We start from the raw sequence: 57,671 nt of genomic DNA, 5'->3' as shown, positions 1-57,671 counted from the left end.
CTCCCACTCTCACGTTGCAGGTGCAAAGGTTAACGCCGGCAGGTCGATGCGTCCTGAAGACCATTATAAATCAAATATTCAGAAGACTTCACATACCCATTCAGGCTCAGGTTACACTGTTCCCTCTGTTTACAAACAGGGATACGATTACGCAGCAATGGGCTATACAACTGTTTTTGAGGCTGCGATTCCCCCTCTTGAAGCACGTCACACTCATGAAGAGATGCGCGCGACTCCGCTCCTTGACATGGGAGGATATCTGATACTTGGAAACAACTTCTTTTTGATGCGCTACCTCAGAGATGGAGATATCGAAAAGGCTGCAGCTTATGTGGCCTGGATGATGAAAACTCACAAGTCCTATGGAATTAAGTGTGTCAACCCTGCAGGAGTCGAAAACTGGGGCTGGGGTAAAAACGTACACTCTCTTGATGAAGCAAACATCCACTTCGAAATTACCCCAAGAGAAACTATAAAAGGGCTTAGCGAGGTCAATGAACTCCTCGGCATGCCTGTACCTCTTCACCTGCACGCAAATAACCTTGGACATCCCGGCTGTTATACAATTACTAAAGATTCCCTCAAAATCCTCGACGGCATAAAACCCAGGCAGGATATGGATGTGGAATGGGCTGAAACCAAAATTGACCCTTCAAGGGACCGTTCCGTATACCTCGCCCACATGATGTTCAATAGTTTTGCAGGCACTACCTGGGGAGACTGTGAATCCGGGGTAAAAGATATTGCAGAATATATCAACAACAAAGACCATGTAGTAATCGATAGTGGATGCACGCCCTTCGGAGAAGCAACGGTTATGACAGGAGATGGGCCTGCCATCCAGGATATGTACAAGCTTACAGGAAACAAGTGGTCGAATACTGACGTTGAGATGGAGGGTGGGTCAGGTGTTATTCCCTTCACTTACTTAAAAGCTAATCCGGTACACAGTCTACAGTGGGCAATGGGACTTGAATGTCTCCTGCTTATCAATGACCCCTGGAAGACAATTATGACCACTGACAGCCCCAACGGTGGGCCGTTTACGAAATATCCGGAAGTTATGACCTGGATCATGTCCGAAGCTTTCAGGAAACAGACCTTTAGCGAATGCCATAAATGGGCAAACGATAGGAGTGAACTCGGAAGCATAAACCGGGAACTTTCCCTCTATGACCTTGCGATCCTGACCAGGGCAAACCCTGCTAAAACAATTGGTATGGCCCACAGGAAAGGTTCTCTTGGATTGGGCGCTGATGGAGATGTCACAGTCTATAATATAAATCCACAGCAGCTTGACACAAACAACTATGAGGCTCTACTTCAGGCTTTCAGGAAGGCCGAATACACTGTAAAGGGCGGCGAAATTGTATCTGTTAAAGGAGATATTGTTTCCGTACCTGAAAAGCGGACCTATTATTCCGATGTACATGTAGAAGACGAGCGGGAAAAGGAGATGCTGGTCGACGTGAAGGAATGGTTCAGGTACTACACCCTGGGCTTTGCTAACTATCCAACTCCAGAAAAGTATCTGAAAAATCCGACTCCCATACAGGTTAACGTGGTGAGGTGAGGTAATGACAGAGGGAGTTCTTATTAATAAAAATGAAATTGAAAGTAAACTTGAGGCAGTTATAAAGCCGGGCTCATTTGCTGGCGAAAGCGCTGAAAAAATAGCAGAAGTAATGCTTATTCCTAAAAAAGAGATTGACATTAAACTGGAAGCCGACGTTATAACTCCTGACGCCTTTGCAGGCAAAAGTGCCGAAGAAATTGGAAACCTGGCAATCTGGCAGGGGCCAAAGACCTATCCTCTCTCCGAGTTTTTTGAAGTAATAGGYAACGGAGGAAGTTCTGCAGCCGAGACCCTCATCCGCATAAAAGGTGACGCAATAAGAGTAAAAAGAATTGGWGAAGGCATGAGCGCAGGAAAAATCGAAATTGAAGGTTCTGCTGGCATGCACGTAGGCACCGGGATGAAAGGGGGAGAGATCGTCGTTTACGGAGACGCAGATTCMTGGGCAGGTATGGAAATGACAGGCGGACTCCTGAACATAAAAGGCAACGCTGGAGACCACGTGGGCTGYGCTTACAGAGGAAAATGGCACGGCATGAAAGGTGGACGGATCGTTATCGAAGGCTCTGCTCGCCATCAGCTYGGAGGCGGCATGGACGGCGGAGAAATTCTTGTAGAAGGCAATGTTGAAAGCTTCTGCGGAATCCGTCAGAACGGCGGGCTAATCTTCGTAAAAGGAAACGCTCTTCGTGGAGTCGGTGCTGAAATGGCAGGAGGCACCATCGTAGTTGGAGGCAAAATCGAGCGCTTCTCCCCAGGTTTCGAATTTGTATCCATGGAAAACAGCGTCACATCCGGAGAGGTTGAACTAATAGGCGAATTCAAGAAATTTACAGGAGACTTTGCGATCAGCAAGCGGGCAAAAGGAGCGCTTTACGTGGTTGCAGATACAAACCCTGAACTCTGAGGTGAGAACTATGGAAGTAATACTCATTAGCGGAAGTACGATTAATGAAGGCAGGCTTGCCAAAGGCGGGGACAAGTTTACAGACGAGTACACTATAGAGTGTGCATCGTGCTGGATTTCACCTGTAGATTTTGCATCACTTTGCTCTCCTTCTAAAGTAAAAGTAACAAGCCGGAACGGAAAACATTCGATTGTTGTTTACACAAAATGTACGGATGCAGTCCAGCCGGGACAGGTGTTTATGCCAAGAGCCATCTGGTCGAATGTTATCATTGATCCTGATACTCTTTCCACGGGTTCTCCCCTCTATAAGGGTGCCCCGGTAACAATTGAGCCCACTGAAGAAGAGGTCCTTAGTGCCGAAGATGTAGTATTGAAAATTTATATCGGAGGGCAGTGAGTATGATTTACAAAAACATAGTCTGTCCGGTCTGCGGGGCATCCTGTGACGATATCCAGGTTGAATTCGGAGACGGGAAGATTGAAGCTAAAAACGCATGTAAGATGGGAAATGCCAAATTTCAGGAAGTTGTAAGTTCCCACAGGCTCAGGCAGCCCCTTATAAAGAGCGAAGGAAAATTAACCCCTGCCGCCTGGGATGAAGCTCTTGAAAGAGCAGCCGATATCCTTGTTTCGGCAAAGCGCCCACTGCTTTTCATGGGCAGTGAAACCTCCTGTGAAGCACATGAAATAGGGCTCAAGATAGGGGAATACCTTGGTGCAATTGTTGATTCCAATGCCACTATCTGCCACGGGCCAACCGCTATGGGAATTCAGGAATCCGGAAAAGTCGGTGCAACTGAAGGTCAGAAGAAAAACAGGGCAGACCTCCTGGTTTACTGGGGAACCAATCCTCTTGAATCCATGCCGAGACAGATGTCAAGGTACGCAGTTTTCCCGAGAGGTTACTGGACAAAACGCGGACGTTTCGACAGGACAGTTATTACTGTAGACCCGAGAAAAACTCCAACTGCTGAAGCATCCGACCTTCACGTACAGCTAAAACCCGGCTCGGATTACGAACTGATTAGCGCACTTATGACTCTGCTTCACGGAAAAACTCCCCATCCGTCGGTAGAAGAGATCACAGGAGTTCCCATTCCCGTCATGGAAGAAATGCTCGATATGATGAAGAACTGCACCTTCGGAGCCATCTCAGTGGGTCTCGGGCTTTCCTCCTCCATCGGAAAACACAGGAATGCCGAAATTGCCATGAATTTTGTAAAGGAGCTGAATAATTTCTCCAAGTTTACCCTCGGAGCTCTCCGTGGCCACTGTAACGTTGCAGGTTTTAACCAGGTTGCTTCCTACATGTACGGGTACCCCTTCGGGCTTGACTTCATGCGTGGACATCCACGTTACAACCCTGGAGAATTCACAACCGTAGATTTGCTTCGAGAAAAGGACGTGGATGCAGCTCTTGTAATGTGTGCTGACCTTGTCTGCCACATACCTGCAGATTGCGCTTCTTTACTTGCTGAGATGCCCATGATCTGCCTTGATATCGCTCCCTGCCCGACCGTGGCTGCTTCGGATATTGTACTTCCGGGAGTCATTGACGCTATGGAATGCGATGGGACTTTCTACAGGCTGGACGACGTTGCCGTGCACTTCGAACCTTTCACAAGCTCGCCCTTCGAGTTTACGAAGAGCAACGAAGACACCCTGAAGCAGCTCTTTGAGAAAATCAAGGCACGAAAATAAGTTAAACCTGTTTTCACGGATCCTTTTAAAGGATAGTGCAAAACAAATAGATGATGTGAGAGTGATTAAAGCTCTCACTTTTTTTCATTTCATTTTCCTGCGGGCAGAATGCCAAAATTTGGCGATAAAGGTCAAATTAAAAATCATTTTATTTTGAAGAGTGTCAAAATTTTTTAATATTGCCTGCTGTTTGATGCCGTAAGGTCTCAACTTCTTATTTTTCAACCCTTTCCCTTTCCTCTTTCCATTACTTCGGTATATTTTTTTCTTCAATATCGGGAAGCTTTCATAACTGCGACCGTAGTTGAAGTTTAAGTAATTCTTTAATATGTGCGGATACATCTATGACTTGCTAGAATTGTCTGAATTGCCAGTGAACAAAGTATTGAAAAAGGAGTAGGTGAAAATGTCACAGGAAAATAAAAACGATAAGCTTTATTACGTTATCGTTGCGCTATCCGTTGTTCTGGTGCTAATGTCAGCAACGATATACGCCATTTCACAGAGTGGGGCCGAAGATAATACGGAAAATACTATTTCCATTAGTGGATATGCTGAACAGAAAGTTATCCCTGATACGGCAACAATGAACATCGGTGTTGTAATTCAATCTGAAACTGCAAAGGAAGCGACAGATAAAAACGCAGCCCTTATGAACGCTGTAATAGCAGAACTCAAAGCAATGGGATTGCAGGACAAGGAAATACAGACATCGTATGTTTCCGTATACCCAGTATACAACTATGATGCAAATGATACGCAAACAATCAAAGGTTACTCTGCATCCAATAGTGTGCAGGTCACAACCAAAAATCTCGACAACCTGAGTGAGATCATTGATAGGTCCACAGCCGCAGGCGCTAATAATATTGAAAGCGTTTCATTCTCAGTATCAGATGACAAGCAAAAACAGCTTCGTGAAGACCTGATGAATAAGGCAGTAGCAGATGCATCCTCTAAAGCCACTACGCTTGCTAAGAGCCTGGGTGTTGAGATAAACGGCGTGCAGACGTCATCTGTAAGTGAAACCGGCGGCTCCGGAGTAGAGTCCAAATACGATATGCAAACAGAAACAGCAGTAGGGGCAGTTTCCACTCCAATTCAGCCAGGCGAGTCTACCGTCTCAATGTCAGTACAGGTCACTTACTACATTGAATAAGGATTTAGACAAGTGGTTTGAGCACTGAAGTATATAAATGATCAGGAGTTGCAGATAAAGAAGGTTATTTGCAACTTCTCAGATCAATGCGTCTTCTTGTATAATCCATCGGTTGACGCCTATGGGCTTCTCTTTTTACTTTTTATATGTGATTTTATGGGAGCTGGAATGTATTTTATCCTGAAATTTATCCTGAAATAATTTCGCCTTAAAACTCTCTTTGATATGCACGGGTTTGTAGTAAAACCTGTATATTTTTCCTATTCATATACGAACTTTTAGTTCAAAAAGTTCGTATTTTGAAGTTACGAGAATACAAGTCTTGCAAGAAAATCTAAATATTATTAGATAGTGAGTTATACCTTTAAAAAGTAAAATTATTTTGGATAAAACATTCTCTTGCTATCAGCAAAAAAGAGATTAACGATCTCTCACGAACCCTTCTTTGCTGATAACAAAAAGGATTTTATTATTTAACCAAATTGTAAGCCCATTCGATCCATTCACAGAGGCATTGTAAATCCTCTTTCTCAATGGTAGCACCGCACCAGATGCGCAAACCCGAAGGGGCATCACGGTAAGAACCGATGTCATAAGCAACTTTTTCTTTCTCAAGCGTTTTAATCAGTTCTTTAAGCTTTTCATCGGATAAATCAACTTTAAAGCAGACACTGGTACTGGACCTTATCTCTTTTGTTTCTGCTAAGAAATGAATCCAGTTGTTTTTAGCAACAAATGCCTCAAAGACCGCCAGATTATCATTTGTCCGCTGGATAAGTGGCTTAAGCCCTCCGACAGACTCTGCCCATTTTAGTGTTGCCAGCCAATCTTCATTAGCCAGCATAGATGGGGTGTTAATAGTAGAGCCTTCAAAAATCTCCTTATTCAGTTTATCACCTTTGGTCAGTCGGAAAATCTTGGGTAATGGCCAGGCAGGAGTATAGCTTTCTAACCGCTGAACAGCCCGTGGGGATAAAATCAGCATCCCGTGTGCACCTTCCCCACCTAAAACCTTCTGCCATGAAAAGGTAATGACATCCAGTTTATGGTAGGGTATATCCATAGCAAATATAGCAGATGTGGCATCGCAAAGCGTGAGCCCTTCCCGGTCATCAGGAATCCAATCGCCGTTGGGTACTTTGACTCCGCTAGTAGTTCCATTCCAGACAAAGACGACATCATTCTTGAAATCGACCTTCTTTAAATCTGGTAATTTCCCGTATTCTGCCTCAAAAACTCGGACATCTTTTAATTTTAACTGTTTAGTGATGTCGGTTGCCCATCCTTTACTGAAAGATTCCCAAACAAGGACATCAACCCCGCGGCACCCTAGCATGGACCACAAGCACATTTCAAAAGCGCCAGTATCGGAAGCCGGTACGATACCTACCAGATAATCATCAGGAAGTCCAAGCATATCTCTTGTTCTTTTAATTGCTTCAGCTAATTTTTCCTTGCCAGGTTTGCTCCGGTGTGACCGGCCAAAAGGTGTATCCTTCAGCTCTTCAACAGAATAACCTGGATGTTTGGCACAAGGCCCAGACGAAAAACAAGGATTATTAGGAACTCGTGTTGGTTTCATTTTATCATTTCCTTTTTTGGTACTGTTAAGTCTTAGGGGGATAAGACATTTTCTAGCTATATGTGAACATGCAATTATAACCATCCCCTTAAGACTTAACAGTACCGCTTTTCGGATAAGAAATAAGAACGCATCGAATTAGAAAACCAACCATTCCTATTTACATTCTCCATGTTTTTAAAATGGGATTCCTTAACACCCCAGGCACATACGATACAGGAAAGATAATTCGGCAATGTGAAATTGAAGTTCTGGAGGGTGATACAATAGATACATTGTCAAAAAGGGTACTTGAAAAAGAAAACTCCTTCTATGTGGAGACTTTGAAATTAATAAGTGAAGGTGTAATTAAATTGTAATGGCAGAGATGGCAACGACAATATAGAATAGAGTATATAACGGAATTTAAAGCGGTGACATGGACATACTCTGTTGCTTGCAGCGGATTGCGCCAGAGCGAGCTGATCATTAAAATTCCTGAGCCTCTGAAGTTCGAAATATTATTGCATGATATTTGTATTCGTAATACATTGATTTTACAAAAGTAGTTTCAAAATTATATTTATCGGCTATTTTTCTAATTGCACCTGGATTATGAGAAAATCCGAGAATATCTCTTGGGTGACTATTCAAGCTTGCCGATAATATAACTTTAAATTCAAAAGCGATTTTGCGCAAAATACTTAAGAAGTTTGCGTCTTGTGAAAACAGTCCTATTTTCCATAATGGATATAATCGAGGGTCCAGTATGTCGAATAACACTATTTTACCCCCTTTATTAAGATAATTTGATGCATTAAAGATAAAGCTATCAATTTCTTGCAATGTCAAATACTGAACCACTCCAGCTGCAGTTATTCGATCAAAGGAGTATTCCAGTTTGTCCCAGACAGTATTATCATCGGCCTGAATTAACAATATATTTCCATATTTTTTTTCCCTGATTTTTTTGCTTGCTTCATCAAGCATGGATGCGGAAAAATCAACTCCTACAAGCTGTTCATATTCCGGCGCATAGTAAACCAGGAGCTCGCCTGCACCGCATCCAAAGTCAAGCAGGGTTTTGCCTCCACCAAGGTGGAATAGTTTTTCCCTGGCTTCCATGGAAATAAATTCTTCATCGGAAAATCTGTGGCCACCGTCTCTCCGATCTGCAAAAAATTCTACCCAAAAATCCTTTAGTTTGGATACGTTTTTTTCACTCTCCCCAAACATTCTTCCTCTACCCCAAATCCCACTTTTTTCTATATCTTCCCATAATATCAAAAATGAGTTATTATTTAAGAGCTTATATCGCGTGGCGGCTTAAATATATCCTTATTTATTTTCTACTAAAAAGACAATATTTCAATCAGTGATGTCTTATTTTAATTATTAATGACATTTAATTTTTATGTTTATCAGTTTATATTCCTTATTTTTTCTGTGTTCGACCTAAAATCGTAAAAATATAGCCCTATTTATTTCTTCATTCGGGAAAGGCTCGTAATTCCCTCTTTAATACCGTAGTAATTTACGTCTATCTCTACAATTATTGCCCTAAATCGAAATTTAGGTCTAAATTAAGATATAATTCTTTTAGAGAACTATTATTCACCTTAATTAATGGAAAAAAGAGAAATAATGTCTAATTTGATAGTAAGTCTAATACAACCCTGGTTACACTTAGATTCCAGGATTAGGTTATTTTTTCAAAGTCCCGACAACAGGATAACCCTTTAATATTTTACCCCCATGTGGCGTCTTGTCCATTTTTCCAGTGAGGTCTGTCCCAGCATTGCATCCGTTATGAGTGCCATTTTTCCAAATATCACTATCAGATACATTATAGACCTGGCCTTGATAGGCAACGTATACCGTTCCATTTTTACCGTTGTACTCTGCAAGTTCTTTAAGTGTATATTCTTTTAGTTCCGATACCCCTGTCACATTCTGCATTTCAGTTGCATTCTGTCTTTCAGTTGGAGAAACTGCTTCAGCAAGAGTTATTTCTGTAATAGGAGTTTCATTTACAGCTTCAGTTATAGCTCCAGCTGGAGCTACAGCCTGTTCAGAGTTTCCTGTTTCATTTGGAGTTACCGGTTTATTTCCTGCACATCCTATTGCGAGGAATATGCCGAACAACACTACCAATACAATCAGCGCTTTTCTCACTATTTCACCCATACAACGTAAGTGTTGTATCCTGAAATGATTTCGCAGATTCAAAACCAGTTGAAAGTTTACATAAAATACAATAGCAGGCAAAGAAAAAGTTAAACGTTGAATAAATTCCAGTTACCTCTTGACACTGCAGATTATTTTGTAAATTCCATGTAGAGACTACATATCACCGTTATGATTACAAATCACCGTTATGATTACAAATCACCGTTATGATTACAAATCACCGTTATGATTACAAATCACCGTTATGATTACAAATCACCGTTATGATTACAAATCACCGTCATGTGGTGTATGTCCAGAACGGCTGATCCCCGCATCTTTATTCCATCGATATCGAAAGCCAGATCGGAGGCTTACTTAGTTGCTAAGCCTCCAAAGAAATTTCTTTGACTTTTTGTTCCTTATCCTTAGATTTCGCCCCAAAGCTCACGTTCCGTTTCATGTTCATAAACTATCTCTATCCACTTTTCACGCAGCATACTGATCCAGTTGGGATGTTCAACGCCTTCATATTCGAATCCTAAAAACTTGTCTTTGCCAAAATGGCTAAACGAAAGTGAAGAGACCTGTTCGAGTGATAGGTCATCAAGAGGCATTAACCCAAAAACTCCATATGTTGGACATGTAGCTGGCACAACACCAATTACAGTTTCCTCATTTTCGATATGGGTATCAACACCGTAAATATCACTACCTGAGCCATCCTGATAAACTGGATTTGATTTAACAAACTTCTTCGTGATTTCGCTGTTGTCTAACCCCTTTTCTGTGACTGTATACTGGACAATTGCATATCCAACCAAAACGCTCTTCGTAACGTACTCAGAAATTCCATCTATGCCCTCAAAGCCAATCTTCATCGGAATAGCATTAACAGCTTCCCTGATTTCATTATACAATTGCTCATTCTCTACCATGCTAATCACTCCCCTGAATAAGCGTTAATATTGCCTTTAGTTATTATATGGTCTTTTTTATTCATAACCGTGAGTACATATTCTCCATTGGATTAGTCATGTGGAGAGCAACAGGACAGAAAATAACAAAAAGCAGGACAGAAAATGCAGTCGTTTTTCCCGTAAAAAGGTTGGCAAGAACTAAAATATTTTTCCGGCTGCTGAATCTACGAAAGTTCTAGCCCTCGTCAACTCGATAAAAGTAAATATGAGTGATGAGCTCATCCCAAAACCAATTTGATTTTTAAAAATTAACAAATTGTTGGAATTATTTTCCAAATTATTATCCATAATCGGCAGCTCGATTAACTGTTTAGAATATGGAATTCAGAGAAATAAATTTGAGTTTTGGTCAGCTCCATTAATATTTCATTTTATGAATCCAATCAAACAATTTCTACTTTTTGAATCGTCATAAGCTCGTTTCCAACAATCTCTCGCAGTTGAGGAATTAAGGATCTTAGTTTTTCTTCATCGTCAATGACTTCCATAACTACTGGAAGGTCATGGCTTAGCTGTAAGACCTTTATGGTATGGATCTTTTTATCCGCTCCATAACCTTCAATACCTCTGAGAAGAGTTGCGCCATTAATACCTGAATCAAGTAAAAATTCGATAACCTTCTCATAAATGGATTTGTCATGAAAAGTTGCGTTTTGCTTTAGATATATGCGAAGAAGTGCGGAAGGCATGAAATCACCTGGTATGCTTTAATTAAGTGTAATTTTATAGGTTATACAGCCAGCATGGAAAATCAAAGTTGCGCTAGCGTACCCCGCTGCAAGAACAGGGTATTTTCGTACCAACGCTCCGAATTTTCATTCCCGCAGCAAGCTAGCGGGGTATTTGGCTTAGCAGGGCATTCAACTGAAAAAAATATTTTTAAAATTCTCGTTTTACGCTGCGTCATATAAAATTTGAAAAGTATTTTATGCTCTGACACTATCTTAGTTAAAGAAATAGTGCAGTTGAGCCATGAGGCCAGTCGCATAAAAGCTCGGTCTACTGACTTAGATTTCACTTTGCACAAACTCGAAACTGCTCGATTTTAAGACAAATTTAAGACAATAATAGAAGTTACAATTATTAAGTAACTGACAAGGTCTGATTAAAATGCCCAAAAGAAGGAATATTTGCAAATGGCTAATGCTTATCACTTTTGTTTCTCTTTTTGTATATAGTTCTGCAAGTGCAGATGATAGCGGATTTAACGATTCCAAATCTAATGAGATCTCTGAGCCTTCTATAAAGGAATTTGAAAATGATTCCTCGTTTATAGCATACAGGGGAACCTTACCAGAAACAATTGATCAGAAGTGGGAAAACTCAATTGTAAATTGCTGGTCAAATCTTACACGAATAGGGCCGTCATATTCCGAATTTGACAACTCTATAAAAAGCGTCGCTTCCAATAACGAAATGCTAATCATTGAATTAGGCTCCGTCTATAAAGAAGAAGTAAATGACTCCAGAATTGACGAGATCTATCAGAAAATTGAGGATTACTGCGAACAGCAGGGAGGCGTAAGTGAGGTTCCTGTGGTTTTTATGTGGGCACAGGATGAGGAGAATCTTCCGTTACCGGATTATGGCCCTCAGATTTTCGACGAAGTTAAAAATGAGTCCGGATTCATAACTACTCGGGGGACAATGCCTGTTATTACAGACGCTAATAATAAAGTGGAATGGGAAGAAACAGCGGGAAATTGTATTCATAGTTTCAGAGCCGAACTTGACCATTATATGCTAGAAAATGGTGGACCAGTTGTTGGGTATGGTTATGACTATAGGGGATACATATTTGTGGAGTTTGATAAAAAATCTCCTGAAAACGTTAATGAGTCAATAATTAATGAAATTTATCGAATAATTGACGACAACTGTAAACAAGAAGGCGTAAGTGAAGCGCCAGTAGTTTTTGAATGGGGAGAAGTGCCAACATTAGATGAAGGGCTTTTACCAGCAGATGAGATACCATATGTAAATGAAAGTAATGGCGTCAACGTCTCAGGCAATGAAAAAAAGATTGCTGGTAATAACACAACCAATCAAATGTCTGGTTTTACTTCAATAATGGCTGTTTTAGGACTGTTATCATTACTGGTTTTCAAGCGCCCATATAAATAAGCAAGGTCATCATTCCCACCATACAAAGGTTTCCTCAAAATATAAGAACAGTAACCAAAGAACTTTGAGGATTGGATTAGTTCAGAAAAAAGTGTAGCCTTTTAAGGCTACAAGAATAATTTTTATTCAGGCATTACTGCGAAACTGTCACAGGAGTTAGCTGACCTCCATCAGTCAGGGTGTAAGTTTTGCCTTCAAGCCAGCTGTTTGTGCTGGAATTTGAGTCATAATATATGGTATTTCCATTGTCCTTTATATTAGACAACGTGGAATCTTCATCTGTGAAACTTGTCAGGTATGAAGTTCCTGTCACATTCCAGGTACTTGTTGAATCCAGGGTCAGGTTCATCGAGCTTGCCGTATTGTTTGCATTAATTGCTCCGGTCAGGGTAGTGTTATTCTGCAACATGGCTGTGACTGAGCTGACATTATCGCAGGTAATATTACCATTGAGAGTCTCATTTTCTGCCTTAAAGGTTACAACACCGCCGTTTGATCCTGTATTACCCCACCTGTCAGCGCTGGCTGTCAAAAGAGTACCCGATGCTGCACTCAAATTAGCATCTTTTAGCTCTATTATGGATTCTGTATTTGTAATATAGAAGAGAGGACCTACTGATGCATTGAGTGACCCGCCGTTCATCGTAAAGCTGCTGGTACCTACTTCGGCATCACCTGAGAAGCTCTGGTAGAGCATGGCTCCGCATTTTTTCTCGCCTGAAATTGTGACATTCGTCAAAGATATGGAATTCTTTCCTTCTATTACGGCAGCTTCCGATCCTGTAGCTGTAATTATGGAATCAGAAACCGTAATATTGCCTGTAGAATAAATTCCTGGAGAACCGTCTCCTGCTGTGTTCATGGTCCCGACTGTAACAGTAATATTTCCGTTTCCACGGTCTGTTGCAATAGCTGCACAGTGTTGCCCGACTGTGGTGATATTTACATCCGTACAGGTTATGTTACCGGTCTGGGTTGCATCCACACCACGGGAGCCGTCGGCAGAAGTATTGATCGTAACATTGGACAGAGTCACTGAAGAACCCGATCCCGTAGCAAAGACACCATTGGCGCCATTGGCGTTTGTAGTTACTGTACAATTGGTGAGCTCTATTGCACTTCCGGACTCTGCCAGTACACCAGCATTGAGGCCGTAAAAGTCGCTATTATCATTCGAAGAGGCGTCTCCTGTTTTTGTCACCGTCGAATTTGAAAGAGTGAAAGTACCACCATTAGTAACTTTGATTCCGTTTTCATCGGTATTAGACGCAGTAAAAGCCTGGTTTGAGCTGGTTTCAGTTCCTCCGCTCTGCGTGTACGCTTCACTTGCCGTAGAAGTATTATTAGTGGTATTAGTCGTATCGGTGATTGTACTATTAGTCGTATCGGTGGTTGTACTCGTCGTAGCTTCGCTGGAAGTTTCCGATCCGGACACGCACCCACAAACTGCCAGGGTAACCAGACTGGCTACAAGTACCAGTGTGGCTATGCCTCGAAATTTAAAGTGCATATTCATTTTATCTCCTTTATTCAAGCCTATAGCTGTGTGCCCGTTAAATTGCCAGAAAAAGAAATAAAGATACTTGCAGGATAAGAGGGAAAAAACGAATTTATTTTAAATTTAAAGATCAATTATACAATTTTCATAGAAACAAAGCTTAATTTTTATATATAAGCCTTAATAGTTTTGTTTTAAAGCTTTATTTTGCAGGAAATATTCGAGAACGTACCGAAAGTTCTGGAAACAATCTTACTCCCATTATATCCAGTTTTAATGGTAATGGAGATTGCTTATATTATGAACAAGTTGCAAATGAAGGCATGGAATGATACGTAAACAGCAGAATGAAGGCAAACGACTAAAGAAAGCGATTCTATGAGAAACACTTACTGATAATGTTGTATGCTTTACTGTTGTGGATAAGCTAGATAATTTGCTTGAGCTAAGAATTCAGACGACATGGAGCGTTAATAAGTATTGATATCTGGTATTGATATCTGGTATTCTTGAAATTGAATGGTTAAGCCGGTATTTTTATGATCACTGCAGAACAAAGCAATACTGATAATATATATATCCGGGAAGTCTCTTCTGAAAGTGATTTAGAAGAAAGCTTGCGGACTGTAAAGACTTCTTTCCTAACGGTAGCAAAGGATTTTAACCTTACAGAAAAGGATAATCCTTCAAACCCTGCCTTTACTAATATTACTAAGCTTAAAGAAATGAAAGTAAATGGCGTAAAGATGTACGGTTTATACGTTGGAATTAAACAGAAAGGTTTTGTGGCAATTGAGAAAGCAAACGATGAGATTTTTTATATGGAGAGATTAGCAGTTCATCCGACTTCGCGACACAAAGGCTACGGAAGAAATCTGATAGACTTTGTAGTTGAATATGCTAAACAAAATGGGGGAAAGAAAGTCTCAATTGGAATCATAAATGAGAATGAAAAGCTAAAGAACTGGTATAAGAAATATGGGTTTGAGGAAACGGGATTAAAAAAGTTTGAACATATGTCATTTACTGTTTGCTTTATGGAGAAAATTCTTCTATAAATACACGGAGTCACTGGCTATTACTACATCACTGACTATTACTACATCACTGACTATTACTACATCACTGACTATTACTACATCACTGACTATTACTACATCACTGACTATTACTACATCACTGACTATTACTACATCACTGACTATTACTACATCACTGACTATTACTACATCGGTGTTCTCTTCCCGCTTCGCTCAAAAGGACTCATTCTTGTTCGCTTCTTCTGAACGCTACCTTTTCCCCGCAATGCTTGTGAAGTTTTTTCGTACCTCCTGCTTCGCTGACAATGGTAAGCATAGTCATAGGGTCAAAGATTCGGGTTCCCATTACTGCAGTAATTCCCCTCTCAAAAAACGGAGCAGGGTAAAGAGGAGAGCTTGGGCCTAGCAGGACAACTTCCCTTGCTGCGCCCCCAAGGGACAGTAGTTCATCAAAAGTCCTGTTGGCGAGAGTACTTGCACTGAGAATGACTACATCCGATACAGGGAGAACTTCTCTGGCTTTTTCCGAGGGCAGAGTCAGGGTTTTCGGAGATTCGATTTCACGCTTTTCGAGGATCGTAAGTTTCTCGGTTATTTTCAGGATTTTGGGTACAAGGGGACCAAAATATCCTACCATTGCAACCCTGTCTTCGGGTTTTATGAGGTCAAGGATATCCACGTTTGATGTCGGGAATTTTTCAGGTTTCGTATCCAGCAACATGTGAGAAAGAGCATTTGCAGTTGCAATTCCGATCGCAGCTTCAAGAGGATTTTTGGATAGGGCAAGTTCAAGCACTTTATCCGCAGTTTTACCTTTCAGAGAGCCCGCAAACCCAAGAGCAGGACAGCCTGAAAACTCGTAAAGCGGGGTGCAGGCAACGCCCCCATAGTTTTTTTCAGAAAGCAGAACTCCTATATAGGCGAGCCCTATCCTTACATCCTTTACTTCTACGTCCTTAAGAGCAGGTCCCAGGTCATTTTTGAGAGCATTCACCAGGGTGGGCAGAATTTCAGTTTCTTCTTTTTTTCCTTCTCCTTTATTTACTTCTCCTGTTTTTCCTTTTCCTATTCCTTTCAATCCATTTTTTTCCTTTTTTTCTTCAGTTTCCGGGAATTTTCTTTTTTCGGGATATTCTGTTTCTGGCATGCTGCCACCTTTTTACCTTTTTATCTCTATTAATCTCTGTTCAAATTCTTTCGATTTTTGTTGAGAAGTCAAGTGGATTTGCGTAATAGGGAGCACTTATAACGATAATATCTACAAAAGGAGCATATTCAGGAATCATGGGCCCTTTGATTCCTCCCACTGCAAGTTCAAGCTTTGGATTTAGTTTCTTAAGTTCGGGCCCGAGTTCCCGTAGTTCTTCCGGAGAAATGTGGTCAAGGAGCATAATATCCGACATTCCGGCATATTTGAACGCTTCTTCTCTCGTTCTGGGCTCTATTTCTATCTTTTTAATAGCCTTGAGCTTTCCCAGTTCGCCTGCAACTTCCAGGTGGTTCTGGCTGAACTGAATGGAATCGCTGAGGGAGTTTCTATGAATGTCTCCTCCGCCTGCCCGCACGGCTTTAATCTCAAATATCCTCGATCCGGGGTGGGTCTTACGGCTTGTTGCAATAATAAGGTCAGGGTTTGCCTTTCGGCCTGCACTAACGAGAGATGCTGTCTTCGTGGCAATTGCACACATGATGGTGAGGAAAGTCTGGGAAACCCTCCAGTACCTGAACAGGAGTTTAAGGTCTCCTTCGGCTTCGAAAATTGCATCCCCGGGCTTGAAAGTCTCTCCATCTCGAAGGTAATTCAGGGTCTTCAGGTTTTTTCTTTCATAATACTCTGCCAGGTCGCCGGCACAGGCACATATCCCATTTTCTCTTGAAACAATCCTCATTTTTCCCCTGCCTTCAAGCCTGAGCAGTTCTGCGCTTTCATCCTGATAAGGACAGTCTTCATAAAAATACAGATCAAAAAGGTCTATCATGTTTTACCTCAGAGATTTTCGTTATAAATTCCTTGCTTTTATGTTTCAATGTTCTTCGCTGCCGGTTTTTAGATTAATTTCGTATCGACCTCGTATCGATCTCGTATCAATTTCTTTGCTACCGGCGTATTTTCATTTTACTTATGATTCTGTTAATCTTGCTCCCAATATGCGTTAGTTCATTCCGACTTCAAATTTTCCTTGTCCTGTGAACGCTCTTGTGAATTTTCCTGTAAATTTCCTTGAGAATTCTCCTGTGAATTTTCCTGTGAATTCTCCTGTGAATTTTCTGTGAATTCACCTTATTATCCTGGCATTTGAAGCTTTGAACACAGCATATATTTCCCTGCCTGGTTCGAGCCCGAGCATTTCACATGACGTCGGCGTAACCACGACTTTAATTTCTGCATGTCCCATCTCTATCTCGACCACGACAAGATGTTCCTTTTTGAAAACTCCTGAAACTTTTCCCTTCAAAGTGTTTCGGGCCGAACTTTCCATAACCCCTCTGGCAAGAATAACCTCTTCCGGGCGGATAGAAACAGCAACCTCTTCTCCGGGTTCGGCAGGGTCTGATGAATAGATTTTCAGTCCTTCGGCTTCAATCACTGTGAGTTTTCCTTCGAGAGCCTTTACCTTTCCCTCAAGCACGTTGGTGCCCAGAAACTCGGCCACGAAATCAGGAGAAGGTCGCCTGAAAACCGACTCAGGGTCTCCTGACTGCATAACTTTCCCTTTCCTTAATACGACCACGCGGTTCGCCAGAGCCCAGACGTCTTCAAAATCGTGGGTCACATGCAAAACAGTAGTACTGTACTCACTGATCGCTTTTTTCAGCATCTTCCTGAGCTTTTCTTTTGTTCTTGCATCAAGGGCACTGAAGGGTTCGTCCAGAAGGAGCAGTTTTGGTCTGACTATAAGGCTCCTTGCAATGGCTGCCCTTTGCTTTTCCCCTCCGCTCAGGGTAGCTGGTTTCCTGTATAGCAGCTCACCTATCCCGAGGACTCCGGCAATCTGCTTTACTTCGGCTTCGATCTGCTTTTTGTCTCTGAGCTTTTTTCGAATTGCATATGCTATATTTTCGAAAACGTTCATGTGAGGAAAAAGCATGTGGTCCTGATACACTATACTTATCTGCCTCATATCCGGAGGAAGATCGGTAATATCTTTTCCTTCGAGAATAATCCTGCCCTTTTCAGGACCGTAAAACCCTATTACCGTTTCAAGGAGAAGGGACTTCCCGCTTCCTGTAGGACCTATCAGGGTCAGGTAATCTCCTTTTTCGGCTTTGAGCTCTATCCTGTCGAGTTCAAAACCCCCTACATCAAGGCAGAGGTCCCTAACTTCAAGAAAACTCACAGCCTCCCTCCTTCAAACCTTTCAAAGCTAAGGATTGCAAGAAAAGCAATTCCCATGAGCAAAATTCCACTTGTGATTGCCATTTCCAGATTTCCATAGGAAATGTTCAGGTAGAGAGTCACAGGCAGAACTTCGGTATACATATATGATCCACCTGCCAGCACCAGCACTGCTCCAAAAGCCCCTATACAGCGGGCAAAAGTTATCACTCCTGAAGCAAAAAGCCCACTCTTTGCCATTGGAAGAGTCACGTGCCTGAAGGTTTCGAATTCTCCGTATCCAAAGCTCCTTGAGACCAGTTCGTATCTGGGGCTGATGTCTTCAAAGGTGGAGTAGATTATCCTTATAGCATAGGGAAAGGCTACAAAAAACTGGGCAATTATTATCCCGAGTTTGCTGAAGGTTACTTTTATCCCCACAGCTTCAAGCGCAGGACCGAGAAAGCTCTGCCCGAAAAGAAGCAGGAGGGCAAGGCCCATTACCAGTTCAGGAAATGCCATTGGGAGCCCGAGTACGGTCTTTATAATGCTTTTTCCTGAAAAGGAGAAACGTGAAAGGGCATAGGCTGTTGGAATTGAACAGCACATTACAGAAAATGTTGAGATTGAAGAGGTCAGCACGGAAAGCTTCATTGAATAAAGCATTTCTTCCGAAAGCAGGGCTGAAAAGATTTCTGATGGACTAAGGACGAAGAACAAGGTTCCTATGGATAAGAAAAGCAAAAAAGTGAAGAACAGGGCAATGCCCACTGTGAGTTTCCTGAACCAGGAGTATTTCATACCCGGATATTTTAAGAACTGCATGGCTCAAAGCCCCATTTTTCCCAGGTGGCCTTCGCTTCATCTCCTGCAATGTAAGTGTTAAATGCTTCTGCCAGTTCAGGGTCTTCTGTATATGTGGAAACTGCTGTGGGTATGGTCTGTATTTTATTCTGTTTTTCAGGGATAGAGATTACTTTGAGTTTTCCACTTGCTTCACTCCAGTTTGCCATATCTTCCCATATAATTGCTGCATCCGCATCTCCAGACGTGAGGTAAATAAGGAGCTGATTTACTGTTGCAGTCTTGACAATTGTGTTATTCTGTACTTCAGGAAGGATTCCTGCTTGTGTACAGATCTTTTCCGAGACCCTGCCTATTGCAGGCCCATTCGGGTCTCCAAGAGCCAGCTTTACTCCGGGTTTTGCCAGGTCCTCGAGTTTGCTTATGTTTGCAGGATTTCCCGCAGGTACTGCAATAACCGGGATATGTCGGGTCAGGTTTTCCACGCTGTCATTGAAAACATAATTCCTTTCCATAGCCTGTTCAGTGTAGTGATAGTCTCCGGGAATGAATACATCGCACTCCTTAGAGGTCAGAAATCCGAAGATTTCAGCACTTCCTCCATAACGAACCTCGATATCTGCTCCAGTTTCGTTTTCAAAATTCCCAATCAATTCATTCATGGGCTTTATAAGTCCTGCTCCGGCACAAACAGTGAGCTTCTGTCCCTCAAATTCATTTTCCGAATAATTAGAAGCAGGACCAGGAGACATTTTTTCAGTACATCCGGAGCCAGCCATAACCATAGCCAACAACATGATAATTATGAATGCGCAGACCTTTTTCATGCAAAACCCTCACATGGAATTTAGACGATATGTCTGAATATGCATAACGATTAATAGGACTTATTATAAAAACATTTTATATAAATATAATTGGAGAGTGGTAAAAAATCCTATTTTTCTTCGGACCAAGATATAAAAAAGTAAAGAAGTGTATTTTTTTCATTTAAAGGTCAAGTATTCGATGCTTGTAATCTTCTAATTCTTCAGCTCCCCTCTCCCTGGACATAAGGCTCACTTCGTAAATGATATGAGATGGAAGCACGTTCATCCCCATATATTCAAAAATGCAATGGGTTATTGATTCCATATGCTTATTCAGGTCTCCGTGAGCCCCTCCCTCAGAATACATTGCTTTCGGAGCTCCGGTAGTTGCAACAATCATTGCGGATTTTCCTTTAAAGAGCCCGGTATCGTAGTCATTATTCGTAACCGGGTTGAACCCAAACCCAGGAGCCAGAACGCGGTCGATCCATCCTTTCATTATAGCTGGCATGAAAGTGAAATAAACAGGGAACTGGAAAATCAGAAGGTCTGCCCACTTTACTTTTTCCATTTCCTCTTTAATATCAGGCGCAAAAGCCCCTGTTTTAGAGGCCTGAATCGCTTCAAAGAAAGGTTTGAAAACGTCCTGCTTTTTTCGTTCAGGAAAATCCGAAGCTTTCAGGACAGGATGAAACTTCATTGCATAAAGATCCGAAAGCTTTACTTCATGCCCTTTCTCCTGCAGGGCAGCAAGTGCTGTTTCCTTTAAGGAGCCGTTAAAAGACTTCGGTTCCGGGTGTGCGTAAACATAAAGAACTTTCATTTCATTCCCCCAAATTATATATTAAATTCATTTTCCGGGATAAAAAAGTAAGGTTACTTAACTTTTGAGGCGACAGGAAATGAAAAACTACGCATCTGAACCTCCGGAATCAGATAAGATTCAAACAAACTCCATCATCCTGGGGTAGGACTCGGACTAGACAGAGCCCGAGTAAATTAATCCACCCGAAAAAGCGAAAATCAGTATCTCTTGCCCATAATTCAGCCCTCTTGAATGCAACTCTTGACCCTCAATAGGTACGCCGGTTGATCGTGCCGACCACCTTGTTGCTTGAACGCCTTGTTTTTCGGTCAAGCCTTTTTTGAAAAGGGTTGAGGGAAAGCAGTTTTTTGAAAAGGGTTGAGGGAAAGCAGTTATTTCAAAAGGCTTGCCTCAAAGAGTACCTTTAGTGCTTTTTACCTCTTTACCCTCGATTTTTACAGCACGTTTCATTGCATAGGCAAAAGCCTTGAAAAGAGCCTCGATTTTGTGATGGTCATTATCGCCATAGACACTCGCATGGATGGTAATTTTTGCATTTGAGGCAAGCGTTTCAAAGAAGTGCTTGACAAGCTGGGTACTGAATTGTCCTACCTGGGGAGATGAAAACTCGGCTTTCAGGACAAGATAACTGCGTCCGCCTACATCCAGGGCGACCTCGGCAAGGGCTTCGTCCATTGGAATTCTGGCCTCCCCAAAACGGGCAATTCCTGCCATATCTCCAAGCGCCTCTGCAAGCACTTTTCCGAGAACTATTCCTGTGTCTTCCACAAGGTGATGCTCGTCCACGTACAGGTCACCGTCCGCACGTACTTTAAGGTCAAACTCTGCATGCCTTGCAAAAGAAGTAAGCATATGGTCAAAAAACCCGATCCCTGTGTTAATATCGGCAATCCCAGTGCCGTCAAGGTTCAGCTCAAGCTGGATATTGGTCTCTTTTGTTTTGCGGGACAATCTGCCTGTTCTCATACAGCATCACATTCTCTTTAAATTTATAAATACTTTCTATCTGGCTACCGTGAATTCCTTTCTATATTTTTCCTGAAGATTGAAAAAAATGGAATTATGCCTAAGGTCTCTGCCAGGAAGGAAAAATAAGGTTCAGATCACTCATGCCGGATTATTTCAATCGCTGCTTCAAGTGTGAACCTGCCTGTGTATAGAGCGCTGCCTACCACCACTCCTGCTGCTCCGGTTTTCTTCAGGACCTGAAGGTCTTGAAGGGAACTTACTCCTCCAGATGCGATTACAGGAATGCTGACAGATTCCACAAGTTCTTTTGTAGGGACAGGATTTACGCCCTGCATAAGGCCTTCGGTATCGATATTTGTAAAAAGCAGGCTGCCTGCGCCCAGTTCTTCAAACTTCCTGCCCATTTCTACAGGAGTTTGTGAGCATTCCTCAGTCCAACCTTTGATAGATATTTTTCCGTTTTTTGCATCCAGGGCAACGGTCACACGTTCGCTTCCAAAGGCATTTGAGAGCTGTTTTACAAGGTCCGGGTTCTGAAGCGCAGCTGTTCCGAGAATCGCCCTCGAGACTCCCAGTTCAAGCAGAGAAGCTGCGTCCTCAAAACTCCGAATGCCTCCTCCAACCTGAATCTGTACTCCTTTTTCCTGGCATGCACTCACTATTTTTTCGATTATAGGGGCGTTTTTACGCTCTCCTTCAATTGCTCCGTCCAGATCTACCAGATGCAGGGTCTTTGCCCCTTTTCGAACCCAATCAAGAGCAGCTTCAACAGGATCGTCAAGGGACACAATCTCGCTGCCAGGCACTCCCTGCACAAGCTGAACGCACTTTCCGCCCCTCATATCCACTGCAGGAATTACTTCAAAAACCAAAGTCACATCTCCGACACGTCTTTGAGAAATCTCATTCTATCTTTGAGAAATCTCATTCTGTTAAATCTCATTCTGTTAAATCTCATTCTGTTTGTCTTGCCTGAAAACCCATTTTTCCGGATTTTTTCCTTTCAGGGCATTATTCTTTCGATAGGTACGACAAGAACGTCACGCGCACCAACCTTCTTCAGCTTATTTACAATGGTAAAAATCAGGTCTGCATCCACAACAGCATGAACTGCAAGGATGGATTCTCCGGGCAATTTGCTGGATTCGACCTTCATAACCGTCGGGCCTGACATTCCTGGAAGGACTTCTTTTACTGCCTTGAGGGAAGACTCGGGAACATTCATCATAAGATAGCGACGATGCTTTGCATTTAGCACGCTTTCCAGTGCAGTTTTGATGTCCAGAATTTTTTCCTTTTTCTTGAGGCTTTCCTTATTTGCGATCAGATAGACTGTGGAAGAAAAAACGGTGTCAATAGGCTTTAAATGATTAATCAACAGAGTGGTTCCGGAACTTGAGATGTCCACGATTGCATCCGCTATTCCCACATGTGGAGTCATTTCACAGGCTCCGCTAACCTTTATAACCTCAACATTGATTCCAAGATTGTTGAAGTACTGGCGTGTGATTTCCGGGAACTCGGTTGCAATCTTTCGGCCTTCAAGATCCTCAGCTTTCTGGAAATCAGAGTCCTCAGGGACAGCCAGAACAAGGCTAGCCTTTCCGAATTTAAGGTCCAGAAGAGTTTCAACCTTTGCTCCTCTTTCCGTAATCAGATCTATGCCTGTAATACCTACGTCTGCAGCCCCATCCTGTACGTACTCAGGAATGTCAGCAGCCCTGGCAAAGAGGATATGGATATCCGGATCGGTAGTTTTTGCAAAAAGTTTTCGACTTTCGGCCCCTCCACTTATTGGGAGCCCTGCATCTTTGAAAATAGAGATTGTGGGTTCGTAAAGGCGCCCTTTATTGGGTATTGCAATGCGAATCATCTGTTATGTCCTCTATAAATAATCTGCCGGGAGGTGTTTTCCCGGGTAAGCTCATCAAAGTAAAAACATTTATCCAGAATACTCTAGTATAATATAGACTTCACGGTAAGATCTCATAGAAGTTTTCCTTTAAGAAAGGCAGGTCCATAGATAAAAAGCCTACTCATTACGAATTAATTTTGATGACAAATCAGTAAACTTCCAGAATTGAAGGTAAAAAATCGTTTTTAGAGTAATTATTACCTTTAGTAATTAAGGAGGGGGAAAAATTATATAGTCATAGTAATTTAATAGAGAAATGAGTTTTGAAGTATATATTAGAAATTATTAATGTCAGAGTAACAAAAGAATTAATCACAACAGAGTGCTAAGTATAGCAGACTGATGGTACAACTGACCGAAAAATAGTAAATCAATAACATTCCCATTTAATAATAAAAACTATTATCGATTTTGAAAAAAGAGGATCTAAATGGCCCGAAATATCAAAGTGGAGGAGCTCTTCCAAACTCCTATTGAGAAACAGAGGATAGAGCTTGTAGAACGCAAAGGGATAGGGCATCCTGATAGTATATCAGACGGACTGGCCGAAGCCGTAAGTCGCGCACTATGCAGGGAATACATAAGCAAATGTGGAGCCGTACTCCACCATAATACTGACGAAACCCAGATTGTAGCCGGGAGGTCCAGCCCAAAGTTCGGGGGCGGAGAAATACTGCAGCCTATATATATTCTACTGGTAGGCAGGGCAACAAAGGAGTTTGAGGGGGTAGATCTTGCTACTGAGTCTGTAGCTCTACAAGCTGCCAGACGCTATCTTAAGAATACCCTTGTAAACATGGATCTCGAAAGAGATGTCATAATGGACTGCAAACTCGGGACAGGGTCTTCAGACTTGAGAGATGTCTTCAAAAGAGACAGGATTCCGGTTGCAAATGATACCTCATTCGGAGTTGGGCATGCTCCGTTTTCCGAGCTTGAAAACCTTGTATATAACACCGAAAGGCAACTGCTCACAGACCTTAAGTCGCGCATGCCTGGAATCGGAGAAGATATGAAGGTCATGGGACTCAGGGATGGAGAGGACATAACTCTTACAATATGCAGCGGCATGATCGGGAGATATATTGACGACCTTGACAGCTACATAAATATGACCCAGGAAATGCAGACTTATGTTGAGGAGATGGCAACCAGGTATACTGAGCGCAATGTAAAGGTCTGCATCAACACAGGAGATGACCTGAAAACCAGCTCTGTTTTCCTCACAGTTACAGGCACTTCAGCTGAAATGGGGGATGACGGCTCGGTAGGGCGCGGAAACCGCTGCAATGGGCTGATCACACCAAACAGGCCTATGAGTATGGAGGCAACCAGCGGAAAGAACCCGATTAACCACATCGGTAAAATCTACAACCTCCTCTCGACCCAGATGGCCCGTGATATTGTAAAGCAGGTTCCGGAAGTCCAGGACGTTTACATAAGGCTGCTTTCCCAGATCGGAAAACCAATTGACCAGCCACTCGTAGCAAGTGCGCAGGTTATCCCCAGAGAAGGCACTTCTTTTGCAAAGGTCAAAGCCGAAGCCGAAGTTGTCATGGATGACTGGCTTTCCAATGTGACAAAGATTACCGAAATGGTAATTAAAGGAGAATTGAACACTTTCTAAACAAGGAAAACATTATCGAGAAGAACCTTTGGGTTCTTTTCATAATACTTTTATTATGACTATTTTTAATTTTAGCTTATAAATTAACAAGAAGTTACTCATTTTTAATGTGAAATCCGGTGATTTAAGATTGGAGCCGGTTATTTTTAGGTATAATAAGTTTATTTTCAGGTCAAACGTGGGCATTTACTGGGAAAACAGGTTTATTTTTAAGAACATGAGAGTAACATCGAGTTATGAACACACTCCAGAGAACTCGTAAGAGAACTCATGAGAGAACTCATAAGAGTTGGGAGTAAAGTAGGCTATAGAATGAGTTTACATGCTCAAAATATTCATAAAAATGCCCCTATAGCCCATATCTAGCGTAAAAGATATATACCATCGCCATATATGAGATGGTGCACTCAAGCAGTGCAACAGTGGAACAATAAACATTGTCCCGCCTTAACTCAGTGGTAGAGTGCGCGGCTGTAGTTCGGCTCGTGCGGGTAAAATTACCCGTACATTTCCGCGCAGGCACCGCGATGTCCCCGGTTCGAGTCTGGGAGGCGGGACCTAAACAATTTCCAGAATCGAAAAGCTTCAACGGGAACATTTATATATTAAAAAAGCGTTTATGTTTTGCTCGCAACGCGGGTGAAAAACAATAGCAAAAGACACCGAAGTGTCCGGATAGTGTAGAGGCCTATCATGGAGCCCTGTCGAGGCTCCGACTCGGGTTCGAATCCCGGTCCGGGCGTTTCCAAATTAAAGCTCGATTGTCACTAATCGAGCGAAAACTTTTTTATAACTCTTTTTTTAAAATTAATTTATTTTATACAACTTTTGTTCATAAAATTAATTTTCAGGCAGCGCCTTCAACACAAGTAAAAAAGCTTTTCAAAACTATTTCATATTAACATTATGAATATTTTATGTTCAGTTTTTGACGCTTCTCTTCGAACTCTTCATTACGATCAGCGAAACGACCAGGAGAAAAAAAGATTGAATGAAGTCAATGATTTGATTCGCACATTTTTGATTTTTATATTTTAGGAATACAAAATTAAGCCGTTTCCATTTTGTGGACTCACCTGAATCATCCACCAAACCCCTATTATTTAGCACTCTGGAAATATCATTACCATTTCCACATTCTCCAAGCAATTGCGCCAATGCTTGAATTTGACCTTCTTGAAAGGAAGGAAAAGTACTCATATCATATTTCTAAGAGGAATTAAAAATATATTGAACTGTATATTTGTAGTAACTCATACTGATACACTATTCATGTAAATTTGTGGAAAAGGGAAAAGTATCATATTTTTCTACAAATTCTTTTCTCATTTCTAATATCTCAGAATAAGTGGAGGTAATAGTATTACTTATAATATATTTTTTTAATTTTTTAGCTACATAATACACCGCTAGTTCTGTTGAAATCATGCATGGAGGTTTTCGAAATGTCTCGGTGACTTATTAAACTTGCTTTATATTTCTGCGATCAACACTTAGAAAAAGAAGTTATTTGAAAATTCGATAGCAGAATACCTAAAAAAAGGATTTAAGCAAAATTTGCTTAATCTTTACGGTGAGCCTTCACATACTGTTTTTGAATTTTATACTTTAAAAATAGAGCCTATCCCAAAAGCTCATTTACTCTAATTATTGCTGCTACCATTTAGAAAATGATTTGGTTACAGCTGATGGTACGAAGGTATTAACAGTTGCTGAATATGATAAGTTTGTAAATTTTATTCCTATAAAGTTCAGGCCTATTTTTGAAGTGAATACCATTACAGGTCTCAGGTATGTAGAGCTTCAAAGGCTACATGATCACGAGGAATGGTATTACACAGAAAGAAACCAGATTATACTTCCAAAGGAGGCACAAAGGAAGGTAAAGCAAAAACTAGTGAAACGTACCATTGACAAACTGCCTGCAACTTTCCCTTATATCTTCAAGGCCTTTGTTGAAGGTAGAAGACCGCCAGAGCGTACAACATGGTTTGAGAACTTAGAAAGATGGAGCAAGAAAGCAGGAATAAGCCCAAAGGTTAATCCAAAGACTCCTAGAAAAACAATTGAATAATGGATGTTGAAGGCAGGGATTCCAGAGATTGAGATTTACTCTCGTCAGGGACATGCCCACATTACAAGTCTTAGGCATTATCATAGCTTGTCTTTTACTGATTACGAAATGAGATATATAGAAAAGAGACTCATTGAATGGGGAATTCTTAAAAGGAGAATTTGAGTGAATGTTGCCCCATAACATTAGCCCTAAGTCGGGTACTGTAAAGTCTTGGGGAGCTATGAATATCTCTCAATTAGCATTGAACCTATGAAATATCATCTTCCTAAGACTTTACAGTGCCTGTTTTGTGAGGAACTTTAAAATACGAACATTCTATAGTAAAACCAGTGTAGTAATAAAACGAATTCACAGAAGATTATACACTACTTTAATATCTAACAGAACAAAACAAACACCAGGGACAACTAAAGCTTAATGGAAAGAAATCAATTTCTAAACCACTGTGTCCAAAGCATAGTGAATATCTGAAAAGAATCTATAAAAGAGAGAGAATAAACAGTAAGTGGCGATATTCCCCGTATGGATGGACTTGCCCTTCGTCATCCTGCGATTACATAACAAAAGATTTTGTGGTGCTAAAAGAAGAAACCGAATCCACGAACGAGCTAGAAAACTATTGAATTACGGAAAAGGAGGAATAAAAGCATGACTGAAATGACAATAATTGAAGCACTTGAAAAACTCGCAGAGCTCAACAACTACGAAGAAATTTTAGTAAAAATCAAAGATGATGAACCTACTTTAATTGATTTAGAAATTGATGATATCCGAAAGTTCGCGGATGATCCGGACCAAACTTTTAATTTGATAGTCACAGAGTACACGATACGAGAGCTAGATGAAAACGGAAATGAAAAGTTAGGAGAACCTCTGTATAGAGTGGTTAAATAATCTATTCTTTTTTCTTTCCTTTTTGTGTCATAATAGAATGCCTGCAGCTGTCAGGCATTGATGTGTTGGCAGTGCATTGAATTTTCTGTAAATTTGCTTCGTAGTTTATTCATATGTTTCATGGTAAAACCAATAGATATCCCCAAAATTTTCAGATCCCCAAAAAATTACAAAATATCTCTAGTATGCAAAACTAACATAACTTTGCTAAAAGTCGTAATACCAATAATGTTATTTCTGTCTTATCATCTGATTATTATAATGAAAATTGCCAATTTCAGGCTGATTTTCCACAACTGCCTATGTGTTTGTTTTCTCAATTGTTCTAGAGACCATATGAATATGCTTGTTTCCTTCGATAAAGGCCACTTCATTAAAATGCATAAAGCCCTAAAGAAACACATAGACATTATTCTCAGGTTCTGCAGATATTGATTTGAACAAGTGTTACTGACTCTGGTCCAAAATCTAGTGATTTTTGTATTTTTCGATTGAAATCATGAACTTGCAGGAAGAATTTGTTCTTCAATCAAACTCAATATTTGATATCGAAAGACTTCCATCGAGAGGACGTATTTAATGGATTATAACCAATTACAAAATCTAGTGATTTTCAATTTCACGTTTATCACTGGATTTTGGTACTGAGTCGTGTTACTAAATGAAAAATATAAGTCTTTCTGAAAAAAGAACTATGATAGTTATATATCAATTAAGTCGATTGGAAGTTTAGCAAAATCAGTTATTTAATTACTCTAGTATATATAATTCCTAAAGCACAACCGACGATACCTGAAACCAGGATAAAAATGTTTTCATATAAATCTGTTGCAGAGTCAACATACGTTGTTATATTTGTTCCATTTGAATATTCCACTGTATGAGAATAAGAAGTTGGCACAAATTGTGCAAAAAAAATGTAGTATATAAATATAGTTGAGACAATAAATACGACAATAAATAAAATCGATTTCTCGATTATTTTTTTCTGCTCAATGTTAATATATATAAACCGCCATTAGGTGTTATATATCTTTTGTATATTTTATTTCCAGTTGGAGCTTAGCCCATTTGAAGAGTAGAGATGCTGCATAGTCTACGGGGTTAACCTCTTATAATCACTCTTGTGAGAGTTGACATAAATATTCCCAATGTGATCCAACCAAGTAACCCTTCTAATGTAGCCCATTTCTTGAAATTTTCTTTTGGATACCAGTTACCGTATCCTACAGTTGTGAATGTAGTTATACTAAAATTTAGAGCATCCCAAAAAGAGACTCTCTGCTTATCTCTAGGAATTTCGGTTCGTATGGCTATTCCACCATTTTGAAAATTAAGTTTAAAAGGCATTATTTTATTGCTAGGTTTTTCCAAGGATATCGTTGGACCTTTTTGGTAAATTATAGAAAACAAAAATACAATAAAGCCTCCAAAATAAAGTGAATAGGAAGGCTTCATGCCATAGCCACAGGTTATCCAGCTGAGAATATCTATCCACTTTGAAAGTGAAATCAGACTTTTACTCTCTTGATGCATCTTTCGATAATTATAATATATAATATCTGCATCATCGTATCGCGCTTGATTTTCGTAACCTTTCCTGAATACTTCATAAGCTTCCCCATCAACAATTACATTCTCGGGTGTATATGGCCCAACAAACTCTGCAGTATCGTTAAAATTTGCTGTCAAAAAATTGGCAGAATTTCCAAAATTAACTCCATCAAAATTAACAGATCCTCCAAATTTTGCTAAACCAAAGTTCGAATCTTTACCAAAACTAGCTTCCTCAAATATAGTATGATCTCTAAAACTAGTCCACATAAAATCAGTAGAATTACCAAAATTTGCAAATGCGAATATAGCATAATCGCCAAATTTTGCATTTTCAAATGAGGAATTATCTCCAAAAGTCGTCTCTGAGAATACTGTATAATAATCAAAAGTAGTATTTACAAAGTTAGCAGAATCGCCAAAATCCGTTGTATAAAAATTAGTATTATTGCCGAAACTTGAGAAGCAAAATATAGCACGATCACTAAATTTTGTACCTATGAAGTTGGTATAATTACCAAAATTAATTAACCCAAGTGTTGCAAAACCGCCAAAATTCGCTTTTTCAAAAGTAGTATTGTCGCTAAAACTAACTCCACGGAAATCTACATCAGTAAAATTCGTTCCTTTGAAAGAAACCGGATTTTTAAATAACACATTTGAAAAATTGATTGTATTTTCAAAAGTTGAATTTACAATTATGATATTACTTTTGATAACTTCTGAACTTTCATTAACGCCACAATCTTTAATGTCTTCAATATCATTTCCTTCTTTTCTCAATCTATCAAACACTGGATTTGGAATTGTTTTAAGCTCAATTTTATTTAAGTTAAGTCCCCCAACAATGCGACAATTATCGAGATTTACGTTATCTCCATATTCTATATGTTTTAAAATTTCTTCTGCTCTAACTTCTGTATTAACTTCTTTATATTCAGTCGCTTGAACTGCAATACTGGACAATCTAAGAATTATCACAGCGATTAATAGAAACATTTGAAAATTTAAAAATCTTAAATTCATATTTACACCTTTTTAGGCGTATATTTACTACTCATTATTTATTATTCGGTATCTTTCCAAATTTAAACTGTTTACTAGCCATTGCAAAAAAATAATAATGTAAAAATAAAATCTGTACATTTCATAGAAATCTAGTTCTACAGGATACTCAAAAACACGAACGTTTATTGATAGAACGTTGGTATTTCTGATTATAGTGACAGAGCAAAAACGACAGCAACAAGTAAAAATCACGTATCTTTTTAATACTGATTTAGAAGACAAAGTATAGAAAACACCAACGTATTTATATAACGTTGGCATACTACTTTTTGAAGGGATTTTTATAGAAAACGGATTAATAACAGCAGACGGCACTAAAGTGTTAACTGTCGAAGAGTATGATCGATTTGTTAAGGCGATACCTGCAAAGTTTAAGCCTATCTTTGAACTTAACACAATTACGGGGCTTCGCTATATCGAATTACAAAGATTATATTATAATCCATCCTGGTACATTGAGAGCAGGAATCAAATAATACTCCCAAGGGAAGCCCAGAAGAAGGTCAAACAGAAAGCACCAAAGCGCACTATTGACAAACTTCCCACTACTTTTCCATATATAATTAAGGCATTTCAGGAAGGCAGGAGACCACCAGATCGTACAAGTTGGTGGGATAACCTTAGCAGGTGGTCTGAGAAAGCAGATATAAGCCCGAAAGTCGGCCCGAAAACTCCCAGGAAAACAATAGAGTCATGGATGCTTAAAGCCGGAATACCGGAAATTGAGATTTACAGTAGACAGGGACACGATCCAGTAACGTCATTGAGGCACTACCAGAGTTTAAGTTTTACAGATTATGAGATGAGAGATATTGAAAAGAGACTTACTGAGTGGGGAATTCTTAGAAGGGGAATTTAAGTGAATGTTTTCCGTAATTACAAATATTGGAGGCTACGCCAAAATATTACAATAGAAATATACCTTTTGAGCTTACTACTAGAAATTAAAGATTTCTACAGAGCTACTTATTCATTTAGTTAAGAAATTTTGCAGTTTCGATTAGTTCTTTTATGGTTTCAGGACTTGAATATCCCTTCCCTTTCCAGCGAATAACACCCTTCTAATCCAGCAAAAAAACATAGGCAAAGTTCGTATCTTTCATCTTAAGGGTTTCTTGATAGTCTGAGTAATCTCCATAAAAGGTAACGACATTACTGTGTTTCTCTACAGGAATTCCCCCTCTCATGCCTGAATCGATCATCCATGAGAACACTTTCCATGCTGCATTTATCATTGGAACCTCATAGATAGCAAACCTGCTGTCTTTCCCGAATTCTTGCTCAAAAGGTTCAGCCCAGGAGTCGATCATGCTCTGTTCGCTGCGCACAAAAGCAATACAGATTAGTGTAACCTTTCCTTCCGAAACCTCAGGGAGGGTTACAACATCGCCTGCTAGAGACTTTGATGTTATTTCAGGAAAAAACCTTCCAATGATATTGTTACCTATATTTTTAGAATTTAAATCCTGTTTGTAAGAGTATTGATCTTCTGCTATGAAACTTCCCCCCTTTTGAACTGACAGGAAAAAATACTAATAATATTTTCCTTTTGCTGAAAACACGCTTTAGCGATACCTATAAAATATCTTATTCTTTGAATTTATCAATATCTTTAGCATTTTTCCATGATTTGGGAATTAATCTATTTACCCTTCTCTGGTACTCACGGTATTCGTCACCAAACTGTGCTATCAGCCTGCTTTCCCAGTGCAGGGATCCAAGATACAGGTATATAGTAGTCAAAAGGTATATGACAAGCAGATTAACGGTCATAGTGGGAGTGAGCCAGATTATGACAAGGCCTGAGAGCAGGAAGGGATCTCTTACCCATCGGTAAATACCCCGGATATTCAGGGAACCTGCTTCAGGTGTCTGTGGAACAGAGAGCTGTGAGCGTATTTTGAATCGGTTGGGTGCATCCAGAAAAGCCTTTGGGGCAATAATCGAAGCAATTAACTGCCCGCCGACCATCAGCCAGCGCCAAGGAGAAGGTATTTTATAGAGAACCCGTCCAGGATTTTTGTAGAGCTGATAAACGAGCGGCAATATCGTTAGCATTGCAACTAGGCTATATACCGGTAGATACAACCAATCTGCCCTTGAACCCAGGCCCCTCACGAGGAGACGTTTGAAGGGCAGGCTCGCAGTCAGGCTGTGAATAACTGCAAATGCTGCCAGAGAAAAAACAGGAGTAATTTTGGAAGAAACCAGTTCCAGTAGTCCCCCTTATTTTTAGTTAAATAACTTCTATTTCTACACCAATATGAAAAGCTTACTTATAGTTCCTTAAAAATATTAGAAGTTCAGGCAATATAGAACAAACGGTTGTGTTGAAAAAATTTTCTTCTCGTACTTTGAGGCTATAATTGATACCTTATGTACTATTTTTCCGGGTCGTGAGAATGATTAACTTTCCTAATTGTGAAGGTTTTCACTTGTTTTGTAAAGTAACCAGATTTTTTACAACAGAACCTAATTATCTGTATCCAAGTAACCGGGCGGGCGGCCCGAAGCATACCCCATTTTTAGAGTGGGGTGACCGCCCGCAATTTGATCTTTTTTCTTTTTTATTCAATCCTTTGTTTCTGTTTTGTATTAGAAAATTTGTAAGAAAAGATAGTTATGCATGAATATCAATAGTTTATTAACTAATAACTATTTATTACGTTTTCATTAAAAATATGGACGTGGAGTCATGACAGAAGCCCTACATTGCAATAAAACAAAACCTTCTCCGACACTCAATACTATTCTCATGGTAGAAGATACTATCCAAAATTCCCCGAACAGTGTAATAACCATAGCGGAGCTAAAAAGAGCACTTCCAAAGCAGGTAAATCACAATACTTTAATGACTATTTTGGAATATCTTGAAAAAAGTAATAAAATTGCTGTGGGGTTAAGAGGTATAACCTGGATAAAAAACGATAATAAAAATTTAAGAAACGTGGCGACTCACGGGCTTGAACTGTGATACCTTTAGATGTTAAACTTACTTTGATCCAGGTTCAGTATGAAGCGAGTAGTTATAAGATTGACTCCGGAAGCGGAAGAGGTCTATCAATTTCTTAAAATTAAGGCTCCAGACTCAAAACAGGAAGAAACACTCCTTAACGCATTCCTTCAAAAAGTGAAATTGCTAAAAAGGAATTTTCAGTACGGGCAACAAATTGCAAAAAATCTCATTCCTCCTGATTATAGAACAAAGTATGGGATTACAAACCTTTTTCGTGTAGAACTTCCACTTTATTGGAGAATGCTTTAAACGGTCATGGATGGGAATTCAGGTGACGAAACTTTAGTAATTGTAGTCGATTTGGTCAATCATCGAAAATATAATAAGATATTCGGATACAAGAATTAAATGTTTTACCAAAATAATTCTGTTTTATAAACTTGTCAATTCACATTTTCATTGATGCGCAGGTTTTACAATAAAACCTGTGCATAATGTGTAAAATCAAAATTTACAGAAATTATTGTACACTAGCCTTTTAAACTCATTACTTTTGAGTAAAAAATAAAAACTTTTCTAAGTACTTTTGAACTCATCACTTCTGAATCCAAGTCATACTTTCTTCAAATAATCTGTAGCATTCATCGTCTGTGAGGGTTCCGACTTCCTTGCCTCATCCATTCCATACTTTCTTCATATAATCTGTGGTATTCGTTGCTTTTGGGACTTCCGCCTTTATTCAAGCATATTCGGATAACGCTAAACACAACCCGAAATGTTACCTCACATAAAAAAAGAAAGAAAATTAAGTTTCCAAAGTAAAGTATATCTTCTATCATTTTCTTAATACTTCCTCTTTTTTCACATACTCTGTACCCTTACCAGTAAACTGGATAAATAAAAAAGATATAGGCATTCCACATCTAATAGTAGAGTTTATTAGGGTCACCTTGATTCTTACGAGCTCTCTTTTGCCTTAACAGGTATATTAAACTTATCTGAGTTTATATAAATTCTCATATTATACGAGCAGTATTTAAAGTAAACGTAACATATAAAAAAATTGAACTAGTGATTACTGCGAAAAAATGTAGAGTTGGAAAGGTAGAGCTGGAAGAATGAAAGATGGAAATTGAAGCGGTCAAGTCTGACGATCCTCAGGAAGAGCTGGATAGCATACAGGAAAAGTTAGAAGATACCAGAGAAAAAATGGAGCTTGAAACCCTCGATTTTATTGAAGCTACCAAAAAATTCACCTCCGAATGGATTCAAAGAGAAATTGAAATAGCTGCGCACTCTCCAGAAAATGCAGCTTTTCCTGAGAACTTAAGACTTCATAACAAAAAACCCGGGGAATCAAACTTAGACCTGAAGGAGCTGTCCCTCAAAATTTCAGATATTGTAGAAACTCATCTTAACCACGGCGATTACTGGATCCATAGAAACGCACTGTTTCAGCCTGATATTTCCAGAGACTACATGGAATTTAAAAAGGAAAAAATTCGAAAGGAATTGACCTCAAGCGTTCGAAAAATTCTTGGCTGCGCTACCGAGCTTTTCTGGAAAATCGAAAAAGGAGAAACTGAGAATAAAGCCTGGGTAAACGAGCTGGGGAGAAGAAAATATGTGTGTTTTCTCAGGTTTTCGGATGAAATGACAGCTTCTCTTAACCGTTATTTTGGGATGCTTGAAGAGCTTTTTGTTCTGAAATATGAAATTAAAGAAGAAATCTTACGGAAGGAAGGAAAAAAGCCCTGACAATAAGACCTTTATGCACAAAGCTAGAATTACCCTTCATGACCGAACCAGAGTTCAGTATAAAGAAGGCCCTTGAAGAGGCAGGTACCGATGCCTATCTTATGACAGGGAATCTTCACAATTCAGATATTTATTACGTAACCCGCTTCCTGGCTTCCGACGATTTTGCATATCTGCAAACCGACGAAGAAAAAGAGATACTTTTTATTTCGGATATGGAAAAAGGTCGAGCTGAGATCGAGTCAAGGGTTTCGACAATAAAAACATTGCAGGATCTGGGTTACAGAGAGAAGATGAAGGAGAAAAAAGATCCATCTATTGCCTATGCAGCCTGCATATCCGAGCTGCTTGCGAGAGAAGGAATTAAGAAAGTCGCAGTGCCATACGATTTCCCGGTATTTGAATCAAATTACCTTAAAGAAGCGGGCTTTTCCGTAGTCCCAATAAAAAGCCCGTTCCGAAAAATCAGGAGTTTGAAGAGGCCGGAAGAACTTGAAGCCATAAAGTATGCCCAGATGGCTGGAGAAAAGGCTATGGAAGCCGCTATAGCCTTGATCTCAGAAGCAGAAGAAAGGGACGGCCTTCTCTACCACTCAGGGGAAGTACTGACAGGAGCTAAAGTGCTTTCGGTTATAGATCATACCCTTCTTGACTATGGATGCGAGGCAGAAGAAACTATTGTTTCATGTGGCAAGGATACAGCAAACCCCCATGGAACGACTGACGGCCCTATGAGGGCAAACGCCCCAATTATCCTGGATATTTTCCCGAGAAGCAAGAAAAAACGATATTTTGCGGACATGACGCGCACAGTCCTGCATGGAAAGGCTTCGGAAGAGCTCAAAAAGATGTATGAAACTGTACTTGCAGCCCAGAAAAAAGGCTTTGAAATGGTTAAGCCAGGAGTAAAGGCGTCTGATGTGCATAATGCTGTCTGCGATTTCTTCGAAGCGCAAGGTTATGACACATACCGAAGTGGTGCAAAGGTAGGTTTTATCCACTCAACAGGACATGGGGTAGGGCTCGACATACATGAACTCCCGGGAGTCGGAGAAAATGGGGTTTTACTTGAGGTAGGCAATGTGATCACTCTTGAGCCTGGTCTGTACTACCCTGAAATCGGGGGAATACGAATTGAGGATATGGCCCTGGTCACCGAAAATGGATGTCAGAACTTTACAGGGCTAGAAAAGAGATTTGTAGTATAAAAGAATTACAATTGAAAGGATTTGTTATATATTTATATTTAAATGACAATATTTAATTTGCTCAAATCGAAGATAGTCTGTTAAAAGAAAAGATTATCCACAACATACTCAGGAAAACTGTTAAAGTTCCGGTACTTTCCGATAAAATTGCAATAAGACTTTAATAATTCAAGTATGTTTCAGTAAAATTACAATTTATCAATAATTCTAATAAGATTTCAATAAGATTTCAACAAGATTTCAACAAGATTTCAACAAGATTTCAACAAGATTTCAACAAGATTTTAATAAATTACAATAAATTACAATAACAATATTCACAAGGGGTAATATGACCGATAATGTGCACAATAAGCAAGATATCCTTGAGAAATATAGGGAAGCAGGCAGGATTCTGAAAATTGTCAGGGCCGAAGCCGTGGAAATGGTCAAGGTAGGAAACACTCTGCTGCAAGTTGCAGATTTTGTGGAAAACCGGACTATAGAGCTAGGAGGTAAGCCTGCTTTCCCATGCAATATTTCAAGAAACCAGGAGGCTGCACATGCAACCCCTAAGATAGGCGATACTGACGTTTTTGGGAAGGATATGGTTAAACTGGACCTCGGGGTCCACGTAGACGGATATATTGCAGACTCGGCTGTAACTGTTGACTTATCAGGAAATTCCGACATTACGAAAGCCGCAGAGGAGGCTCTTGCCGCAGCCATTGACCTTGCAAAGCCAGGAATTTCTACCGGGGAATTAGGAGCTGCAATCGAGAACAGCATTCGCGGTTACGGACTGAACCCGATAATGAACCTGACAGGTCACGGGCTTTCCCAGTATGAAGCCCACGATGATCCTGCAGTCCCCAACCGACATGTGGAAGGGGGAGTGATTCTAAAAGAAGGAGATGTGCTCGCTATCGAGCCCTTTGCAACGGACGGAGGCGGTGCTGTCCATGACGGAAACTGGGCCGAGATATACAGCCTTATAAGGAAAAAGCCTGTCCGTTTGCCTGCAGTCCGGAATGTCCTGAAACAGGTTGAAGAATACAGGGAATTGCCTTTTGCAAAGCGTTGGCTTGAATCCGATAAACTGGATTTCGTATTACTCCAGCTCGAAAAGACAGGAATTATTCACTCTTATCCTGTACTTCTTGAAAGTTCAGGAGGGCTTGTAGCCCAGGCAGAACACACTATAATAATAACCCAGGACGGCTGCGAGGTTACAACAAAGTAAAACCCGAAAAATGAAGAGAAAATGAAATTGAAAATAGAGAGAAAACTAGATAGAGAATAAATTAAAATAAGTTGTAAATAAATTGAAAATGAACCGGGACTAAAAAGATGGAGAGAGTAGAGGTTAGCAAAAAGCCAGAAAACTAAAAAACTAAAAAAACATGAGTTGAGCGCCTTGAAAAGATACAATCTTTTTTTAACCGGTTTTCTGATAATAACCCTTTTTATGCCTGCCTTTCTGGCAGAGCCCTGTACCGCTGCCTTTGTACCCAGCAATAATATTACGCTGGAAAGGGGCGGAATGACCTGGGAATATCAAGAACAAATTACGGGCAATGAATCTATTGTCTTCAGGAGTTTCATAGACCTGGAAGCAGGAAACAGTGATAGATTTGTTAATGCATGGGAAATCCTGAAAGCAGGATCTATTCTCAGAGATAAAATGGAAGAATCTATAAAAACAAAACCTGATGTGAAACTCAATGGCACTTCAGAGCCAGTTAAAGTAACAGATGTTGACTTCGTACTCTCAACAGAAGCTCTGGGCAAGATTGAAAAAACCTCATCAATGACTAATTCTGCAACTGTAAGTTATATTTTTGAGAAACCGATTGGTCGGGAAGCAAATATCTGGCTGATGGGTACCCCGACCTCGAGTGTCACAATCAATCTGCCTGCAGGCTTTGATGTCGAAAAGACAGAAGGGCTGAATAGCAAAAGTCAGGAATATGAGAACAACACCACAGTTCTTAAAGGCACTTTCAGCTCGGAAAAAAATATAACTCTCTGGATTTCTGAAAATGAAACCTACAAAGCCGAGATGCAGGAAAGAGAAAGAATCATTGAGCAGAACGCAGAAAACAAAACCAATGCAACCGTAAATAAAACCGGAGCTGCCGGAAAAGCTGTAGAAGCCAGCAAATCCTCTGGATTTTTCAAAGACATCTTTATATGGTTTTATCAGGTAGTCCAAAAAGTTAATCTGGTTTAAAACTATTCTGAAAAATATGCTTATTGAACAGATTCAGCTTGAAAAAGGGTGTGCTCTTGGCCTCCGCTTTGAGATGCAAAAATACCCTCTTCTGGTTATAAGGGCAGAGAAAGGCTTCCTGATGTGCGGCTACCTGAATGTAAATGCTGCAGAGGCACTTGGGGACACGGCAGCGAAGGTAAAAGGTGTACAGAGTTTTGAAGATATGCTCAAAGCCCAGGTCGTTGAAGTAACCCAGTTTGCCAGGGAACTCGGGGTCGAACCCGGAATGACTGGCAGGGAAGCTCTGGAAAGGATGTTTTGAAGGAAAGGTGTTTTTAACTGAAAAAATTATATTTATCCAGTAAATTATATTTAACTGGAAGAATCCCTTTTTAAAAGAGTTATTTTTAGCTGAGAGGACGTTAACTAAAAGAATAATTTTAACTTATGAGCCTGTCTCAAAACTTAGAATTATGCTGTTAAATTTCCAATTTAGAGTAATTAATTAGTCTTCTGACCAGGAAAATAGTTCTTATTAATGTGGAATCATTGGTCATCGGTTAAGAAATTCTCATACCTGAAAGCTATCGATTTTGCATTAGAGGTCGGCTTTAAATTTTGGCCTGTTTACATGAAATCGGTTCTCTATTCCACCTCATAATTTAGAGAAATATTTGACAAATGTTGTGGAAACGGAGACAATTTATCACGATTCCGCACTTAGCCAAAAACACATGAGAAACAATCAGGTATTATGGCCTTCAACGCATCACTTTGTGCTTAAGAGCCTTTGTCTTTCTTCTGTTGTTTTATTACGTATCCTATAAGGAAAACGCCCAAAATCCAGGATGATGCCAATAATCGACCATCGTGTAGAGATATAAAATCTAATGTTCCGAAGATAAGACATAAAACTCCAAAAAGAAAAATTAAACCATATATTGACTTCAATAAAAATCACCTATATCATTTACTTAGATTACATGTTTTAACCTTTGTACATGAATCTCAAAACAGAGTAATCAGAATGCAGATCATCACCATATAAGCATGTGGCACTTAAAAAAATACTTAACTTTTAGTAACGTATAAAGCAGCATGAATAATGAAACTGCAATCTATGGCTCTAGTGCTGCAGAAAAAACGGTTTCTAGTCATGCTGTAACAGTATATGGGATACCTGTTATATACATTGTAATTGGCGCCTTAGTAATATTAGCTATTTTATATCTGTTCTGTAGGGTGAAAAGAAAGGATTGCCACCATTTGATGAAAAAATCGAACTACCTGAAATTGTTTATTGCTTTCTTTGTCCCGTTGTTCTTTTATAATATATATAATATGTATAACAGTTTTTGGTATTACAATGTTTATAACAAATCATGGTATAATCATTTCTGGTTTACTGATCCTATTTCTATTATTATAACTACAAGCACTCTATCGTTACTGGAAGCTATCATCCCATATTTATTCATAACTCTGAGTATACTTACAATAAAGTGTTATCGTAAATCGTCTTAAGACGATCTTAAAGATTCATTGCAAAAATCTCAGAATAAGCATGTAAGAGCCTATTCGAAAAGTCGGTAAAAAAATGTTGAAAACATCGGTTAAGGAATTTTCTTGCCTGAGAGCTATCGATTTTTCACTGGAAACCGGCCTTAAATTTTGGACGATTTACATGAAATCGATATCCTTTTCCAGCTTTTAATTTATAAAGATATATGAGATGTGAGAAGATTAACTCAAGTTGTCATGATTTCTCACTTAACCGAAGACGCATGAATGAAAATTCAAAACATAGAGAAAAGGCAAACATTGAATAGAATTCTGAGAAAAACCGACTTGAAATTATAAATTTAATTTTGAGAGTGGGATCTGTTGAAAAATAAAATGGAGAATTAATATCTCCTGAAGTACTGTTTATTGACAAGCTTCCTGTATAGAAGCTTCCTTTTTCTTTGCGGTACTGATCCCAAGAATGGAATAGAGAGTGCAGTGCCTCAGAATTGAACTGCAAAGCCCCGTAAAAGCCATCACCACAACAATCCATTTCCAGGGAAATCTTTTTACAAGACCTGTTGACAGTGCGAGAGTTGAAAGTACCCCATACATAGTTCGAAACAGGAGATCAAAGCCTCCTACATTCTCTTCCAGAAACAATTTTTTGATACTCATCGGACAAAACCCCCTTATAAGCCCTCTTACATACTTATAGATCCTTCAATATATAGAATTATTCTGTTTGTACTCTATTTGTATTATGTTCATAGATGCTTGCAGTTGTTCGCAGATGTCCGCAGCATTGTATTAAATTTGCAGTATGTTTGCGCCTTGTTTGCATTACGTTTATCTTCCCAAAGTCTTTAAGAGAAATTACATAAAATCCCCTGAAAAGACTCTATACCCGAAAAATCAAAAAATATATAACAAGAGACGGAAGGTTTCTAATTATGCCTGAAATAAAACTTGACAGATCGATCTCATATCTCGAAGGTACACAGCGAGTATATGACGAAGCCACAACCCTGGAAAACACTAAAGATGAGGTAAAAAAGATAGGGGTTACCCGAATTGCAGATATTACAAACCTTGATCGGCTCGGAATCCCTATTTTTTCGGCAATCCGCCCCAGTGCCGCAAAGGGAGCGATCAGTATATACTCAGGCAAGGGCTCAACCGAGCAGCGGGCCCGAATTTCAGCGATAATGGAGAGCTTTGAGCGCTGCCTTGCAGAAAGGCCTGGCCTGAACGCAAATATTAAAGGTGAGATTTCTGCCCCGGCTTTTGTGGAATCCTATATCAGAGCCACAGAAAGATGCACAGTGCTCGACCCGGAAACACTACTGCTACCCCAGCCTTATCTTCCCCAGTCTTTGCTTGAATGGGTTGGAGCATACGATTTGATGAACAATGAAGAAGTGCTCGTAAGCTCTAACTCGGTTTACCATCCGTACGACTCGCCCGGACAATGCCAGAAACTCTTCCTGAGCAATACCAATGGGCTGGCGTCCGGAAACGTGATTGAAGAAGCTATTCTCCACGGGATGCTCGAGGTTATAGAAAGGGATGCAATCAGCATAGCACAGTTTTCCCGCAATCTCGGAAAAGAAATCGTGCTGACTGAAGAAAACGGATATTTGTACGAACTTGCCAGCAAATTTAAAGATGCAGGAATAGAGCTCAAAATCTGGCTGGTTCCGAGCGATACCGGCATTCCGACAGTAATTGCGGTAACTGACGACGTAAAACTCAAAGATCCCGCGCTTCTTGTCATGGGGGCAGGCTCCCACCTGAAACCCGAAATTGCAGTTTCACGGGCCATAACCGAAGCTGCCCAGTCGCGAGTAGTTCAAATCCAGGGAGCAAGGGAAGATACGGATAGAGAAGGCTTTATTCGAAGTGTAGGATACGACCGCATGAAACGTTTGAACCGGTTCTGGTTCGAAGAAGGAGAAAAAATTTCTCTTTCTGAAGTGCAGGACCTGTCCAGAAAAAGCCCTGCAGAAAACATCGATGTGATCCTCGAAAAACTTAAGGGCCTTGCCGAAAAAGTGCTGGTGGTGGACCTCTCAAGAGAAGAGATTAAAGTGCCGGTTGTCCGAGTAATAATTCCCGGATTCGAACTTTTCACTATTGACAGAGATCGGAAAGGAAAAAGGATCGGTTCTCAAAGAAAGAAAGAATTCTCCAGAAACAAAAATGACAAGCCATGGAAGAGACGATGAAAACAAAAGCGGTAATCTTTACAGGCAACAGCATCAGCCATGAGGACGCAAGAAAAATCCTCAAGGCAAATTACCAGCCTCCTGTACGCAGATTCCAGCTTGAAAAATTCGTCCAGGAAGGGTATAAGGTTATAGGAATAATAGATGGCATCTTTTTTGACAGGGCGGCTGTAGGGCACAGGGAGATTCTATCTGCGCTTAATTCAGGAGTAAAAGTAGTAGGAGGCGCAAGCATGGGAGCCCTCAGAGCTTCGGAACTGGACACCCATGGGATGATAGGTGTAGGAAAGGTTTACGAATGGTATAGAGACGGTGTAATCGAATCCGATGATGAAGTTGCAGTAAGCACAAATCCTGACACATTCGAGCCCATCTCCGTGCCTCTTGTCAATATAAGAGAAACGCTGAAAGCCGCACTCGCATCAGGACTTGTGAGTCAGGAAGAACATGAGGGTCTTCTGAAACTTGCAATTGACACTTATTACCCTGACCGGAGCTATTTCGGGCTTGTAAAAGAAGGAGTGAAAAGGGGACTGATCCCGGAAGAAAAGAAAAAATCCGTTCTGGATTTTTGTACAGGCAATGAGGTTGACGTAAAAAGAGGAGATGCCGTTTTAGTGCTTGAAACCGTAAAAAAGCTGATTGAAGAGGCCTGAGATTTCAAACCTTCAAACCTCTCCTTTCAGCCCTCTCTCAATTAGCAGTTTTTAATTTTCAAACTTTTCCAGTATTTTCTTTTTCCAGTATTTTCATTTTCCAGTATTTTAGATATTCAATATTTTATTTATTCAGTATTTTCGTTATTCAGTATTTTATTTATCCAGTATTTTATTTATCCAGTATTTTCTTTTTCCAGTATTTTCTTTTTCAGCGCTTTACAATGTACAGCCTGATGATGTACAGACTTGCAATCAAGACAAGGAAGTTGTAAACCGCCCTGAAAATTGGAATATATTGATACTCAAACCAGATTTCAATTATCCTCTCTATGGAGAAATAGAGCTGGAAAGTGGCTACAAGAAGAAGCAGCATTGAAATAAGGAAGGCCCCTTTTTTGAAATTCTCCCTCATATCTGACACTTTTTCCGCTTTTGGCTCTGGTTTCATGTCTAAGTTTTCACTCATGTAAACCGCCTCCTCAGAATTACTGCCGAACAGAACAGGACCGCGGATAAAAATAAGCTGAATCCTGGTGCAGCTTCTTTTTCACTTGTATATCCCTCTTCAGGAATTTCTTCGGCTTCCACCAAATTTTCAAATTCACTTGTCTGAATTTCCCGAGCTTTAGTGGTACTTTTATCTTTAACCTCGACTATGGGGTTGAGCTGAATATAGTCTTCTCCACGCTCGACAATAGTATCATTGCTCCAGATAAGGACTTCTACAACGTAATTGTATTTGTCAGGCATTGTCAGATTGACAGTCTGGATAACTGTGGCTTCAGGTTTGATTTCTCCTGTGTGCGCCCAGACTTTATCCGCAAGGAGTCCGGCATCCATTTCACGTACCTTAACAAGCATACGAAAATCTTTGCTGGTTTCCCTACCTTCATTTGTCAGATAGATATCATTTTCAACAAGGACTTTTCCGTCTTCCACTTTTTTCACCCGGAAATCCATTTCGGGAATCCCAAGACCTGTTTCCTGTACATCTGCAGGCAGAGCATCCAGGTTGTAAACTTTGATTTTGCCATTGCCTTTCTGCACATCGTCCTCAAAAAGGACACTCTGAAGATCGTATCCTTCAGCTTTCGGAAGTGTCAGGACCTGACTCACTGATTTGGTAGTTCCTTTCTTTAACGCTCCGAGTTCTATCTTCTTCTGAGTTTCAAGCAGTCCGCTTTCCCGGCTATAGGCTTTAAGGAGAAGCGAGGTGTTCTTCGCACTGTCCCCCTGAACTTTTTCAACATACGTTGTGACGTTCAAGTCTATGAAAGCCGCCCCTATACGGTCTGCTGAGATGTCCATATCCCGAACATTGTAGTAGCTTTCTTCTTCAAAACTTTTAATACAGCCGCTCCCGAAGGTGAAAATAGTAACAAAGAATATTAAAAAGAAACTTCTCAAAAATAATGTTTGAGTAGACCTGGTTCCCAATTTTCTCAAGATCTGCCCTCCTCTTTAGTAATTATATTCCAATGTATATACTTTTTGCCTTCATAGACAACTCTTTCTTTTCTTTGGGAAACAATTGAATGAAAATTATTAATATGAACACATCAATATTCAGATAGAGGGTAAAATGTGGTGGTCAGAACATCGAATGCAAGTTTGAAGGATTCTGATTGCGGCCTGTGTATTTGAACATACTGAAAAGTCTCAAACCTGTAAAAAGGATGAGAATCCGGAATGTGAGAATACAAATTCAGAAACACAAATAGAGAACATGAGGGGTAATTATGGAAGGAGATATTGAAATTAAATCTAAACCGAGAAGGCAGATAATAATCGCTACCGATGGCTCAGAAACTGCAAACGAAGCCGCAGATTTTGGAATCGAAATGGTTGGGTGCAGTGGAGCAAAAATATATGCTGTTTATGTCATCGACACGACACCTTATCGCTCAGTTCCACTGGATAAAATCTGGTCAGACAAAGTACTTGAAGAATTTGAAAAAGAAGGCCGTGAAGCAACCTCTTATATAGAAAAGATTGGAAAAGCTGCAGGAGTGGAAGTGGAAGTCAGGGTGCTTAGAGGTAATCCGGCTGAGAAAATTGTCACTTTTGCAGAGGATAATAATATCGATATGATCATAATGGGTTCGCTTGGGAAAAGTGGATATGAGCGCGTACTACTTGGAAGCGTATCTGAAAAAGTTATAAGGCATGCAAAAATTCCGGTTCTGGTTGTCCGAGAACGGCATAAAAGTGAGAAAAAATTGATACAGGAATAATCAGTTCTGAGTAGGTGACAGCCTCCAGAACAAAACTTGACAATCTAGTATATACTCGAAAATGCAAAAACAGCATCATTGAAGGTATTGTAAGAGAGTTGACGGCTGTATCCCACAAATAAAGTCGCGGGAATGAGCCTTAGACACTCCTAAATTAAACGATCTAGCCAACTTGGTAATCTAGCCAACTTAGACAATCTAATCTTTTTAGTGAGTCAATCTCAAATTCAAATTTTTTTATTTTGAAGCTTATCCTGGAACTGATCTTTTGAATAATCAAGTTTCCGATCATGAAAGCAATTTAAAAATATAAATTAGTAAACAATAAGATGGATTCCGGTATTGTCTCAATAATACCAGATATAATATATCTAATTAATAGATCCGTACTCTAAGAGGAGTAAGTATAGAGGAAAGTAAGTACGGATGAGGGGAGTAGAAAAGTAAGTACGGATGAGGGGAGTAGAAAAGTAAGTACGGATGAGGGGAGTAGAAAAGTAAGTACGGATGAGGGGAGTAGAAAAGTAAGTACGGATGAGGGGAGTAAGTATAGGGGAGAATAAGTACGGGGGGAGTAGGTATAGAGGAAAGCAGTGAACTTGAATCCAAACCGCAAAAACGAATTCTGATCGCTACTGACGGCTCAAAAGCTTCTGAAAACGTAGCGGATTTCGGGATAGAAATTGCGAAGAACAGTGGGGCAAAGGTCTATGCTGTATATGTTATCGATGTAACTTTTCTTGACTCAATTCTGATGGATGAAACGTCGGTAAAAAATGTCTACGCAGAGTTTGAGATAATTGGTAGTGAAGCAATAAGTCTCATAGAAGAAAATGCAAAAGCTGCAGGAATAGAAGCTGCGCTCATACTGCTTAAAGGAAATCCGGCTGAAAAAATCCTGGATTTTGCTGAGAATCATAAAGTTGACATGATTGTCATAGGGTCTACTGGAAAAAGCGGGACTGAACGTTTTATGCTTGGAAGCGTATCAGAAAAAGTTGTAAGGCATGCAAAGGTTCCGGTACTTGTCGTACGTGCGGGATTTAAACCTGAAAGAGTCTTCAGTTGCGGTAAAAGGGATAAAAAAGTCTCAGAAAATATCGTATATGAAGAGACGCAATGAAAAGCCGGAGGAAAACTTTTCAAAAAAGGAATGGGGGAAATCAATGCTGAGTGAAAAGATGGAAGAAGCACTGAATGAACAGATCAATAAAGAACTGTACTCGTCTTATCTGTACCTTGCGATGTCAGCTTATAGTTCATCAGTTGGGCTTCCGGGCTTTGCCCACTGGTTTAGAGTCCAGGTTGAAGAAGAAAGCATTCATGCAATGAAGCTCTTTGATTACGTAAACAACCAGAGTGGGAGGGTTAGACTTAAGGAGATCAAAGAGCCACCTATGGAATTCGGAACAGCTATGAATATGTTCCAGCAGACACTGAAGCATGAACAGTTCATCACTCGCTCAATTCATGAACTGGTAGAGCTTGCCCATGCTGAAAAGGATGAAGCTACAGCTTCTTTCCTGCAATGGTACGTTGAAGAGCAGGTAGAAGAAGAGGAAAACGACAACGAAATTATTGCCAAACTGAGAGGTGTCGATAAAAACGAATATGTCATTCCCTCAGTTGACCAAGAGCTGGCAAAAAGACTTCCACCCAGATAATTATTTTAAATCTTGATTCGATTCAAAAAATATTATCCGGGAAGCTATTTCTTTCAATTCTCTTATTTTTGTCCGCTTCAAAAGTCACTTCCTGACCATTGGAGTGCCACACTTTTCACACTTGACCTCAATACAGGGAACACCCGGTTTATGAGGCGACTCATATCCGCATTCATGGCAGATGCACATTCCTTCGGGACCTCCAGAACTTCTTCCACGGTTACTGCACCTTCCATTGCCTCCTCCACCTATGCCCATTCCAGGTCCCCTACCTTCGGGACCACTACCGTCTCCTCCTGGCATCCTATAGTCTCCTCCTTCGATTCGTACTGATTTTCCATAAACAAGTGCTTCGGTTATCTTTACAAGTGCTCTTTTAAGTGTCCTCTGGAAAGTAGATTGGTGAATATCCATGCAAGTTGCACCCTCTGTTTGGGATAAATTTTCCAGGAAACTTAATCTCATGGTTTCAAGTTCATCAACTGTCAGGACTACTTCTTTCAGATAATCCTTTTCTAAATTATCCTCTTCTAAATCCCCGGGTTTGAAGTGCCTCATTTGATGCTCGAAATTCACCAATTTTCGTTTCCTTGGGCGCACCATTATGCATAATAATGCGTAATTTTAGATATAATTTGTGATTCTGTGCAATACCTAAGAAAGAAAGTTTAGAAATTGAGTAAAGGATTATGCAGTCAGGTATTAATATATGAAGCCTGAAAAGCACAATAAAATGTCAAGCAACCTGGAACTCGATATTGTGAAAAACAGTTTTGAATGGCTCTCTGCCCAGCAAATTCAGTCCGTAAAGGAACTTTCAAGTACCTTATCCGCGCATGCCCTATGGGCACTCCCAAACCCTTACATAACCCGCCTGATTCTTGAACAGGATAATAACGGTTCCTGGAACTCTTCAATCAGGGACACCGCAAGGGCCTGCTCAGCCCTTTCAACAGAAGGAATCGTATTCATGGCTTCAGCAAGATGGCTGCTTGCCAGAAAAAAAGAAAATTCCTGGAATGGGGACGTTTACGATACAGCCTATGCCATTGCAGCTCTTGCAGACATGGGAACTCGGGATAAAGACGGATGCAACTGGCTATCCGAAAACTATTGCCCTGCCTGGGAACAGGTCGGCACCACATCCCTCATAATTACAGCTCTCAAAAAGCAGGATAATCTGGCAAAAACCAGAAACTTTGAGACTTTTATCCAGGAAAAAGCCAGATGGATCCTTTCAAAAAAAGAGCCGGACGGTGGCTGGAAACATATTTCCACAAGCAATCTTGCAATCCAGGCCCTGCTTCTTGCAGGTTTTAAAGATGAAGTTGAAGATTCAGTCCACTGGCTCCTTGAAAATGTCCACGAAAACGGAGCCTGGGGAAATAAAGACGATGATATCAATGCCACTGCACTGACTCTAAGTACCCTGGGACTTTATAGAAAAATTTGATAATGTACTGGGATTTGTCTTCAGGATTTGTCTTCAGGATTTGTCTTCAGGATTTGTCTTCGGGATTTTGTTTTTCCTTCTTTTATTTTCAACAGACCCTTTCAATTGTTTTTAATCTGACACTGCTTTTTTGCAGACATCATTTTTGGCACTTAGATAGGACTTACTTGCTATTTCCATACTGCCTTCCATTTCGGCAATACTCATATTAAAAGTCCGGGCATAATTTAAGACATTTTTATCGAATTCACTTCCCATAGAAATCTCATTACTGATTTTGACGACCCTTTTATAATGCTTTTTCAAAAAACTGTCATTAAAGTCAGAAGTGTTATTTGACTCCATTCTCATTTCTTTCCAGCTGGAAGCCCACATAGGAGTCAAGTATATCATACCTACACCTTTCCCACTCTGCATAACTTCAGCATAATTATCGTTGCCCCCAAGAGACACGCTGATACAGTCATCCACAATCTCTCCTTTTTCATCTTTGAGAAAATAAAGAGAGCAAGGAAGATCTTTAAAATCCGCTACCGTGTTCCTTAAAGAATGCCCACAATTTCCATAGAAAATAAGAATACCATCTGAAAAAGCTGCCATTTTCCTGATATTCTGGTAGATTTCAGACCTTAAGAGTTCGCAATCTGCGTGCAGGCCAAGCTTCAGAGTATTTACAACGACAATAGGTTTTTCCCTGTTCTTTTCTTTACTCTTTCCTCCGGTATTATGAGGTATTTTCTTAAAAAACGGAAATTTCAAAAAAAGTTTCAAAATATTCACAGACACAGAGTTATATACAGAGTTATTTGCCTCTTTTAAAAAAATAGGTACTTTGTCCAGAGGAAAAAGTTTTGGCTGGCAATTTACGGATTTAAGCTTTCGAACAAACCTGAGACTTTGCCTGTTTTCAACTACAATCAATTGATTTAAGTCATGGTCTTCTGAGAGGACATACGCCAGTTCGTCTTCAAGCATTTCACAGGCAATTATACTAAGTACAGGCATCCACTCACCATTCAGTTACAAATATAAAATATTTTCAACATTTTGATTTTTCCTAGATCTCCATTTTGAGTTCGTTATAGCAATCTTTAAAAATTTCCTGATTACCATCATCGAATTCCAAAATTTCGAAATCAAACAAATCTGCAAATTCCCGAATAGAAGCGTCAAAATTTTCAGTGTATTCAAGACCGGTATTAATCTTGGCGACTCTTTTGTAACCGATCATTTCGTGGGTTTTTTTCATTAATTTCAATGCTTTGGCAGGGTCTTTGTTTAGCTTATTCAGGTCAAGTATTTCCCGCCAGCCTTTGCTGTACATGGGAGTAAAAAGGTATGTTCCAGCATCACTAACACTTTTGAGTATCCTTAGATAGTTTTTGACTCCTCCCACAGTAGCCCCTATACAGTCATCTACAATCCTGTGATCTTTGTCTTTAAGAATGCGGACCGGGCATGAGATTGAACTACATTCAAAATCTTTTTCAACGTCCCCCAGTACATTCCCACATAAACCGTAAAAGAGCAAAATCCCAGATGAAAAAGGAGCAAGAGTCTGTATAGTCTCATATACCTTAATTTTCAACTCTTTAGGACTTATATGAAGACCCAGTTCCATCAGATGAATCAGAACCGTATATTTCTTGCATTCGCTTTTGATTTCGGGAAGTGAGGAAATGTCTTCCAGAGAGAGCACTTTATATTGAAGGTTTACTTTATCCAGCTTTTCTACAAATTCCCGAATATTTTCATTATCAACTACGAGGACTTCATCAATGGAAGAGTCATTTTCAAGAATCCAGATAATTTCGTCCTGCATTATCTTGCATGAAATAATACTCATAATGGGCATTGAAGCATCTCCACAGAAGTTATGCCAGAAAACCTAATTTTTTAGCAAACCTAATTTTTTAGCAATAGATTGATTAAGCAGTAGATCGATTGTAGTAATAGAATATACTTACTTACATATAAGTAAGTACCGGTTAGGAAAAAATCAGTCCTCCCACCCAAGGTCGGCTTTAATTAGAGAAATAGATCTAACAAGCGTTTTTCTTCCTCTTATACTGGAAAATTGTCTGGCACCCATCAAGGCTTCAGCTACTAATTCTGCACGTGCTTCTACAGAACCAGAGAAATTAAACTCCCCCTGTTCCAGACCCATTTTAAGAACTTTGGAAATCCAGGTCAGGATGTCATCCATCAACAAAAGGTTTTGTTTTTTAACTTTCTCCGGAAGTTCCTCAAAATCGAGAATTACCGAGCCTGGAGGGCAGATTCTTTTGCCTTCATCAAACTCTTTCAATGCGTAATCAAAGTAGTATTGAAGCTGATCACGGGCTGAGCCTCCAGAGTCCACTATTTGAGCAATATTTGCAGCTAAATTCTTTCTGCTGTCTTCGAGCAAAGCTGCAACTAGATCCTCTTTTTTGGGGTAATAATTATGAATTGCTGCATTTTTTATTCCCAGTTTCTGAGAAATATCTTTGTAACTAAATCCATTATAGCCCCGACATTGCAAAAAATTCCTTGCGTAATATAGTATTTGCTGATTAGTCTCGTTCATATCTATTCATAAAAAACATTTATACTCGTTAATAAGTTAATTGAATAGTGTTTTTATTCATATAAACTTAGTTCTCCGATTTATTAGATGAGAAACATCTTGCATTTCACATTATATACACAAGTATTACACTATCCGGTTGTATTACACCCATCCGGTTGTATCACCTGTTTTAGTTGTCATAATCATCGCTCTTACAAGGCATCCCTCTAAAAAAGCCAGACATTCAAATTCCAGAAAGCGTGAAGCATTTTTATCAAACAGAACCTGAACTTCACAAGGAAATTCATCGTCTCCATCATAATAAACGATTTGGAGAAGGATTTTAGGCAATGCTTTCAGAAGCCATGAATAGCCGCCCGATTTCAGCTTACCATTAAAAACCCCACCTAATTTGCACATGGTTTCACTGAATGTTGCATAATCTTCACTGAATATATTACCAAGAGGATCAGTCATCCATTTTGTATTTGTGCTGAATGTTATTCCTGTGCCGGCAAGATTAGAAGGCACATATGAAAATGCAGGTTCACCCACGCCTTTGGACAATGAATAGTAAGCCAGAACACTGAGGTTGTTGACATTAACCGGCTTGCCGTCAGTCGGGCTAATACCGCGAGAACTTATCTCATACTCGCGGCCAAGAAAATTGACAGATAGAGCACCGTCCGGCTGAAGAGACAGGCCAAGCCGTTCGGCAACTTCTAAAAAATCGCATTTGCTCAATTTGGGTATGAGGCTTTCATAAATTTGTTCATAACCACTACTCATAAAATACTCCCTTCCGTGCGCACCGAAGGTGCTCATTAGCTCTTATTTGAGTTATTAGAATTCCATTTTGAATATATCCTCACTACAGAAGATAGTTACTTACATATAAGTAAGTACTGGTTAAACAAACGATAAAATAAAAAATTTTGTTGTGGAAGGAATATACAAACCACTTAGAGCTAAAACAATAGTATAATATGGTTCAAAAGAATTGATAATGTTTAGAGTTTTGATATAATAATTAACGAGTTAAAAGCAGATTCTCTTGCCCATAGCTCATCCTCTTAAGTGAAAGAAAGTAGCGAGGGCAGCAGACTGCCGAAATGCTGCAACCGGCTGCCAAGCGAAATTAAGGTGTTAGAGCACAGAATACAGCATTGATGCCGTTCCTATTCCAAGGGGCTCAGCTACAAGTTGAACGTCGTATTTCTTTCGAAGCTCTTCAGAAATTGCGCAGGGAATTCCTGGAGTTGAAAGTACGCAATTCTCTGAAAGTACAGCCTCAGGAATCGTGTTTGCACATGGGGTCGCCTCGAAAATAATGGAAAACTTTTTCGGATTTGCAGGATCGAGTGGGATAACCCCGAGGTCTGAAACAGCTCTCTTAAGGAGTCTTTCATCAGGATCATACCCGTAAACCCTGAAGCCTTTCTGCACAAGTTGAGCTGCTCCGGGAAAACCTACCTTTCCAAGCCCCATAACAAGTACGTCCTTTGAGTCGGCTTTCAGGTATCTGGAAGCGATCTCAGCATAAATTATACCTGTGCAGGGTTGATTATTGGCCATTTTTCCATTTTTGATGTTATGGGCAAGGAAAGTGTGGTCGTCTGCCATAAGGATGATATCGGCTCCGTTCTGCACAGCTTCATAATAGCCGCTAACATCCGGCATATCCGTAACAAAACTGTCAAATCCGAAATACTGTGTAATTGCATGCAGGGAAGCAGAAAAGTTTCCTATTATCCCGTTTCCTGAAGTTACAGGCACGATGCATACTTTTTCGGAGTGCGGGGAAGTACCGTAGAGAGCTTGACAGATGCCTTTTATATCAAGCCCTGTTACTTTTTGCACGACAGAGTCGGCTTCCTGAAGTTGTCTATTAATATTTATCAAATCATTTGGGGTTAAAAGTGCCATTTTTATCGCCATTTCCTATTTAGGAGAATTTAAATTTTATATTCATTAAACCTGGGGATTATAAATTATAATTTTCATGAATATAAGTTTTTAATATCTATTTATTGAAATTTGAGTTTTTTAGATATCAGATTCGTTAAATATAAGCTTTAAAGCTTTAATTTCTTAAAATCTAAGTTTTTAATTCTTTTTAGTATATTTTTTGTCCTCAAATTTATTCATTCATAAAATCGCTCCGAACCGCTCCTTTAGAACCGAAAGTCCTTTGCATTTTTTTGCTCCGGTTTCTTCCCTGTCCTTACCCCAGAAGATCAGGGTAAATACTGGATTTTCTCCTTTGCAAAGAAAAATCTCAATGCCGGGTTCTTCATAGAATTTTCCATAGTCGCTACCCATGGAAAGTACCTGTTCTCCCACAGAAACAAGAACACCGTTTTCTCCGAGCAGCAGGTGCTCGTAAATGCAGTATTTTTTCTCTGGAAGAGACTTGATTTCCTCAACACCGTCAGTAAAGGCGTGGAAAAGAAGTTCTATCAGGTTGATTCCTGAAGAATAGTAAACTACTGTTGGGGTCTGGCTTGGGAAACGGGCATCGATTTCGATTACCCTGAGCCCTTTTGGGCTAAAGATTGCTTCCACATCCATAATCCCTTTCAAGGGAAGATTTGCTGCAAGAGCATGGGAGATCTGCCTGAATAAAGGATTCGCAGGAAGTGGAGTTACCATGTGGCAGTCATAAGTTTCGTCTATATGGACCAGGGTCTCTTTTACCACGGCAAAATGACTTCCGTCCCCGACAACTTCGAGAGAAACAACTTCACCTTCCACATATTCCTCAACCAGCATGTCAGGTTCAAGGGCCTCAAGCTCTTTGTCATCATAAATTATCCTGACTCCCAGACTGCTGCTTTCACAGGGAGGTTTTACAAAATAAGGAGGGCTGGAGGGCCTGTCCTGCGGAGTTGGGACTCCAATGGACTTAAAATAATCTTTTGAGCGTTTCTTATCCCTGCTTACCCGATAAGCTTCAAAATCGAAAAGTACCGGGCAGGAGAATTTTTCTTTTATTGAATTCAGAAATTCGATGCAGGCCAGATTTTCGTTTACAGGGAGTACAGCATCAACCTTTTTTGAGAGCTCAAGGAGTTTTTCAGGTTCCTTTATTACATCAAAACAGTAAAATTCATCCGCGTAATTACGGATGAGAGCCTGCGGATTTTTATCCACCAGAACTACTTTCATTCCGGCTTTTTTAGATAGATACGCAGCTTCGAAGCCCTGGAGTTTCCCGCCTACAAGACAGATCGTTTTCAAGCTAACACCCCAGGACTGCCTCGAAGTCAGCCTGCCGAGCAGGTTTCATACCCATGGTTTCAAGCCTTTGGATCACGCTTTTTATGTCCCGGTCCCTTTCTTTAAGTCCACGGTCATAGTTTGCAACGCCTTCCAGCTGGGAATCGGGAGGAAGGATAGAAGTAACAATATTTGCCCCTGCATTTAAGCGGCGAACCATGCCGTCAATGCCTTCCAGGTCAAGGGAAGCAGGGATGAGGCGTTTGGGAAACATTAACCTGAGAACCGAGATAATTTTCAGTTCCGAAAGATTTGATTTATCCCTGAAATCTTCAAGCGGGGTTCCTTCCTGGGGCAGGAAAGTCATAACTCTGACCATATCAGGATCGTTTGTGCTCATCCCCCTTAAGGACAGAATGGTGGATTCGATATCGTTTCCAACGCCTGTGAGTATTCCGTCTTCTACACAATACCCCTGATTTTTAGCAAAACGACGTGCATTGACACGCCCATCGAATGACTGCCCAACTCTAAGTTTCCGGTAGAGTTCGGTGTCATATGTTTCCTGATAAAGTGCCAGGAAGTTTGCTCCTTTTTCCCTGGCTTTGAGAAGAGTAGCGTTATCCATCAAGCCTGGAGAAATCATAATGGGAAGCCCAAGTTCCTCTTTTACTACCTGGACAAGCTCAACGAAACGGTTCGGGTCTTCATAGTAATAGGGGTCTTCCCCCATGGTCAGGTCAACCATATGAAAACCTGCTCCTTTCAGGGTTTTGCAGGTTTCTTTTATCTCTTCCATGGTCAGTCGATAGCGGTTAATCTCGTTTCGACAGTTATAGTAGCAAAAGGAGCATTGATTTTTACAGTAAGTGGAGAAATAAATGAAACAATTAAGAAATACTCTGTTGCCAAAATAATGATCTCTTACTTTTCGGGCTGCAGAATAGAGCCTTTCCAGGTCTTCTCTGGATTCAAGGGAAAGAAGAGCCCTCAGGTCGTTATCAGTTAATTGATATCCTTCAATGACTTTTTCTCCCAAACTGTCAAATTCATCAAGTGCCATTTTTTGGATCAAAATTTCACCCTCTCATAGATTCTTCAGATATTTGACGGCCCTATCAGAGCCGATTGTCAACTTAATCTCACCATTTAGCTTATTTTGCCATATTGAGTTTTTACCATCCCGTTTTTGAATCAATATTGCCATTCAATGTTGCCATTTGATATTGCCATTGATATTGCCATTGATATTGCCATTGATATTGCCATTCAATGTTGTCATTCAATATTGTCAGTCAATGTTGCCATTGATATTGCCATTCAATGTTGCCATTCAATATTGTCAGTCAATGTTGCCATTCAATATTGTCAGTCAATATTGCCATTGATATTGCCATTTTACTTTTTGCCATTAATACTGCTATTTTGCCTTTTGCCATTTGATATTGCCATTAGGTATCGCAATTCTTTTTGCCTTTCAGAGCTGCAATTAATTTTGCCATTTAGTACTGCAACTCTTTTTGACATCCAGTATCGCAATTCCTTTTTGCCATTTAATACAGTGTTTTAATATCTTCGACCGGTGTTTAGCGATTTTTAGTTACTTTGGGCGGACTTTCCAGCTTACAGGCTGGTTGAAATCCCATTATAGTAAGATTCAGACCTTGATGCTCTCTTAATGTTTTTAAAGCCGTGCATAACCTTGAGCAAACGCTCAAGTCCAAAACCTGCACCTATCCATGGTTTGTCAATACCCCATTCTCTATCAAGAGGGACTGGCCCGACCACTGCCGAAGAAAGCTCCAGGTCCCCGTGCATTATATCAAGGGTATCCCCATAGACCATACAGGAATCTCCTACGATTTCGAAGTCGATTTCCAGGTAGTCAAGAAACTCTTTGATAAGGGCTTCAAGATTTTCCCGAGTACATCCCGAACCCATCTGACAGAAGTTCACCATGGTAAATTCTTCCAGGTGCTCTTTGCCATCAGACTCCTTCCGGTAACAGGGCCCGATTTCGAAAATCTTTATCGGATCTGGTAGAATCCTATCGAGTTTTCGCAGATAGTTGTAAAGAGTTGGGGCAAGCATTGGCCTCAAGCAGAGGTTTTTACCCACCCTGAAGACCTGTTTTGAAAGTTCAATATCACTGTTAATACCCATTCTCTCCACATATTCTGCCGGAATAAGGATAGGAGACTTGATCTCCAGAAAACCCCGGTCTACGAAAAATTTCGTAATATCACGTTCGAGTTTGCCGAGGTAGTCTTCTCTATCATTAACATAGAGACGCTGAAAATCGTTTTTTCTTCTTGCCACAAGTTCGGACTCAAGTTCCCTGAAAGGCTTTGCAATATTCAGAGAAATTTTATCCTCTGGACTTAAGAGAGCCTCAACCCTATCAAGCTGGCTTCTTGTAAGTGAAGGAGCGGGAACCGACGCGGGAACCGACGGATTTGGAGCTGATTTTGCAGGCGAAGGTACAGGTCTGGATGTGCTCATTGATGCCTGTGCAGACACAGGATTTTCCAGAGGCTTCGAAGCCCTTGAAACTGATTTTGGCATGGCTTTTTTGACCTTTGGAGCAGAAACTACCTTAACCTTCACACTGGTTTTGCTTTCGGTTGATCTTGTGAGGAAATTATTGATATCCTCGTCCGAAACCCTACATCGTTTGCAGGTTTTCCTGTATTTGTGATGTCTGAATGCTCTGGCTGTTCTACAACTCCTGGAATTATTCACAACAAGATGCTCTCCACACGCCATTTCAATAGATATTTTACTTCTTGAGACTTCATAGTGCTTGATTTTGTGGAGCATTCCAGTCCTGGACATCCAGAGCCCGGTTGCAGATATTAAAACATCTAATGGTTTTTTGTCCATAGTGTCACCCCTGGTGAATTAAAAGCCCGGATGATTTCCAAGAAATAGTATTTCAAAATCCCGGCTTACGGAATATAAGCACGGAGCCAGCAATTTGCTGACAGCTACCCGGAAAATAGAAGCGATCCACACAACAGAAACAATTTATATAGTCTGGAAAAAGATCTGACTCAGTCCCAAAATCTAGTGATAAAAGTAAGTGTAACATCACTACACAAAATTATAATTCTATAATTATGTAATGATGTTACGGCAAAAACAATGGTAACTATAAACCTTACTCTTAATAACTTTTCGGAGCTCCCTGCTCTCTTAGACGTTTTTGGTTGTTTTGGAAACGATTATGAATATACCACACGAGGAATTTTTCGTAGAAAAATTCCTCCAGTCTGTTCAATTTGTAGTACTCCAATGGTTCATAATGGCTATAATCCTCATACTAAAGAAGGTCTTGGAGAAATCAACATTGGTCGATATAAATGCTCAAATTGTGGTAATACACACGAAGAAGATCATAGTTTTTGGGAAGATCTGAAGACTTTACTTTTTACTTCATTCAATGATTTCTTCCAGTTACTCAGATA

Annotated in this window: 55 protein-coding genes, 2 tRNA genes and 1 pseudogene (1 of these 58 only partly in view); 28 read left to right on the top strand and 30 right to left on the bottom strand. The window is 40.1% G+C overall.

Annotation, left to right across the window (positions count from 1 at the left end; all coding sequences use genetic code 11):
* The 5 genes from FXW07_RS05630 to FXW07_RS05610 all read left to right on the top strand — a co-directional run.
* Positions 1 to 1,573 carry the 3' portion of a formylmethanofuran dehydrogenase subunit A gene (locus FXW07_RS05630; RefSeq protein WP_229394588.1) on the top strand. It extends 182 nt beyond the left edge of the window, so only the last 1,573 of its 1,755 coding nucleotides appear in the window; the start codon falls outside the window, past its left edge; its stop codon occupies positions 1,571 to 1,573.
* Positions 1,574 to 1,577: 4 nt separating this feature from the next.
* Positions 1,578 to 2,483 carry a formylmethanofuran dehydrogenase subunit C gene (locus FXW07_RS05625; protein ID WP_048123078.1) on the top strand — a complete coding sequence of 302 codons (906 nt, stop codon included), beginning with the start codon at positions 1,578 to 1,580 and terminating at the stop codon, positions 2,481 to 2,483.
* Positions 2,484 to 2,493: 10 nt separating this feature from the next.
* On the top strand, positions 2,494 to 2,883 hold the full coding sequence (locus FXW07_RS05620) for a molybdopterin dinucleotide binding domain-containing protein (protein WP_048123080.1): 390 nt from the start codon (positions 2,494 to 2,496) through the stop codon (positions 2,881 to 2,883).
* Positions 2,884 to 2,885: 2 nt separating this feature from the next.
* A complete protein-coding gene (locus FXW07_RS05615) occupies positions 2,886 to 4,187 on the top strand; it encodes a formylmethanofuran dehydrogenase subunit B (RefSeq protein WP_229394586.1) in 1,302 nt (433 codons plus the stop codon).
* Between the two features lie 406 nt (positions 4,188 to 4,593).
* Positions 4,594 to 5,346 (top strand): SIMPL domain-containing protein, encoded by a 753-nt coding sequence (locus FXW07_RS05610; protein WP_229394585.1) that lies wholly within the window; start codon positions 4,594 to 4,596, stop codon positions 5,344 to 5,346.
* Between the two features lie 469 nt (positions 5,347 to 5,815).
* Here FXW07_RS05610 and FXW07_RS05605 read toward each other — a convergent pair whose 3' ends face one another.
* A complete protein-coding gene (locus tag FXW07_RS05605; protein ID WP_229394584.1) occupies positions 5,816 to 6,928 on the bottom strand; it encodes a phosphoserine transaminase in 1,113 nt (370 codons plus the stop codon).
* A 182-nt stretch (positions 6,929 to 7,110) separates the two neighbouring features.
* Here FXW07_RS05605 and FXW07_RS05600 point away from each other — a divergent pair, with 182 nt between their 5' ends.
* Positions 7,111 to 7,287 (top strand): formyltransferase family protein, encoded by a 177-nt coding sequence (locus FXW07_RS05600; RefSeq protein WP_229394582.1) that lies wholly within the window; start codon positions 7,111 to 7,113, stop codon positions 7,285 to 7,287.
* 109 nt (positions 7,288 to 7,396) lie between these two features.
* On the opposite strand, the gene FXW07_RS05595 is transcribed toward FXW07_RS05600, so the two are convergent.
* The 4 genes from FXW07_RS05595 to FXW07_RS05580 all read right to left on the bottom strand — a co-directional run bounded on the left by FXW07_RS05595 (position 7,397) and on the right by FXW07_RS05580 (position 10,745).
* Positions 7,397 to 8,143 carry a methyltransferase domain-containing protein gene (locus tag FXW07_RS05595; protein WP_229394581.1) on the bottom strand — a complete coding sequence of 249 codons (747 nt, stop codon included), beginning with the start codon at positions 8,141 to 8,143 and terminating at the stop codon, positions 7,397 to 7,399.
* 468 nt (positions 8,144 to 8,611) lie between these two features.
* On the bottom strand, positions 8,612 to 9,094 hold the full coding sequence (locus FXW07_RS05590) for a cytochrome b5 domain-containing protein (RefSeq protein ID WP_229394580.1): 483 nt from the start codon (positions 9,092 to 9,094) through the stop codon (positions 8,612 to 8,614).
* A 410-nt stretch (positions 9,095 to 9,504) separates the two neighbouring features.
* On the bottom strand, positions 9,505 to 10,014 hold the full coding sequence (locus tag FXW07_RS05585; RefSeq protein ID WP_229394579.1) for a hypothetical protein: 510 nt from the start codon (positions 10,012 to 10,014) through the stop codon (positions 9,505 to 9,507).
* 425 nt (positions 10,015 to 10,439) lie between these two features.
* Positions 10,440 to 10,745 (bottom strand): DUF190 domain-containing protein, encoded by a 306-nt coding sequence (locus FXW07_RS05580; RefSeq protein WP_048123092.1) that lies wholly within the window; start codon positions 10,743 to 10,745, stop codon positions 10,440 to 10,442.
* 421 nt (positions 10,746 to 11,166) lie between these two features.
* On the opposite strand from FXW07_RS05580, the gene FXW07_RS05575 reads away from it, so the two are divergent.
* The gene (locus FXW07_RS05575; protein WP_229394578.1) at positions 11,167 to 12,180 is read left to right on the top strand and encodes a hypothetical protein; all 1,014 of its coding nucleotides are present in this window, start codon (positions 11,167 to 11,169) and stop codon (positions 12,178 to 12,180) included.
* 133 nt (positions 12,181 to 12,313) lie between these two features.
* Here FXW07_RS05575 and FXW07_RS05570 read toward each other — a convergent pair whose 3' ends face one another.
* A complete protein-coding gene (locus tag FXW07_RS05570) occupies positions 12,314 to 13,690 on the bottom strand; it encodes a right-handed parallel beta-helix repeat-containing protein (protein WP_229394577.1) in 1,377 nt (458 codons plus the stop codon).
* A 527-nt stretch (positions 13,691 to 14,217) separates the two neighbouring features.
* Here FXW07_RS05570 and FXW07_RS05565 point away from each other — a divergent pair.
* Positions 14,218 to 14,736 (top strand): GNAT family N-acetyltransferase, encoded by a 519-nt coding sequence (locus FXW07_RS05565; protein WP_229394576.1) that lies wholly within the window; start codon positions 14,218 to 14,220, stop codon positions 14,734 to 14,736.
* Between the two features lie 205 nt (positions 14,737 to 14,941).
* On the opposite strand, the gene FXW07_RS05560 is transcribed toward FXW07_RS05565, so the two are convergent.
* From FXW07_RS05560 to hisG, 9 genes are all read right to left on the bottom strand, one after another.
* Entirely contained in the window at positions 14,942 to 15,865 is a 924-nt protein-coding gene (locus FXW07_RS05560; RefSeq protein WP_229394575.1) for a DUF364 domain-containing protein, read from the bottom strand.
* Between the two features lie 40 nt (positions 15,866 to 15,905).
* The gene (locus FXW07_RS05555; protein WP_229394574.1) at positions 15,906 to 16,697 is read right to left on the bottom strand and encodes a nicotinate-nucleotide pyrophosphorylase; all 792 of its coding nucleotides are present in this window, start codon (positions 16,695 to 16,697) and stop codon (positions 15,906 to 15,908) included.
* A 297-nt stretch (positions 16,698 to 16,994) separates the two neighbouring features.
* Positions 16,995 to 18,056 carry an ATP-binding cassette domain-containing protein gene (locus tag FXW07_RS19500; RefSeq protein WP_229394573.1) on the bottom strand — a complete coding sequence of 354 codons (1,062 nt, stop codon included), beginning with the start codon at positions 18,054 to 18,056 and terminating at the stop codon, positions 16,995 to 16,997.
* Positions 18,053 to 18,859 (bottom strand): ABC transporter permease, encoded by an 807-nt coding sequence (locus tag FXW07_RS05545; RefSeq protein WP_229394571.1) that lies wholly within the window; start codon positions 18,857 to 18,859, stop codon positions 18,053 to 18,055. The genes FXW07_RS19500 and FXW07_RS05545 overlap by 4 nt, the downstream gene beginning before the upstream one ends.
* Complete coding sequence (gene modA, locus FXW07_RS05540) at positions 18,847 to 19,665, bottom strand: molybdate ABC transporter substrate-binding protein (protein ID WP_229394570.1); 819 nt, start codon at positions 19,663 to 19,665, stop codon at positions 18,847 to 18,849. The genes FXW07_RS05545 and modA overlap by 13 nt, the downstream gene beginning before the upstream one ends.
* A gap of 163 nt (positions 19,666 to 19,828) precedes the next feature.
* Positions 19,829 to 20,470: an NAD(P)H-dependent oxidoreductase gene (locus tag FXW07_RS05535; RefSeq protein WP_229394567.1), complete on the bottom strand. Its 642-nt coding sequence runs from the start codon at positions 20,468 to 20,470 to the stop codon at positions 19,829 to 19,831.
* A 393-nt stretch (positions 20,471 to 20,863) separates the two neighbouring features.
* Positions 20,864 to 21,439, bottom strand: coding sequence for an imidazoleglycerol-phosphate dehydratase HisB (gene hisB / locus FXW07_RS05530; RefSeq protein ID WP_229394566.1), 576 nt, complete (start codon positions 21,437 to 21,439; stop codon positions 20,864 to 20,866).
* A gap of 137 nt (positions 21,440 to 21,576) precedes the next feature.
* Positions 21,577 to 22,314 (bottom strand): 1-(5-phosphoribosyl)-5-[(5-phosphoribosylamino)methylideneamino]imidazole-4-carboxamide isomerase, encoded by a 738-nt coding sequence (gene hisA / locus FXW07_RS05525; RefSeq protein WP_048123108.1) that lies wholly within the window; start codon positions 22,312 to 22,314, stop codon positions 21,577 to 21,579.
* 131 nt (positions 22,315 to 22,445) lie between these two features.
* Positions 22,446 to 23,315 carry an ATP phosphoribosyltransferase gene (gene hisG / locus FXW07_RS05520; RefSeq protein WP_048123115.1) on the bottom strand — a complete coding sequence of 290 codons (870 nt, stop codon included), beginning with the start codon at positions 23,313 to 23,315 and terminating at the stop codon, positions 22,446 to 22,448.
* 472 nt (positions 23,316 to 23,787) lie between these two features.
* Between hisG and FXW07_RS05515 the strand changes: the two genes are divergently transcribed.
* The 5 genes from FXW07_RS05515 (at position 23,788) to FXW07_RS05495 (ending at position 27,955) form a co-directional block, all read left to right on the top strand.
* A complete protein-coding gene (locus FXW07_RS05515) occupies positions 23,788 to 24,984 on the top strand; it encodes a methionine adenosyltransferase (RefSeq protein WP_229394564.1) in 1,197 nt (398 codons plus the stop codon).
* 441 nt (positions 24,985 to 25,425) lie between these two features.
* A tRNA-Tyr gene (locus FXW07_RS05510) sits at positions 25,426 to 25,541 on the top strand.
* A gap of 112 nt (positions 25,542 to 25,653) precedes the next feature.
* Positions 25,654 to 25,726 (top strand) — tRNA-Asp (locus tag FXW07_RS05505).
* Between the two features lie 933 nt (positions 25,727 to 26,659).
* The gene (locus FXW07_RS05500) at positions 26,660 to 27,058 is read left to right on the top strand and encodes a hypothetical protein (protein WP_229394562.1); all 399 of its coding nucleotides are present in this window, start codon (positions 26,660 to 26,662) and stop codon (positions 27,056 to 27,058) included.
* Positions 27,059 to 27,709: 651 nt separating this feature from the next.
* Positions 27,710 to 27,955 (top strand): hypothetical protein, encoded by a 246-nt coding sequence (locus FXW07_RS05495; protein ID WP_229394561.1) that lies wholly within the window; start codon positions 27,710 to 27,712, stop codon positions 27,953 to 27,955.
* A gap of 1,104 nt (positions 27,956 to 29,059) precedes the next feature.
* On the opposite strand, the gene FXW07_RS05490 is transcribed toward FXW07_RS05495, so the two are convergent.
* On the bottom strand, positions 29,060 to 30,535 hold the full coding sequence (locus tag FXW07_RS05490; protein WP_229394559.1) for a pentapeptide repeat-containing protein: 1,476 nt from the start codon (positions 30,533 to 30,535) through the stop codon (positions 29,060 to 29,062).
* 361 nt (positions 30,536 to 30,896) lie between these two features.
* On the opposite strand from FXW07_RS05490, the gene FXW07_RS05485 reads away from it, so the two are divergent.
* Complete coding sequence (locus tag FXW07_RS05485; protein WP_229394558.1) at positions 30,897 to 31,436, top strand: site-specific integrase; 540 nt, start codon at positions 30,897 to 30,899, stop codon at positions 31,434 to 31,436.
* Positions 31,437 to 31,638: 202 nt separating this feature from the next.
* Here FXW07_RS05485 and FXW07_RS05480 read toward each other — a convergent pair whose 3' ends face one another.
* Both FXW07_RS05480 and FXW07_RS05475 read right to left on the bottom strand, forming a co-directional pair.
* Positions 31,639 to 31,989, bottom strand: a complete 351-nt coding sequence (locus FXW07_RS05480; RefSeq protein WP_229394609.1) for a hypothetical protein — start codon at positions 31,987 to 31,989, stop codon at positions 31,639 to 31,641.
* Between the two features lie 175 nt (positions 31,990 to 32,164).
* Positions 32,165 to 32,788 (bottom strand): isoprenylcysteine carboxylmethyltransferase family protein, encoded by a 624-nt coding sequence (locus FXW07_RS05475; protein ID WP_048122075.1) that lies wholly within the window; start codon positions 32,786 to 32,788, stop codon positions 32,165 to 32,167.
* A 484-nt stretch (positions 32,789 to 33,272) separates the two neighbouring features.
* Here FXW07_RS05475 and FXW07_RS05470 point away from each other — a divergent pair, with 484 nt between their 5' ends.
* From FXW07_RS05470 to FXW07_RS05440, 7 genes are all read left to right on the top strand, one after another.
* A complete protein-coding gene (locus tag FXW07_RS05470; RefSeq protein ID WP_229394556.1) occupies positions 33,273 to 33,551 on the top strand; it encodes a hypothetical protein in 279 nt (92 codons plus the stop codon).
* A 39-nt stretch (positions 33,552 to 33,590) separates the two neighbouring features.
* Positions 33,591 to 33,842, top strand: coding sequence for a hypothetical protein (locus tag FXW07_RS05465; protein ID WP_229394555.1), 252 nt, complete (start codon positions 33,591 to 33,593; stop codon positions 33,840 to 33,842).
* An 816-nt stretch (positions 33,843 to 34,658) separates the two neighbouring features.
* Positions 34,659 to 35,291: a hypothetical protein gene (locus tag FXW07_RS05460; RefSeq protein ID WP_229394554.1), complete on the top strand. Its 633-nt coding sequence runs from the start codon at positions 34,659 to 34,661 to the stop codon at positions 35,289 to 35,291.
* Positions 35,292 to 35,329: 38 nt separating this feature from the next.
* Positions 35,330 to 36,499 (top strand): Xaa-Pro peptidase family protein, encoded by a 1,170-nt coding sequence (locus FXW07_RS05455; protein ID WP_229394553.1) that lies wholly within the window; start codon positions 35,330 to 35,332, stop codon positions 36,497 to 36,499.
* Between the two features lie 331 nt (positions 36,500 to 36,830).
* Complete coding sequence (map, locus tag FXW07_RS05450; RefSeq protein WP_048123126.1) at positions 36,831 to 37,721, top strand: type II methionyl aminopeptidase; 891 nt, start codon at positions 36,831 to 36,833, stop codon at positions 37,719 to 37,721.
* Positions 37,722 to 37,895: 174 nt separating this feature from the next.
* Positions 37,896 to 38,711, top strand: a complete 816-nt coding sequence (locus FXW07_RS05445) for a hypothetical protein (protein WP_229394552.1) — start codon at positions 37,896 to 37,898, stop codon at positions 38,709 to 38,711.
* Between the two features lie 16 nt (positions 38,712 to 38,727).
* Positions 38,728 to 39,015 carry a DUF1805 domain-containing protein gene (locus FXW07_RS05440; RefSeq protein ID WP_229394550.1) on the top strand — a complete coding sequence of 96 codons (288 nt, stop codon included), beginning with the start codon at positions 38,728 to 38,730 and terminating at the stop codon, positions 39,013 to 39,015.
* Positions 39,016 to 40,619: 1,604 nt separating this feature from the next.
* On the opposite strand, the gene FXW07_RS05435 is transcribed toward FXW07_RS05440, so the two are convergent.
* Positions 40,620 to 40,874 (bottom strand): DUF2892 domain-containing protein, encoded by a 255-nt coding sequence (locus FXW07_RS05435; RefSeq protein ID WP_048123137.1) that lies wholly within the window; start codon positions 40,872 to 40,874, stop codon positions 40,620 to 40,622.
* A gap of 275 nt (positions 40,875 to 41,149) precedes the next feature.
* Between FXW07_RS05435 and FXW07_RS05430 the strand changes: the two genes are divergently transcribed.
* Both FXW07_RS05430 and FXW07_RS05425 read left to right on the top strand, forming a co-directional pair.
* Positions 41,150 to 42,424 (top strand): YcaO-related McrA-glycine thioamidation protein, encoded by a 1,275-nt coding sequence (locus FXW07_RS05430; RefSeq protein ID WP_229394549.1) that lies wholly within the window; start codon positions 41,150 to 41,152, stop codon positions 42,422 to 42,424.
* Positions 42,409 to 43,080: a TfuA-related McrA-glycine thioamidation protein gene (locus FXW07_RS05425; RefSeq protein ID WP_229394548.1), complete on the top strand. Its 672-nt coding sequence runs from the start codon at positions 42,409 to 42,411 to the stop codon at positions 43,078 to 43,080. The genes FXW07_RS05430 and FXW07_RS05425 overlap by 16 nt, the downstream gene beginning before the upstream one ends.
* 211 nt (positions 43,081 to 43,291) lie before the next feature.
* On the opposite strand, the gene FXW07_RS05420 is transcribed toward FXW07_RS05425, so the two are convergent.
* Both FXW07_RS05420 and FXW07_RS05415 read right to left on the bottom strand, forming a co-directional pair.
* On the bottom strand, positions 43,292 to 43,549 hold the full coding sequence (locus FXW07_RS05420; RefSeq protein WP_048123143.1) for a hypothetical protein: 258 nt from the start codon (positions 43,547 to 43,549) through the stop codon (positions 43,292 to 43,294).
* Positions 43,546 to 44,529 (bottom strand): hypothetical protein, encoded by a 984-nt coding sequence (locus FXW07_RS05415; RefSeq protein ID WP_229394547.1) that lies wholly within the window; start codon positions 44,527 to 44,529, stop codon positions 43,546 to 43,548. Before FXW07_RS05415 ends, FXW07_RS05420 begins: the two co-directional genes overlap by 4 nt.
* A gap of 293 nt (positions 44,530 to 44,822) precedes the next feature.
* On the opposite strand from FXW07_RS05415, the gene FXW07_RS05410 reads away from it, so the two are divergent.
* From FXW07_RS05410 to FXW07_RS05400, 3 genes are all read left to right on the top strand, one after another.
* A complete protein-coding gene (locus FXW07_RS05410) occupies positions 44,823 to 45,317 on the top strand; it encodes a universal stress protein (protein WP_048123147.1) in 495 nt (164 codons plus the stop codon).
* Between the two features lie 559 nt (positions 45,318 to 45,876).
* A complete protein-coding gene (locus FXW07_RS05405) occupies positions 45,877 to 46,440 on the top strand; it encodes a universal stress protein (RefSeq protein WP_346655630.1) in 564 nt (187 codons plus the stop codon).
* A gap of 43 nt (positions 46,441 to 46,483) precedes the next feature.
* A complete protein-coding gene (locus FXW07_RS05400; protein WP_229394546.1) occupies positions 46,484 to 46,981 on the top strand; it encodes a ferritin in 498 nt (165 codons plus the stop codon).
* Positions 46,982 to 47,065: 84 nt separating this feature from the next.
* On the opposite strand, the gene FXW07_RS05395 is transcribed toward FXW07_RS05400, so the two are convergent.
* A complete protein-coding gene (locus FXW07_RS05395) occupies positions 47,066 to 47,584 on the bottom strand; it encodes a DUF134 domain-containing protein (RefSeq protein WP_255678733.1) in 519 nt (172 codons plus the stop codon).
* 106 nt (positions 47,585 to 47,690) lie between these two features.
* On the opposite strand from FXW07_RS05395, the gene FXW07_RS05390 reads away from it, so the two are divergent.
* A complete protein-coding gene (locus tag FXW07_RS05390) occupies positions 47,691 to 48,434 on the top strand; it encodes a hypothetical protein (RefSeq protein WP_229394544.1) in 744 nt (247 codons plus the stop codon).
* 111 nt (positions 48,435 to 48,545) lie between these two features.
* Here the strand turns inward: FXW07_RS05390 and FXW07_RS05385 are convergent, their stop codons facing one another.
* The 8 genes from FXW07_RS05385 to pylS all read right to left on the bottom strand — a co-directional run bounded on the left by FXW07_RS05385 (position 48,546) and on the right by pylS (position 57,087).
* Positions 48,546 to 49,439 (bottom strand): DUF1638 domain-containing protein, encoded by an 894-nt coding sequence (locus FXW07_RS05385; protein WP_229394543.1) that lies wholly within the window; start codon positions 49,437 to 49,439, stop codon positions 48,546 to 48,548.
* Between the two features lie 52 nt (positions 49,440 to 49,491).
* Positions 49,492 to 50,289: a DUF1638 domain-containing protein gene (locus FXW07_RS05380; RefSeq protein ID WP_229394542.1), complete on the bottom strand. Its 798-nt coding sequence runs from the start codon at positions 50,287 to 50,289 to the stop codon at positions 49,492 to 49,494.
* 144 nt (positions 50,290 to 50,433) lie between these two features.
* Positions 50,434 to 51,003, bottom strand: a complete 570-nt coding sequence (locus FXW07_RS05375) for a TetR/AcrR family transcriptional regulator (RefSeq protein WP_255678732.1) — start codon at positions 51,001 to 51,003, stop codon at positions 50,434 to 50,436.
* 144 nt (positions 51,004 to 51,147) lie between these two features.
* A complete protein-coding gene (locus tag FXW07_RS05370) occupies positions 51,148 to 51,774 on the bottom strand; it encodes a DUF3786 domain-containing protein (RefSeq protein WP_229394540.1) in 627 nt (208 codons plus the stop codon).
* Positions 51,775 to 52,131: 357 nt separating this feature from the next.
* Complete coding sequence (gene pylD / locus FXW07_RS05365) at positions 52,132 to 52,923, bottom strand: 3-methylornithyl-N6-L-lysine dehydrogenase PylD (protein WP_229394539.1); 792 nt, start codon at positions 52,921 to 52,923, stop codon at positions 52,132 to 52,134.
* 210 nt (positions 52,924 to 53,133) lie between these two features.
* Positions 53,134 to 54,225: a 3-methylornithine--L-lysine ligase PylC gene (gene pylC, locus FXW07_RS05360; protein ID WP_229394538.1), complete on the bottom strand. Its 1,092-nt coding sequence runs from the start codon at positions 54,223 to 54,225 to the stop codon at positions 53,134 to 53,136.
* 1 nt (position 54,226) lies between these two features.
* A complete protein-coding gene (pylB, locus tag FXW07_RS05355; RefSeq protein WP_229394537.1) occupies positions 54,227 to 55,279 on the bottom strand; it encodes a methylornithine synthase PylB in 1,053 nt (350 codons plus the stop codon).
* Positions 55,280 to 55,827: 548 nt separating this feature from the next.
* On the bottom strand, positions 55,828 to 57,087 hold the full coding sequence (gene pylS / locus FXW07_RS05350) for a pyrrolysine--tRNA(Pyl) ligase (RefSeq protein ID WP_229394536.1): 1,260 nt from the start codon (positions 57,085 to 57,087) through the stop codon (positions 55,828 to 55,830).
* A 261-nt stretch (positions 57,088 to 57,348) separates the two neighbouring features.
* Between pylS and FXW07_RS05345 the strand changes: the two are divergent.
* A pseudogene (locus tag FXW07_RS05345) lies at positions 57,349 to 57,671 on the top strand (ISNCY family transposase); the annotation flags it as partial.

It is taken from the genome of Methanosarcina sp. DH1 (assembly GCF_020804205.1).
GTDB lineage: Archaea > Halobacteriota > Methanosarcinia > Methanosarcinales > Methanosarcinaceae > Methanosarcina > Methanosarcina vacuolata.
This window is presented reverse-complemented; position numbering and strand designations above follow the sequence as displayed.

Coding starts and splice junctions, on each gene's coding strand:
- FXW07_RS05620 (WP_048123080.1), top strand. CDS start 2,494: ATGGAAGTAATACTCATTAGCGGAAGTACGATTAATGAAGGCAGGCTT.
- FXW07_RS05615 (WP_229394586.1), top strand. CDS start 2,886: ATGATTTACAAAAACATAGTCTGTCCGGTCTGCGGGGCATCCTGTGAC.
- FXW07_RS05610 (WP_229394585.1), top strand. CDS start 4,594: ATGTCACAGGAAAATAAAAACGATAAGCTTTATTACGTTATCGTTGCG.
- FXW07_RS05605 (WP_229394584.1), bottom strand. CDS start 6,928: ATGAAACCAACACGAGTTCCTAATAATCCTTGTTTTTCGTCTGGGCCT.
- FXW07_RS05600 (WP_229394582.1), top strand. CDS start 7,111: ATGGGATTCCTTAACACCCCAGGCACATACGATACAGGAAAGATAATT.
- FXW07_RS05595 (WP_229394581.1), bottom strand. CDS start 8,143: ATGTTTGGGGAGAGTGAAAAAAACGTATCCAAACTAAAGGATTTTTGG.
- FXW07_RS05590 (WP_229394580.1), bottom strand. CDS start 9,094: ATGGGTGAAATAGTGAGAAAAGCGCTGATTGTATTGGTAGTGTTGTTC.
- FXW07_RS05585 (WP_229394579.1), bottom strand. CDS start 10,014: ATGGTAGAGAATGAGCAATTGTATAATGAAATCAGGGAAGCTGTTAAT.
- FXW07_RS05580 (WP_048123092.1), bottom strand. CDS start 10,745: ATGCCTTCCGCACTTCTTCGCATATATCTAAAGCAAAACGCAACTTTT.
- FXW07_RS05575 (WP_229394578.1), top strand. CDS start 11,167: ATGCCCAAAAGAAGGAATATTTGCAAATGGCTAATGCTTATCACTTTT.
- FXW07_RS05570 (WP_229394577.1), bottom strand. CDS start 13,690: ATGCACTTTAAATTTCGAGGCATAGCCACACTGGTACTTGTAGCCAGT.
- FXW07_RS05565 (WP_229394576.1), top strand. CDS start 14,218: ATGATCACTGCAGAACAAAGCAATACTGATAATATATATATCCGGGAA.
- FXW07_RS05560 (WP_229394575.1), bottom strand. CDS start 15,865: ATGCCAGAAACAGAATATCCCGAAAAAAGAAAATTCCCGGAAACTGAA.
- FXW07_RS05555 (WP_229394574.1), bottom strand. CDS start 16,697: ATGATAGACCTTTTTGATCTGTATTTTTATGAAGACTGTCCTTATCAG.
- FXW07_RS05545 (WP_229394571.1), bottom strand. CDS start 18,859: ATGCAGTTCTTAAAATATCCGGGTATGAAATACTCCTGGTTCAGGAAA.
- modA (WP_229394570.1), bottom strand. CDS start 19,665: ATGAAAAAGGTCTGCGCATTCATAATTATCATGTTGTTGGCTATGGTT.
- FXW07_RS05535 (WP_229394567.1), bottom strand. CDS start 20,470: ATGAAAGTTCTTTATGTTTACGCACACCCGGAACCGAAGTCTTTTAAC.
- hisB (WP_229394566.1), bottom strand. CDS start 21,439: ATGAGAACAGGCAGATTGTCCCGCAAAACAAAAGAGACCAATATCCAG.
- hisG (WP_048123115.1), bottom strand. CDS start 23,315: ATGATTCGCATTGCAATACCCAATAAAGGGCGCCTTTACGAACCCACA.
- FXW07_RS05515 (WP_229394564.1), top strand. CDS start 23,788: ATGGCCCGAAATATCAAAGTGGAGGAGCTCTTCCAAACTCCTATTGAG.
- FXW07_RS05495 (WP_229394561.1), top strand. CDS start 27,710: ATGACTGAAATGACAATAATTGAAGCACTTGAAAAACTCGCAGAGCTC.
- FXW07_RS05490 (WP_229394559.1), bottom strand. CDS start 30,535: ATGAATTTAAGATTTTTAAATTTTCAAATGTTTCTATTAATCGCTGTG.
- FXW07_RS05470 (WP_229394556.1), top strand. CDS start 33,273: ATGACAGAAGCCCTACATTGCAATAAAACAAAACCTTCTCCGACACTC.
- FXW07_RS05465 (WP_229394555.1), top strand. CDS start 33,591: ATGAAGCGAGTAGTTATAAGATTGACTCCGGAAGCGGAAGAGGTCTAT.
- FXW07_RS05460 (WP_229394554.1), top strand. CDS start 34,659: ATGGAAATTGAAGCGGTCAAGTCTGACGATCCTCAGGAAGAGCTGGAT.
- FXW07_RS05455 (WP_229394553.1), top strand. CDS start 35,330: ATGACCGAACCAGAGTTCAGTATAAAGAAGGCCCTTGAAGAGGCAGGT.
- map (WP_048123126.1), top strand. CDS start 36,831: ATGACCGATAATGTGCACAATAAGCAAGATATCCTTGAGAAATATAGG.
- FXW07_RS05440 (WP_229394550.1), top strand. CDS start 38,728: ATGCTTATTGAACAGATTCAGCTTGAAAAAGGGTGTGCTCTTGGCCTC.
- FXW07_RS05435 (WP_048123137.1), bottom strand. CDS start 40,874: ATGAGTATCAAAAAATTGTTTCTGGAAGAGAATGTAGGAGGCTTTGAT.
- FXW07_RS05430 (WP_229394549.1), top strand. CDS start 41,150: ATGCCTGAAATAAAACTTGACAGATCGATCTCATATCTCGAAGGTACA.
- FXW07_RS05425 (WP_229394548.1), top strand. CDS start 42,409: ATGGAAGAGACGATGAAAACAAAAGCGGTAATCTTTACAGGCAACAGC.
- FXW07_RS05420 (WP_048123143.1), bottom strand. CDS start 43,549: ATGAGTGAAAACTTAGACATGAAACCAGAGCCAAAAGCGGAAAAAGTG.
- FXW07_RS05410 (WP_048123147.1), top strand. CDS start 44,823: ATGGAAGGAGATATTGAAATTAAATCTAAACCGAGAAGGCAGATAATA.
- FXW07_RS05400 (WP_229394546.1), top strand. CDS start 46,484: ATGCTGAGTGAAAAGATGGAAGAAGCACTGAATGAACAGATCAATAAA.
- FXW07_RS05395 (WP_255678733.1), bottom strand. CDS start 47,584: ATGGTGCGCCCAAGGAAACGAAAATTGGTGAATTTCGAGCATCAAATG.
- FXW07_RS05390 (WP_229394544.1), top strand. CDS start 47,691: ATGAAGCCTGAAAAGCACAATAAAATGTCAAGCAACCTGGAACTCGAT.
- FXW07_RS05385 (WP_229394543.1), bottom strand. CDS start 49,439: ATGCCTGTACTTAGTATAATTGCCTGTGAAATGCTTGAAGACGAACTG.
- FXW07_RS05380 (WP_229394542.1), bottom strand. CDS start 50,289: ATGCCCATTATGAGTATTATTTCATGCAAGATAATGCAGGACGAAATT.
- FXW07_RS05375 (WP_255678732.1), bottom strand. CDS start 51,003: ATGAACGAGACTAATCAGCAAATACTATATTACGCAAGGAATTTTTTG.
- FXW07_RS05370 (WP_229394540.1), bottom strand. CDS start 51,774: ATGAGTAGTGGTTATGAACAAATTTATGAAAGCCTCATACCCAAATTG.
- pylD (WP_229394539.1), bottom strand. CDS start 52,923: ATGGCGATAAAAATGGCACTTTTAACCCCAAATGATTTGATAAATATT.
- pylS (WP_229394536.1), bottom strand. CDS start 57,087: ATGGACAAAAAACCATTAGATGTTTTAATATCTGCAACCGGGCTCTGG.